This is a genomic window from Tenacibaculum pelagium (assembly GCF_014062345.1).
Lineage (GTDB): Bacteria > Bacteroidota > Bacteroidia > Flavobacteriales > Flavobacteriaceae > Polaribacter > Polaribacter pelagius.
The window spans coordinates 519,045-576,715 of sequence record NZ_JACGLS010000001.1; the positions used below are offsets into that span (position 1 = coordinate 519,045).

41 protein-coding genes (2 of these 41 cut by a window edge) are annotated in these 57,671 nt (G+C 31.7%); 24 read left to right on the forward strand and 17 right to left on the reverse strand.

Features of this window, described 5'->3' with window-relative positions; translation table 11 throughout:
* The 3 genes in view from H3Z83_RS02445 to H3Z83_RS02455 are tightly spaced (at most 50 nt apart) and all read right to left on the reverse strand, a layout consistent with a single transcriptional unit that may run on beyond the window.
* Nucleotides 1-12,751 carry the 5' portion of a T9SS type B sorting domain-containing protein gene (locus H3Z83_RS02445; RefSeq protein ID WP_182123891.1) on the reverse strand. Its footprint begins 1,802 nt before the window's first position, so 12,751 of the gene's 14,553 nt are visible here — the first part of the coding sequence; the start codon lies at nucleotides 12,749-12,751; its stop codon lies beyond the left edge, outside the window.
* Between the two features lie 50 nt (nucleotides 12,752-12,801).
* Nucleotides 12,802-14,640: a PorP/SprF family type IX secretion system membrane protein gene (locus tag H3Z83_RS02450; RefSeq protein WP_182123892.1), complete on the reverse strand. Its 1,839-nt coding sequence runs from the start codon at nucleotides 14,638-14,640 to the stop codon at nucleotides 12,802-12,804.
* A gap of 9 nt (nucleotides 14,641-14,649) precedes the next feature.
* Entirely contained in the window at nucleotides 14,650-16,857 is a 2,208-nt protein-coding gene (locus tag H3Z83_RS02455; protein ID WP_182123893.1) for a T9SS type B sorting domain-containing protein, read from the reverse strand.
* 259 nt (nucleotides 16,858-17,116) lie between these two features.
* Here H3Z83_RS02455 and cmk point away from each other — a divergent pair, with 259 nt between their 5' ends.
* A complete protein-coding gene (gene cmk / locus H3Z83_RS02460; RefSeq protein ID WP_182123894.1) occupies nucleotides 17,117-17,809 on the forward strand; it encodes a (d)CMP kinase in 693 nt (230 codons plus the stop codon).
* Between the two features lie 77 nt (nucleotides 17,810-17,886).
* On the opposite strand, the gene H3Z83_RS02465 is transcribed toward cmk, so the two are convergent.
* Together H3Z83_RS02465 and H3Z83_RS02470 are read right to left on the reverse strand one after the other, a co-directional pair.
* Nucleotides 17,887-18,921, reverse strand: coding sequence for an RluA family pseudouridine synthase (locus H3Z83_RS02465; protein ID WP_182123895.1), 1,035 nt, complete (start codon nucleotides 18,919-18,921; stop codon nucleotides 17,887-17,889).
* Nucleotides 18,922-18,938: 17 nt separating this feature from the next.
* Nucleotides 18,939-19,520: a PASTA domain-containing protein gene (locus H3Z83_RS02470; RefSeq protein ID WP_182123896.1), complete on the reverse strand. Its 582-nt coding sequence runs from the start codon at nucleotides 19,518-19,520 to the stop codon at nucleotides 18,939-18,941.
* 152 nt (nucleotides 19,521-19,672) lie between these two features.
* On the opposite strand from H3Z83_RS02470, the gene H3Z83_RS02475 reads away from it, so the two are divergent.
* The 7 genes from H3Z83_RS02475 (at nucleotide 19,673) to H3Z83_RS02505 (ending at nucleotide 27,797) form a co-directional block, all read left to right on the forward strand.
* Nucleotides 19,673-20,650 (forward strand): D-alanine--D-alanine ligase, encoded by a 978-nt coding sequence (locus tag H3Z83_RS02475; RefSeq protein WP_182123897.1) that lies wholly within the window; start codon nucleotides 19,673-19,675, stop codon nucleotides 20,648-20,650.
* Between the two features lie 4 nt (nucleotides 20,651-20,654).
* Nucleotides 20,655-21,119 carry a pantetheine-phosphate adenylyltransferase gene (coaD, locus tag H3Z83_RS02480; protein WP_182123898.1) on the forward strand — a complete coding sequence of 155 codons (465 nt, stop codon included), beginning with the start codon at nucleotides 20,655-20,657 and terminating at the stop codon, nucleotides 21,117-21,119.
* A gap of 5 nt (nucleotides 21,120-21,124) precedes the next feature.
* The gene (locus tag H3Z83_RS02485; protein WP_182123899.1) at nucleotides 21,125-22,108 is read left to right on the forward strand and encodes an energy transducer TonB; all 984 of its coding nucleotides are present in this window, start codon (nucleotides 21,125-21,127) and stop codon (nucleotides 22,106-22,108) included.
* Entirely contained in the window at nucleotides 22,108-23,853 is a 1,746-nt protein-coding gene (locus H3Z83_RS02490) for a M14 family metallopeptidase (RefSeq protein WP_182123900.1), read from the forward strand. The genes H3Z83_RS02485 and H3Z83_RS02490 overlap by 1 nt, the downstream gene beginning before the upstream one ends.
* A 63-nt stretch (nucleotides 23,854-23,916) precedes the next feature.
* Nucleotides 23,917-24,435, forward strand: coding sequence for an RNA polymerase sigma factor (locus H3Z83_RS02495; RefSeq protein WP_182123901.1), 519 nt, complete (start codon nucleotides 23,917-23,919; stop codon nucleotides 24,433-24,435).
* Between the two features lie 72 nt (nucleotides 24,436-24,507).
* Nucleotides 24,508-25,431 (forward strand): FecR family protein, encoded by a 924-nt coding sequence (locus tag H3Z83_RS02500; protein WP_182123902.1) that lies wholly within the window; start codon nucleotides 24,508-24,510, stop codon nucleotides 25,429-25,431.
* The gene (locus tag H3Z83_RS02505) at nucleotides 25,431-27,797 is read left to right on the forward strand and encodes a TonB-dependent receptor plug domain-containing protein (protein WP_182123903.1); all 2,367 of its coding nucleotides are present in this window, start codon (nucleotides 25,431-25,433) and stop codon (nucleotides 27,795-27,797) included. Before H3Z83_RS02500 ends, H3Z83_RS02505 begins: the two co-directional genes overlap by 1 nt.
* A 38-nt stretch (nucleotides 27,798-27,835) precedes the next feature.
* On the opposite strand, the gene H3Z83_RS02510 is transcribed toward H3Z83_RS02505, so the two are convergent.
* A complete protein-coding gene (locus H3Z83_RS02510; protein WP_182123904.1) occupies nucleotides 27,836-29,011 on the reverse strand; it encodes a GlmU family protein in 1,176 nt (391 codons plus the stop codon).
* A 111-nt stretch (nucleotides 29,012-29,122) separates the two neighbouring features.
* On the opposite strand from H3Z83_RS02510, the gene H3Z83_RS02515 reads away from it, so the two are divergent.
* From H3Z83_RS02515 to H3Z83_RS02535, 5 genes are all read left to right on the forward strand, one after another.
* Complete coding sequence (locus H3Z83_RS02515) at nucleotides 29,123-29,509, forward strand: 6-phosphogluconate dehydrogenase (RefSeq protein WP_182123905.1); 387 nt, start codon at nucleotides 29,123-29,125, stop codon at nucleotides 29,507-29,509.
* Nucleotides 29,499-30,047 carry an acyl-CoA thioesterase gene (locus H3Z83_RS02520; RefSeq protein WP_182123906.1) on the forward strand — a complete coding sequence of 183 codons (549 nt, stop codon included), beginning with the start codon at nucleotides 29,499-29,501 and terminating at the stop codon, nucleotides 30,045-30,047. The genes H3Z83_RS02515 and H3Z83_RS02520 overlap by 11 nt, the downstream gene beginning before the upstream one ends.
* Nucleotides 30,048-30,050: 3 nt before the next feature.
* Nucleotides 30,051-30,743 carry a cyclase family protein gene (locus H3Z83_RS02525; protein ID WP_182123907.1) on the forward strand — a complete coding sequence of 231 codons (693 nt, stop codon included), beginning with the start codon at nucleotides 30,051-30,053 and terminating at the stop codon, nucleotides 30,741-30,743.
* A 98-nt stretch (nucleotides 30,744-30,841) separates the two neighbouring features.
* Nucleotides 30,842-31,279 (forward strand): hypothetical protein, encoded by a 438-nt coding sequence (locus tag H3Z83_RS02530; protein WP_182123908.1) that lies wholly within the window; start codon nucleotides 30,842-30,844, stop codon nucleotides 31,277-31,279.
* 79 nt (nucleotides 31,280-31,358) lie between these two features.
* Nucleotides 31,359-32,033: a tetratricopeptide repeat protein gene (locus H3Z83_RS02535; protein ID WP_246337448.1), complete on the forward strand. Its 675-nt coding sequence runs from the start codon at nucleotides 31,359-31,361 to the stop codon at nucleotides 32,031-32,033.
* 204 nt (nucleotides 32,034-32,237) lie between these two features.
* Here the strand turns inward: H3Z83_RS02535 and carB are convergent, their stop codons facing one another.
* Together carB and rpmH are read right to left on the reverse strand one after the other, a co-directional pair.
* Nucleotides 32,238-35,093 (reverse strand): carbamoyl-phosphate synthase large subunit, encoded by a 2,856-nt coding sequence (carB, locus tag H3Z83_RS02540; protein WP_182123910.1) that lies wholly within the window; start codon nucleotides 35,091-35,093, stop codon nucleotides 32,238-32,240.
* Between the two features lie 106 nt (nucleotides 35,094-35,199).
* Nucleotides 35,200-35,361: a 50S ribosomal protein L34 gene (gene rpmH / locus H3Z83_RS02545; protein WP_182123911.1), complete on the reverse strand. Its 162-nt coding sequence runs from the start codon at nucleotides 35,359-35,361 to the stop codon at nucleotides 35,200-35,202.
* A 229-nt stretch (nucleotides 35,362-35,590) separates the two neighbouring features.
* Between rpmH and H3Z83_RS02550 the strand changes: the two genes are divergently transcribed.
* The 4 genes from H3Z83_RS02550 (at nucleotide 35,591) to H3Z83_RS02565 (ending at nucleotide 42,340) form a co-directional block, all read left to right on the forward strand.
* The gene (locus tag H3Z83_RS02550) at nucleotides 35,591-37,204 is read left to right on the forward strand and encodes a CTP synthase (protein ID WP_182123912.1); all 1,614 of its coding nucleotides are present in this window, start codon (nucleotides 35,591-35,593) and stop codon (nucleotides 37,202-37,204) included.
* Nucleotides 37,205-37,398: 194 nt separating this feature from the next.
* Nucleotides 37,399-39,270 (forward strand): membrane protein insertase YidC, encoded by a 1,872-nt coding sequence (gene yidC, locus H3Z83_RS02555; RefSeq protein ID WP_182123913.1) that lies wholly within the window; start codon nucleotides 37,399-37,401, stop codon nucleotides 39,268-39,270.
* Between the two features lie 123 nt (nucleotides 39,271-39,393).
* On the forward strand, nucleotides 39,394-41,859 hold the full coding sequence (locus H3Z83_RS02560; protein WP_182123914.1) for a TonB-dependent receptor domain-containing protein: 2,466 nt from the start codon (nucleotides 39,394-39,396) through the stop codon (nucleotides 41,857-41,859).
* A gap of 118 nt (nucleotides 41,860-41,977) precedes the next feature.
* On the forward strand, nucleotides 41,978-42,340 hold the full coding sequence (locus H3Z83_RS02565) for a hypothetical protein (RefSeq protein ID WP_182123915.1): 363 nt from the start codon (nucleotides 41,978-41,980) through the stop codon (nucleotides 42,338-42,340).
* A 50-nt stretch (nucleotides 42,341-42,390) separates the two neighbouring features.
* On the opposite strand, the gene H3Z83_RS02570 is transcribed toward H3Z83_RS02565, so the two are convergent.
* Nucleotides 42,391-42,564 carry a hypothetical protein gene (locus H3Z83_RS02570; protein WP_182123916.1) on the reverse strand — a complete coding sequence of 58 codons (174 nt, stop codon included), beginning with the start codon at nucleotides 42,562-42,564 and terminating at the stop codon, nucleotides 42,391-42,393.
* A gap of 146 nt (nucleotides 42,565-42,710) precedes the next feature.
* Between H3Z83_RS02570 and fumC the strand changes: the two genes are divergently transcribed.
* The 3 genes from fumC to H3Z83_RS02585 all read left to right on the forward strand — a co-directional run bounded on the left by fumC (nucleotide 42,711) and on the right by H3Z83_RS02585 (nucleotide 46,313).
* Nucleotides 42,711-44,111, forward strand: coding sequence for a class II fumarate hydratase (gene fumC, locus H3Z83_RS02575; RefSeq protein WP_182123917.1), 1,401 nt, complete (start codon nucleotides 42,711-42,713; stop codon nucleotides 44,109-44,111).
* 183 nt (nucleotides 44,112-44,294) lie between these two features.
* Nucleotides 44,295-44,768 (forward strand): nucleoside deaminase, encoded by a 474-nt coding sequence (locus H3Z83_RS02580; protein ID WP_182123918.1) that lies wholly within the window; start codon nucleotides 44,295-44,297, stop codon nucleotides 44,766-44,768.
* A 189-nt stretch (nucleotides 44,769-44,957) separates the two neighbouring features.
* Nucleotides 44,958-46,313 (forward strand): WG repeat-containing protein, encoded by a 1,356-nt coding sequence (locus H3Z83_RS02585; RefSeq protein WP_182123919.1) that lies wholly within the window; start codon nucleotides 44,958-44,960, stop codon nucleotides 46,311-46,313.
* A gap of 201 nt (nucleotides 46,314-46,514) precedes the next feature.
* Here H3Z83_RS02585 and lgt read toward each other — a convergent pair whose 3' ends face one another.
* The 6 genes from lgt to H3Z83_RS02615 form a co-directional block, all read right to left on the reverse strand.
* Nucleotides 46,515-47,363 (reverse strand): prolipoprotein diacylglyceryl transferase, encoded by an 849-nt coding sequence (gene lgt, locus H3Z83_RS02590; protein ID WP_182123920.1) that lies wholly within the window; start codon nucleotides 47,361-47,363, stop codon nucleotides 46,515-46,517.
* 33 nt (nucleotides 47,364-47,396) lie between these two features.
* A complete protein-coding gene (yidD, locus tag H3Z83_RS02595; RefSeq protein WP_182123921.1) occupies nucleotides 47,397-47,636 on the reverse strand; it encodes a membrane protein insertion efficiency factor YidD in 240 nt (79 codons plus the stop codon).
* Nucleotides 47,637-49,118 carry a cysteine--tRNA ligase gene (gene cysS, locus H3Z83_RS02600; protein WP_182123922.1) on the reverse strand — a complete coding sequence of 494 codons (1,482 nt, stop codon included), beginning with the start codon at nucleotides 49,116-49,118 and terminating at the stop codon, nucleotides 47,637-47,639. It abuts the gene before it with no gap.
* A gap of 110 nt (nucleotides 49,119-49,228) precedes the next feature.
* On the reverse strand, nucleotides 49,229-50,704 hold the full coding sequence (locus H3Z83_RS02605) for a hypothetical protein (RefSeq protein WP_182123923.1): 1,476 nt from the start codon (nucleotides 50,702-50,704) through the stop codon (nucleotides 49,229-49,231).
* Nucleotides 50,685-51,251: a hypothetical protein gene (locus H3Z83_RS02610; protein ID WP_182123924.1), complete on the reverse strand. Its 567-nt coding sequence runs from the start codon at nucleotides 51,249-51,251 to the stop codon at nucleotides 50,685-50,687. Before H3Z83_RS02610 ends, H3Z83_RS02605 begins: the two co-directional genes overlap by 20 nt.
* Nucleotides 51,244-51,795 (reverse strand): RNA polymerase sigma factor, encoded by a 552-nt coding sequence (locus H3Z83_RS02615; protein ID WP_182123925.1) that lies wholly within the window; start codon nucleotides 51,793-51,795, stop codon nucleotides 51,244-51,246. The genes H3Z83_RS02610 and H3Z83_RS02615 overlap by 8 nt, the downstream gene beginning before the upstream one ends.
* 99 nt (nucleotides 51,796-51,894) lie before the next feature.
* Between H3Z83_RS02615 and meaB the strand changes: the two genes are divergently transcribed.
* The 4 genes from meaB (at nucleotide 51,895) to H3Z83_RS02635 (ending at nucleotide 55,996) form a co-directional block, all read left to right on the forward strand.
* Nucleotides 51,895-52,965 carry a methylmalonyl Co-A mutase-associated GTPase MeaB gene (gene meaB, locus H3Z83_RS02620; RefSeq protein ID WP_182123926.1) on the forward strand — a complete coding sequence of 357 codons (1,071 nt, stop codon included), beginning with the start codon at nucleotides 51,895-51,897 and terminating at the stop codon, nucleotides 52,963-52,965.
* Nucleotides 52,966-52,970: 5 nt separating this feature from the next.
* On the forward strand, nucleotides 52,971-53,315 hold the full coding sequence (locus H3Z83_RS02625; protein WP_182123927.1) for a tRNA-binding protein: 345 nt from the start codon (nucleotides 52,971-52,973) through the stop codon (nucleotides 53,313-53,315).
* 101 nt (nucleotides 53,316-53,416) lie between these two features.
* Nucleotides 53,417-53,974: a hypothetical protein gene (locus H3Z83_RS02630; RefSeq protein WP_182123928.1), complete on the forward strand. Its 558-nt coding sequence runs from the start codon at nucleotides 53,417-53,419 to the stop codon at nucleotides 53,972-53,974.
* Nucleotides 53,975-54,154: 180 nt separating this feature from the next.
* On the forward strand, nucleotides 54,155-55,996 hold the full coding sequence (locus H3Z83_RS02635; RefSeq protein ID WP_182123929.1) for a PLP-dependent aminotransferase family protein: 1,842 nt from the start codon (nucleotides 54,155-54,157) through the stop codon (nucleotides 55,994-55,996).
* A gap of 133 nt (nucleotides 55,997-56,129) precedes the next feature.
* On the opposite strand, the gene rlmF is transcribed toward H3Z83_RS02635, so the two are convergent.
* A complete protein-coding gene (gene rlmF / locus H3Z83_RS02640) occupies nucleotides 56,130-56,984 on the reverse strand; it encodes a 23S rRNA (adenine(1618)-N(6))-methyltransferase RlmF (protein WP_182123930.1) in 855 nt (284 codons plus the stop codon).
* On the reverse strand, nucleotides 56,984-57,671 hold the end of the coding sequence (gene bshC, locus H3Z83_RS02645) for a bacillithiol biosynthesis cysteine-adding enzyme BshC (protein WP_182123931.1). The gene runs 905 nt beyond the window's last position; only the last 688 of its 1,593 coding nucleotides appear in the window; the start codon falls outside the window, past its right edge; its stop codon occupies nucleotides 56,984-56,986. Before bshC ends, rlmF begins: the two co-directional genes overlap by 1 nt.

Consider the following 57,671-nt stretch of genomic DNA (forward strand, 5'->3'; position numbering starts at 1 on the left):
ATTTATTATCTCTAACAATTACTTGATAACCAATACCTGCTGGTAAATTGTTAAATACATTAGAGGATTGCTCTACTTGAGTTCCGTTAGGAAGAATTAAAATATACGTATAACTTCTAACTGTAGTATCTTGAGTTTGACCTCCAGTTACATTTGTTACTTCTATACTTGCTGTAAATTGCCCCTCACAATCATTCTCATTAACAGTAATAACTGCTGCTAATGGCGTTGGATCTTGTAATTCGAAATCTACAGTTTGTGTACAATCATTTTCATCTTGTACAGTAATTGTATAATTACCTGCTGTTAAACCTGTAATTCTAGTATTAGGATCAAAACTTTGTACAGTTGTAGCTGTAGTATTATTTACCAATTGATATTGGTAATTACCCCAACCACCAATACCTTCTAACACAGCTCCACCAGAATCAGAAACATTACAACTAATGTATGTTAATGTGTAATTAACACCTAAATCTGCCGCTGGTTGACGAATTTCAAACTCTCTTGAAGTAACTTCACAGAAAGGAGAATTTGGAGTCATATTAATTACCACATAATAATTACCTGCTGGTAAGTTGTTAATTGTGATAGCAGCACTTCCGTTTCCTATTCCATTAGCAACTGCTGTAGGGTTTCCTACTGCAAATACTTCATAAGTATAATCATCTGCATATGGAGTTGCGGTACTGAAGCTTAAATCTACATTACCAGTATCTCCGAAACATGCATCTTGAATATTGTCTATAACTAATTCAAATTCTGGTTCATCTTCAACTGTATGATAAGTAGTTAATACACAATTTGTATCTGTATTTTCAATTTCTATTCTATATGTTCCTGTTGGCAATAAAGTAACAAAATCACCATCAGTATTTCTTGTTTCAAGAACAGCATTTGAAGTATCATTTATTAATCTAAATTCAACGTTAGTTACTGGTAGTGATGAATTGTAAGTAACATTAATATCTTCACCTTGAGCACAATCAATAGGCTTTTGAACACTAACAGTTGCATCAATTAAACGAGCAAATGGGTTAATATCTACTGTATCAGTTCCAAAACAATCTCCATTATCATCATAAACATTAACTGTATATGTTCCTCCAGCCTCGTCTGTTGAAATATATGTAAAACTAGATCCATTTTGTAAAGAAGTTGCTCCTTGTAAAAATTCAACTCTTACATAATTACCTGAACCTCCAATAATAGCAGCAGGATCTACAGTAATCATCGCTGTATTTACTGTATTTGTACCAGCATTACAATTAAATTGTGTTGTTGCTATTGCAGCAGATAAATCAATAATATTGTTTTGATTTATTGTTACATCTGTTTGAGTAGAACATCCATTTGTACCAACTCCAGTAATTGTATAAGTACCTTGAGGTAAATTACTAAACACAACATTTGTATTAGAATTTACTGTACCTACACCATCAGGATCAGGACTAATTGTATAGTCTAAAGGTAAAATTCCATTATCGGTAACCGAAACTGTAATCTCTCCTGTAGAACTACCAAAACAAATATCATCAGTAGTTGCAGACGCAGTAAAATTAGGCTCTATTCTTGGTTGGATTATAATATCTTTTTGAACAGAACAATTTGGTGTTGCTCCAGTGTCATTTACTGTAATAGTATATGTTTGTGGGGTTCCATTAATTGCTGGAATTGTAATCGTAGTAGGGTTCGCTGTAATACTAACTCCTGTTACTACGTTTCCATCTACATTACCAACTACATCATAAGTATATGTACTTGTTGATGGCCAGTTAGTTAATTCTAACTCTACTTGTCCGTCTGGAGAAGGTGAACAATCAACCTTTTTTGTTTCAGTTAAAGAGAAATTTAATTTAGGATTAATTGTTATGGCTATTGGAGCTGTATTACTACATCCATTCGAATCTACTACACTAACCGTATAATCTCCGGCTGGTACATTATTAAATGTATAAGTTGTAGCTGTTGATCCAACTTGAGTTTCAACAACTCCTCCCGTATTAGATAATGTATAAGTATAAGTACCTGTACCACCTACAACATTTACAACTTCAATACTTCCTCCGGCTACTGATAAATCACAACTATTGTCATTTTCGTTAACAGTAAAATTAACTGGAGCACGTGTAATAACTGTAACAGGGAATTCTGATCTTCTACAACTAATTGCTTCAGCTGCATTTATTAAATCACCTTGCCCGTCTTTATCTCTAACAATTACTCGATAGTCTCCTGGTGCAATATTTGTAAATACATTATTGTTTCCATTGGTAGCAAAATCATAAGTTCCAACTATTGTTCCCGCTGAGTCTTCTAATTGGTATACATAATCGCCCCAACCTCCTGTTGCAGTTGCTGTAATAGTAGCATCAGTACTTGTACTACAACTAGTTTGAGGATCTACAACTGCTGTTATAGCTAAATTCTCATCTGGTTCTGCAATGGTAAAGTTTGCAGTTTGTGCAGTACAATAAGGAACTCCTGTCGAAGTTAAAGTTGCTATTATATAATACGTTCCAGCTGGAAGTTTATAAACAGATGTAGGAGCTGCAAGACCCGTGTTTGGTATATTTAATCCTGCTGCACTTAAATCTAATGCTGTATTAGTTGCAGCATCATATAATTCAAAATCAAACTGACCTCCGTAAGGTGTAGTAGAATTAAACTCTAAAACAACTTTACCATTCTCTGCATCTTTACAACTTTCATCTTTAACTTCAGTAATCAATAAGTCGAATTGTGGTGCCTCATTAACCGTATAAAAAGTTTCAAAAACACAGTTTGTTATTGGATGTGTAGCTGTAATTGTATACGTTCCTTCAATTAAGCCAGTAAAATTAACTGAGTTAGTTCCAACTGGTTCTATAATAGTTTGATCATAACTAGCTGGTCCTGTTACACGATAAGTGATATTATTAATATCAGGAGTTGTTTTTACAGTAATTTCTTCTCCTGTATTACAAGTAATTGGTGTTGCTTGAGTTACATTTAAAGCTGTAATTGCTTCAAATGCGCCAATATTTGTTGCAATATTCCCTGAACATCCTTGATCATCATAAACAACAATATTAACTGCGCCTCCTGCTGTATTTGTGGTACTAAAACTTGCATTACTTGAATCCTGTATTTCATCTGGACTTCCATCTGCTGGATCATAAGTAAACACATAACGAACATAGTTTCCTGAACCTCCAACTGTTCCAGCTGGAATAGTTACAGTTGCAACATTAACTAAGTTCGTACCTACATTACACTCAAATTCAGTAACAACAGGAGTACTAGGAACTATTTGAATGTATTCACCAATTACAATATTATTAATAGTAAATGTACATCCATTTGTTCCAGTACCTGTAACTGAGTAAGTATTTGGTGGTAAATCTGAAATTACATTTCCTGTAATAGTTCCTGCAACCGGACTAATTGTATAAGTCAAAGGTAAAATACCATTATCAACAGCTGTTAAAGTAATCGTTCCTGAGTTATCTCCAAAACATAAACTATTTTCTGCTACATGCGTAAAACTTGGTACTACTGTATCCTGTATAGTAATTGATTTTGTATCTGAACAGCCTGAAGTAACATCTGTTACTGTAACATTATATGCTCCACTTGCTGTCACTGTAATGTCTTGATCGACATCAGCTCCAGTTATAGATCCATTATCTGGCGTAGCTGTAGCTATTGGAGTAACTGAATAAGTAAAGTTACCTGTAGTACCTAAATTAGCTCCCGAAGTTACTTCTATATTGAAAACACCTTCACCTGGAACACAATTCAAGTTTTGAACTGGAGTTAAATCGAAAGCTATATCATCATAAATAATAACACCTGCTTGTGTATCGCTACAACCGTTTGCATCGCTTACAACAATATCGTAAGAACCTGCTGCTAAACCATTGGCTGTATACGTTGTACTATTTGTTGGAGCTGTAAATGTTGCTCCATTATCAGTAGAATATCTATACGGTGCTGTACCACTACTTACTGTAATAGCAATACTTTTATTTACATCACAACTTGTTGGAATAGCAGAATCTATTACTGGTGATGGGCTTAATGTTAATGTTACTGGTCCTAAATTTGTTGTACAGTTATTCGAATCAGTTACTAACACTTCTACATCAACTGAAGTTACTCCTCCTAAAGTAGCATCATCTATCGTAATTAAATTTCCTGTTAAGTTATTAGGTACTGTATTAGCAGGAGTACCTGTTTCATAGGTTGAAACAGTATAAACATAACCTCCAAAACCTCCTGAAACATTTTCTATTCTAACTGAACCATCTACAGAACAAGTTATATTATTTAATACATTTAAATTACCAGTAATAGGAGTACCTTCTAAAATTTCTACATCACCACTTGCCCATTGACATAAACCTCCTGAATTAGTTTCTATAACTACAAAATATAAACCTGGATTTAATGTAGCTGTTGCTGGCACATTAAAAGTATGAGGGTAGCTACCTGGTGTCATTGAACCTGTTATTGCTAATGCTGAATCTGTAATACCATCATATAACGTCCAGTTAATTGTTTCTCCACTTAAAACTCCATCAGTGTCTTCAATAGTAAACTCTATTTGACCATTATTCGCTCCATCACATGATTGGTTTGAAACACTAGAAGTAATATTTACATCAAAAACAGAATCTATAGCCGAGTAATCTATTGGGTCATCATTCATTTCAATACATCCAGTATCTGTATCTCTTACAAAGAACTGATAATTTAAACCAGGAATAATACCATTAAATATATGTCTTCTAAAATCTGAATTTGGATTAAATGGATCTAAATCTACAGGTCCAGCTTGAATTGCAGCATGCCAAGTATTTGTGTTTATTGGATCATCTGTACTAATTCCAAATTCGAAAGGACCAACACCATTTTGAGCCACTACTGTAACACTGTAACCTGTAGTACAATCTCCAGATGGTGTAACATTTACAACAATACCACTTACTTGAAATGGCATTACATATATTCCATTATTTAATTGACATCTTACAGTAGCGCCATCCATAATTCTTATTGCTGGATAATACACTTGCCCTGGTGTTAATCCTCTAACTGAATATAGATTATCTCCTGGTGTTGGATGTGGAGCTACACTAACAGAATGTGTAAGTGTACTCATATTAAACCAATCAGTTCCATTAATTGTATATTGTAATGTATAAGGGCTATAACTGGCTAAAGTTAAACTTCCAAAATTAAAATCAATTCCTGTATTAGCAGGTACTATTGTTGTACAATCAGAAGGTAAAACTGGCTCAATATTCATAGGAATCGCTGGTGGATTCGCTAACGTAAAGCTATATGTATTTGAACAACTTAAATCATCAGTTACTGTTATTACATAACTATCTGATGCTAAATTATTAAAGCTAAAATTAGTCCCTGTAAAACCAGAAATTGTATCGTTAAAAGTTCCTCCAGCATTTGTTATTACAATATTATAAGGTGCTTGTCCTGTTCCGGCAGTAATTACACCGTCAACACTTCCTGTATCACCGTTACAGGTTGGTTCGTTTGGTGTACCTGTTATTTCAACAGGTGGAGTTGTTCCTATTACCACATTTTGAATAATATATTCACAACCTGCATCGTCTCTTACATATACATCATAAGTATTTGCTGCAAGACCTGTTATTGGATTTGTACCAGAGAAAGTTCCTGCACTATTTCCATCAGGAACAGCTGAGAAAGTGTAACCTGTTCCAGATCCTCCAACTGGATTCACTAATATTTCTCCAGTTGGTGTACAACTAGCATTTGTTGGGGTCGCTGTAGCAAATAACTCAGGATTTATAGTTACTGTAGCATCGGCAAAACAACCTCTACCATCTTGTACTCTAATATTGTGTGGCCCCGGAGATAAACTTGATATTGTAAACGGATTTGTTGCTACTGGAGTAAAGTTTGTACCTCCATCTAAACTATATGAATAATCTCCATTTCCTGTGTTAACAGTTACTACAATCTGTCCGTTTGAACCATCATAACATTGTGCTACTGGAGTAAACGTTACATTTGCCCTTGGGTTAACTGTAACTGGAACTGCCGCTGAAGTACAACCTAAACGATCGGTTGCAATTACAGTATAACTATCTGCTGGTACATTAGTAAAAGTTGTAGTCGTGGTTGTTCCTTGTGATACATTAGAACTATTAAATAATTCATAAGTATAAGTAGCTCCGTTACCTCCTGTTATATTAGATAGCGTAATTGTTGCTCCAGTAGCTGGATTACAGGTAATTTCTTTGGTTACGTCTGCATTAAATGTAATTGGATCAGGATCTGATAATGAAATACTTGCTAAAGATATATTACAACCTGTAGTTACACCTACTGGACGTATTTGAATAATTGGTGTTGCGCCCGCTGAAAAACCAGGAATAGCAAATGGATTTGCTCCTGAATTTATCCAAGTAGTTCCTCCATCGGTAGAATATTCAAATTCTGTTACTGTACCTGATGGGAAACTAGCCTCAACAGTAACTGTTCCATTTGAGTCTCCAATACATCTTGGATTTTCATTTCCTGTCATTACTGCATTAAAAGCTTGATCTGGTTCAATTGTTACATTAATATCAACTGTACAGTTACTTCCATAGTCTACTGAAACTGTATGCCCTCCTACTCCTACATTACTAAAAGCACCTGTAGTATTTGATGTAGCAGCATTACCATCTAATATATAGGTATAAGTATCTGGTGCTGTTGGTCCTGGAACTGCTGCAATTGTAATATTTCCTGTACCATTACAGTTATACACTACAGTTTCTGTTAATGTAGGTTCTGTTGGTAAAGGTGCAATCGTTACTGTATCTAAAGGTCGTTCACATCCGTTAACGTCTTCAACTTTCGTTTCATAGGTACCTGCTGCTAAATTTGAAACTGAAGTTCCTGCGATTTGTATATATGGATTTGGTGCTGGTGCTCCTTGTAATCTATAAAAATAAATATAGCCTGAACCTAGTGTACCTCCCGTTGGAGCTGTAAAATTGATGGTTCCTAAAATTGTACCTGATGTACTACATGCTAAATCTGTCGCAGCTGCACTTCCTCCTGATAAAGCTGTAGGTACTGAGATCGTTTCAGTTGCATTTGCTGGTGAACAATCATTAGCGTCAGATACTGAAATTACATAATTTCCATCTGCTAAACCAGTAAATGAATAATTAAGATTATTTGATGGTCCTTGAGGTGCTGGCGCTCCAGGACCTGTTACAGTTACCGTATATGGCGGAGTACCTGCTCCAACCGTTACATTAATTTCTCCTAAATCGGTACTACAATCTGGTTGAACTGCTGATATATCTATCGTTGGATCTGTAATTCTTGTTATTGTTCTTGTCTCAGTATACTCACAATAATCTCCCACTCCATTTTTATCTCTTACCGAAATATTATAAGTACCCGCTGGTACATCTATTGGACTTGTAGTATGATTTGTAATCGTTCCTGTTCCTGTATTCTCTACAACAAAAAGGAAGTTTCCATCACCTCCACTTGGAGTTATTAAAATTTGCCCCGTATTACAAGTTTCATTTACAGTTGTAATAGTTGCTGTAACTTGAGGCAATATTGTACCTGTTCTCGTAAGATCACAACCTAAACCATCGGTAACGGTAATATCATAATCACCATCTGTTAGATTTGTAAATGTATATGTATCAGGTGTTGCTGGATCTGGTGTTTGCCACGTAGTACCATTATCACTACTAAATTGATAATTTCCATTACCACTTGTAACGTTAACTGTTAATGTTCCGTTTGATCCTGTATAACAAGTTACTGGAACTAAATTAAAATCTAATGTAGCTGGATCGCTAATATTAACACTAACAGGAATACAATTATTTCTAGCAATGGTAATTTGCACATCATCTATAAAATTCCCTACTGTATTACCTCCAGCTGCTGAAACAGCGTCAAAAGCGATAACTGTTGTAGATTGACCTACAGGTACAGTATAAGTTCCGCTATATACTCCCCAAGCAGAAGTACCGTCAGACATTGTTTCTACTACAGAGGCAGTAGCTAAATCATCACCGATCTTAACAGTTGCAACATCAGTACCACTTCTACCTCTATGTGCTACAGACCAAGAAATAACATCTCCTGGCTGAGTACAATATTCTTGATATAAAGAAGATACTGTATTTGCATTTAATTCTGCAAAAGCATTCCCTTCATGTGGTGTTACTCCATTAAAGCCATTATACCAAATCTCTATTAAGTTGTCTGAAGCAGTAGAATCCCATCCAGGAATATTATCTTCATTTGTTTGTCTAAATGTTGATCCAGATACTGCAGGCAATTCAAAACCTCCGTTTTCAAATAAATTTGCTGTACAACCACACTCATTACAATTTCTATCATCTCTAACCATAACAATATAGTCCGCTACTCTAGAAGGTAATCCTGGAAATACTGGAGATGATTGCCAAGTAGCTCCACCATCTATACTAAAAGTATACGGAGGTACTCCACCTGTTGCTGAAGCAGTAATTGTTCCTGTTGCTTGATTACATGTAACCTGCTCGGTTACCGAAGCAGTTAACATTAATTCGTCTGGTTGAGCAATATCATGATTTCCTAAATCTACTTCACATGTTGCGCCACCGTCTACTTCTCGAATAAACACATTATAAGTTCCTGCAGCTAAACCAACAACTCTATATGGATTATCAGCTGTAATCGACCACGTACTTCCACCATCAGTTGAATATTCAAAACTAGGGCCGATAACGTTATTTGCTAAAATTGTTATGCTTCCATTATCTGAGCCAAAACACTCACTATCTGAAGTTGCTGTAACTCTTCCTGAAAAATCATTTCCTGCATTTACATCAACTATTCTCTCTATCACGCAATTTCTTTCATAACCTACAGCAATGGTATGTGAACCTACATCTACATTGTTAAAAACCCCTGTATTATTTGATGTTGTAGTATCACCATCTAAAGTATAAGTGTATGTTCCAGCCGGTGTTGCTGTAACAGTAATATTCCCTGTACCATTACAGTTATAAACAACTGTATCATTTAAAACTGGTGCATTTGGTAAACCATTAATTGTTACTTGGTTTAAATCTCTTGGGCAATCATTTGCGTCTTCTACTCTAGTATCATAAGTACCTGCTGGTAAATCTATAACTGTTAGTCCGCTATCAAAATTAGCCAAAGTATAATCAGTATCCGTAGTAAGTTTATAATAATACGAATATCCTGGTGTTCCGTCTGTAGGAGCCGTAAAGGTTATGGTTCCTAAAACTGTTCCTCCTGCTGGGTTACATTCTAAATCGGTTGCTACTGCGTTACCTCCTGCTAAAACTGGTGGCTCAGTTATTTCAATATCAGGAATTACATAATCACATTGATGTGTTGTTTTAGTAGCTCTAATATTTACTGTATATGTATTAGCTGGTAAATTATCAAAAGTTCCAGAAGTAAACCAATCAGCTCCTCCGTTTATACTATACTCTATGTTATACCCTAAATTATCTCCATCAACAGCTACGTTAATAATTCCATCTGTTAAACCATTACAGGTTATATCGGTATCTGAATTTGTAAAAGCTAAAACTGGCTCAACTTCTATTTCTACTGGCTCAGAAATAGTATAACAACCATTGTTATCAATAACTACAAATCTATAAGTTCCTTCACTTCCGTTAGGAACAGAATAAGTATAAGTATTTGTTCCTGATATTAATCTATCAGAAATTTGAATCTCAGAAATACTTGTATATAAATCACTGTAACCACTAGGGTTAGTTGTATCTGGCTCTGACCAAACAGCAAATGTATATGGAATACCTGAGGTAGCGTCTATAGTACCTCCGCCAGCTGTTAATTGTATTGTTCCAGGATTATCTCCATTTAAACATGTAATATCTTTAATAGCAATTGCATCTAAAGTAAGTTGAGATGGCTCGGTAATTAAAACCGTATCTGTGGCAGAACATTCTGGTGTAGACACTTCAACTGTATATAAACCTCCATTATTAACCGGAAACTCAAAATGATTATCAACAATTGCAGTTTGAGTACCTACTACAGTACCTCCTGTAGTTGCGCCTTCATACACAACATAAGTATAGGGCCCTGGAACATTGTTAATACTAACATCAATTGTAGCTGGCTCTCCAGCACATTGCATATCTGTAGGATCTAATTCTAATTCAATATTTACAGCTTGAACAGCAATTAAAGGAAAAGTGTATTCACAAGATGCAGCAACGGCATCGTCTAATCTTATCGTTAAATTATAATCTCCTGCTTGAGTTATGTTTGTAAAAATATTACTGTCTTGAAAGTCTACAAAATAGCCTGCAGTTGCTGTACCAGCAACTCCACTTAAGCTATACTGATATCCGTCTGGAATATTACTTATCGTCATTTCTGCCGGAGTACCACAAATAATATCTTCAACATCAATTACTGGATTTAAAGTAGCTTTATAAACATTAAAATAATAACTTATAGGACATTGCCCATCATATAAAACATCTAATCTAAATTCACCTGCATCAGTAAAGTCTCTTGATAGCTCACCATTACCAACTTCGTTCCAAGTACAATCGGTGGCTACATTAGCACAACCTGTAAAAGTCTCGTCAGCACAAGAAGATTCGTCTAATTGAAACCATCTAACCGTAGTTGCTGTTCCTGAAAAAGAAGACAAATCAATTTCTCTTGAACTCGTACCTCCACATAAATAAATTTCGGCTAATTCAAAACTGTTATTAGGACAAGTATCTAATATTCTATCTGCTGCATCAACTAAAGGATTTGGTGCTGTATCGTAAGAAATAACTGTTATTGTCTCTGTACCTTCTTTACAAACAGATGTTGTTCCTCTTGTTACTACATAAGTACCAAGTTCTGTTACTGTAACCGATTGTGTGTTTGCTGTAAAACCATTTGGTCCTGTCCAAGAATAAGTATCAAAACCATCACCAGCTGTTAAAGTTACATCAGCTCCACATAAAGCTTGAGTTCTTTCGAAAGCACAATTATCAATATCTACCAAAAAGTTAGAAGTACCTACTACTCCAAAATTACAAGCATCTAAACTTTCGAAGCTTTCTTCGTTAGAGATTACAATACCAGATTCATCACCTGTATAATTTGCATATGCTTGATTTTGAATAATATTAGAACATGCATCACGCAATAAATTACAATCAGCTGCTACCTGTACTCTAAATCTTATTGAATATGCTGGATCATCTTCTTCTACAAGGTTATTAGGTATCGTAAATGTTAATCTACCTCTAAAGTCGTTAGCTGCTGTTGGAGGTTCATATACATATGTTACCCCAGCTGGCACTATTAAATCACTAGCTAATAAATCTACATTTTTAGGTAAAATATCTACTATAGTTGTAGATACAGCATCATCTGTACCTACGTTTTGAAATGCTATATCATACCATAAATAACTACCTAAAGTTACGTCTTGTCCTGCTAAATTATTAGGCACACCCGTACCATCATCAATAGTTTTTACTAATTGTACTTTAGGTTCTATAACCTCAACAGACAGTGCTGTTAAAAACGGCCAATAAGTATCTCCTTCAGATGAAAATCGTAATACTCCATCTTCTTGGTCATTACCAATTAAAGAGTTTCCCGAGTTATTTAACTCAAACATATCAACGTCTAACCCTAAGGTATTTTCACTATCAGGTGTTCTACCTCCTAAATAATTATTATTAATAGTAATGGTACTATTAAAAAAGTTATCAATTTCATTTTCATCACCAGAAGTTAAACTTTGAAAATTACCTGAAGTATCTTCCAATTGTAATTCATCGCCATCAATATTTACATCTCCTTCAAGAGCTGCAATCATAAAATTAGCCTCAACTTGACCTACAGGAATTGTTTTAAAACCTGAAAATGGTACATCATACACACCTGCACTACCATCATCTTGTCTTTTAATCGTTGAAAAACCATCGAAAACAAAGAATTTTTTTTGTGACTCAGTTTCATTTTCATAGATAACAACTAAAACCCAACCTGCAGATGAACCTAAACTTGAATCATATTCATCTTTACCTTTGGTTGCTTTTATATTCGCTCCATAATAAACTCCATTAGGATCTGTTAATCCTTGTAATAAAGAAGTAACATCTTTATAACATACATATGGCTTTTGATCTGATAAACCATCATCATAAATTAACTCTCTTGCTGTAGAATCAAATTTATCTGCTACAATATCTATATAATCACCTACTGGTAATCTAAACTTCATTTCATTAAAATCATCATCTCTGGTATTAATACCATCTTCTTCATCATCCCAGTTTTCGTATGGATAAATACCTGCCCAATATAAACCTGCATATACCACTCTTGAACAATTAGGTAATGTTAGAGTTGCAGAAGAAGAAGAAAAAGTATCATTATGACCAGAAATACCTAGATCATCGTCAATATCGATATAATCCATATACTTATTTCCGTTGTCATCATTCCTTCCATTTCCATTAAAGGCATTATTTGATGCTCCAGCTCCAGCTCCTTGACCGTCTCTGTTTAAAGTATTATTGGCTATAAAAGTTAAATTACCTCTTAACGACAGTTCTTGTCTTAAAGAAAATGGGGTATCTGCTTTACGTTCACCTACCTGTAAAGCACCTTCATCTTTCTGCTTTTCTTGTGATAAAGAAATAAAACTTGTGGTGAGTAATAATATATAGAATAGTATTTTTTTCATCATCGTCTTTGGGGGAATTAAAGTTTTTATAACCGATTTATAAAGTTAATCTATTTTACGTAAACAATCGACTTTCTATCGTAATAAGCGCCATTTAAGTTACTGTTATACATCTTAATAGCTTCTTCTCTATCGTTTGTTTTAAAAATATAAATATGCATATACCCAGTAGTTGGGTTTATAAAATAATCTGCATCAATATTATCATTTCTTAACTCATCTACATTTCTATCTGCTAATGATTTCTTAGAGTTTACAACCGTTTGTATATAATAACCCGACTCTACTCCATTCATTGCAGACATTGTACGAACTCTTGCAGGTGGCTGTGTTTTAGGTTCTTTATAAGTCTCTGCACTTCCACTAGCACCAATTGTTATTTTTCGAACATAAACACCGTCTTTACCGTTCTTTTTAACTTTTATAGCTGAATCATCGCTTTCATCATCATTTTCAAACTCTCTGGTTTTATTACTAAGCCCAAGTTCTTCCATCTTATCTTCAGCATCTTCTTCTTTCGCAAATCGATCTAAATAGATGTAATACCATTTACCTTGTGGTTCAAAAATATATTTAGGATCGAAATCTAATCGTTTCCATTTTTCTATTATCGGATCTACATTTGCTTTATTTCTATACCTATCTGCAACCAAATAATACATCGTTCCACCCCCGCCAGTTCTTGTAATTGTACTTTGACGCCAAGGAGCATTAGATCTTCTTCTTAAAGAAGTATCTTTTTCATCCTCTATATTTTCTGGAGTTGTAACTTCTACAGTTTTTGGTGCTGGTTGATTCTTCAATAAGCGAAGTACCTCATCTACCTTTTTATTTAAAATATCAATAGAATCTTGCGCTCTCTGAATTTCATCCGATAAATCGTTATGTTCAGGGTTTTCGTATTCTGCTTGTTTTTCTGGAACTCGTTCTGGTAAAGTTACCTTAACATTACCACCTCTTCTTGTTGGTCGTTCTCTTCTAAACGATTTCTTTCCGAAATTATAAATTAACCCAACTTCGTTCGTTGCAGCAAAATCACTCTTTTCATAACTAAAGCCAATTGCCAATTTATCAGAAATATTAACTCCTACTCCTGCCGAAATTCCATAAGTTTTATCGTAACCAGCTTTAACCCACCCTGCTTTTGGTAAATCTAAAATCACATTTCCTCCAGCACTAAAATCTCCTTCACCTGGTTTTCTTGCAATCGCTAAGAAACGTAAATCTGCTCTTTCAAATATACCTGAAGCATAAGTGAACTCATGTGAATACATCGCATGTGCTGAAAATGTTTTTTCACCAAAAGAAGTAATCATTTCACTCTTTTTTAGGTTGAAATCTAACAAGTTTTCAAAAAACACACCTACATCAAATTTACCAAACGATAAAGTAACCGCTGGTTGTAACATAACCACAGGAATGTCTTGAAAGTTTCCTAAAAAAGAATCGTCTTGATCTTGCACTAAAACTCTAGCCCAATCGATACTACTTCTACTATATAAAAAGTTAAAACCAAAGGTTAAGTCCATGGTTTCATTTAATTGCAATCTCTGTGCATAATTTGCGATGGCTCCAAAATCTTTCATTGCGCCAACTTCTTGTTGATATATTGCAAAACCAGCACCTATATTTTCACGTGTTTTACCAGCATAAGAAATTAAATGCAGTCTTGGGTTATCTTCAAAATCAACATTACTATTACGAACTATTGCTGTTAATGATGTTTTATTTTCTCTTAAAGCAGAAAATGTAGGTACCGTTAAAAAACGATTAAACTTCATAAAGTTTCTAGAACTAAACGAATTATAGTTCTGTCCGCTACTAGAAGTTTGCCCTAACATTGTTAAGCTACATAATAGTAAACTAAAAATTAAAGTAATTTTTTTCATCATCATTTATTAATGTAATACTGATATTGTACCTGCCTTTAACGTTTTATCATCACGAATTATTTTATAATAAAATACTCGTTGATTATTCACATCTTCTATAGGCCAATCGTTTTTATAATCTGTTGAATTTATAAGCTCTTTACCTTCCGAATTATATATAATAATTGTAACTGAAGGCTGAAAAGCATATCTGTTTGATATTTTCCAAGTATCATTTTTACCATCACCATTAGGCGTTACCACATTAGGTACCAAAACTAAATCATCTTGCTCTACAACTTCAACTTTTTTAGCTAATGAACAATTACCAACTTTTACCAAAACAGAATAAAACCCTAACGAACTTACGGTAAGCTGCTCTGTTGTTGATAATGTTGTACCAACAGCATCTTCACCTTGAAACCACTCATAAGAATCTCCTCCAGAAGCTGTAATAGTTACTGAACCGGATGCATCCATTACTACTTTTTCAGACGGTGTTATTATTATTGATGAATCATCGAACAAGGTAACTGAAATAGGGTCTAACTGAATGTCGACACAACTAAAACCTGAAACCTGCAAAACATATTCTCCTACCTCTGTAACAACCAACTCATTTGGATTTGCTTGCGTAACATCAACACCATCTTTAAACCACAAGTACGTATAACCTGCTATTACATTATTTATTGTATACCTTATATCTCCACCTGGGCATAATGAATTTGATACTGAAGTTGACACAACTTCTGGAAACTCAATCAATTTAATATCCAATTCGTTAGAGGTTCCAGACACTGTACTTACATTAACTGTTAATGTGTATAATCCGCTATCTAAATAAGAATTTAAATCTAATTCTTCATTGGTAGCACCAGTAACTGTACTACTATCTTTATTCCATTGGTAATTTAACAAAGTAACTTGATCAGCTGACAAATTATAATTATTACCGTCAGCACCAACAGCTTCAACACCAACAATCACTAACTTCTCATTAGAGAATGCACAATCCTGATAATCTACATTATCAGTTCTAATAGTCGGATTAAAAGATGTTGCTTCAATAAATCGATAAGGTTCAGAATCTACAATAACATCACAACCAGATGCATTTACTTCTGTTACTCTTGCTATATATTCACCAGGTTCAGTCACATTCATACATAACTGAGTTCTTGCAGCTAATGGAAACCCATCCTTATACCACTGAATAGTAGCTGAAGATGCAGCATCGTGACTTATACAAATCTCTTTGGTTTCTCCTGGTAAATATATTTGAGTAGTACCTGCTGGACTCACTGTAAAACTTGCCGTTGTTTCTTGTTTTAACTCAACTTCATTAGAAGTTGTTACACAAGACCCCGCTGTTATCTGCAATGTATATTTACCAAATTGCCCTACATTAGGAGTAGTATAACTAGCAGAAGTAGCTCCTGCTATTGCTTCACCGTCTTTAAACCATTGATATTCATACGAAGCATCATTTACATTAGCTTCAAATGTATGCGTAGCATCTCCACAAATCTCAACTGTTGAAGGTCCACTAATTTGAGAATCTGAAACACCTAAACCTATTACAGTAAGTATCCTAGACTTAGCAAAACCACAAGCACCATAATCTATAAAGACTTGATAAGTTCCAGTCTCAGTAATCGTAAGTTTTGGCTCTTGAGTTGTAGCAATTAATGTATCACTAGCTCCACCTGTTCCTAACTTATACCATAAATACTCACCAGTTCTATCTATTGTTAACTGAACCTCTTCAGAGCTTCCGTTACATAAAACCAAATCATCATCATTATTAATCCCAAAGCTACTATCAGTAAACATATCATAATATGCTTCAAAAACATCTGACTCTGGGCTTATCATTGCAGGAGAAGTTGAGACTAATCTTATTTTGTAACCATTACCAAAAGTACCTTCTGGTAATGTTATGCTTCTTGAAAAGGTAAAACTTGAATTCTCAGTACTAACTGTACCTAAATTAGTTGCAGGGTCTTGAAATACACCATCTGCATCAGACATCTCAATTGTAAATACATTATCAGCATTAAAAGTTGTTGTTCTATAACCAAATTCTATTAGAAAATTAACTGTAGCAGCATCATTACATGCCTCATCAAACTTTAAGTCTGGCTTAAGCAATTCTTGTGCAGAAACAGAAGTAGTTATACAAAAAAGGAATACACCTAAAAGTAATGGTATGCTTTTAGCTATTTTTTTCATTCAACAAGAGGTCTTTTTTAGGGGTGTTCAAAATTACATTTTTTATTAAAAAAACAAACTTTAAACTGCGTTAATTAACGTGGAAATATATAAAATATACAGCATATACACAATAAAAATATCATAGCCAAATCTAAAGTCCTAAAAAACACTTAATAACAACCTCTATAACATTAAATATAAACCCCATCTGTTTATTCTAAACAAGTTTAAAATATTAGAAATCTAACGTATCTTTGTATTCCATTTTTCACTACTTATGACAAAAAAAATAACCATAGCAATCGACGGTTTTTCATCTACAGGAAAAAGTACTATTGCCAAACAATTAGCTAAAAAACTAGGATATATTTATGTTGACACTGGTGCCATGTATAGAGCTGTTACTTTATACGCCATGCAACAAAATTACATTTCAGACACACATTTTAATGTTGATGATTTAATCACTGATTTAAACAACATATCCTTATCTTTTTCTTTTAATGAAAGCTTAGGATTTGCCGAAATGTATTTAAACAACACCAATATTGAAAAAACCATTAGAACTATTGAAGTTTCTAGATTAGTAAGTAAGGTTGCAGCCATTTCTGAAGTTCGTAGAAAGTTAGTAAGTGAACAACAAGAAATGGGTAAAAACAAAGGTATTGTAATGGATGGTCGCGATATTGGCACCGTTGTTTTCCCTGATGCTGAATTAAAGTTATTTATGACAGCCTCAGCCGATAAACGTGCTACACGTCGTTATAAAGAATTGTTAGATCGTGGTGACAAGGTAAACTTCGAAGAAATTTTACATAACGTACAAGAACGCGACAGAATAGACTCTACCCGAGAAGATTCTCCGTTACTAGAAGCAGAAGATGCTATTGAGTTTGATAATTCTGACATGGGATTAAAAGAACAATTTGATCGTATAATGAGTTTAGTAAATACTAGATTAGGCCTATAACTAATAGATTTATAAAAACAAAAAAGCCAAACTTAATAAGTTTGGCTTTTTTGTTTTTTATATAAATCGTATTATTCTTAATCTTCTAGCTTAGAATTCTCAGAATAAGTTCTCCATTTTGCTAAACAAGCTTCAATATCAGCAGGAATCTCAGTATTAAACTGCATGAACTCTCCTGTTGTAGGATGCGTAAACCCTAATGTTTTTGCATGTAAAGCTTGTCTTGGCAAAGTTTTAAAACAATTCTGAACAAATTGCTTGTACTTCGTAAAAGTGGTTCCTTTTAGAATCCCATCACCACCGTAACGTTCATCGTTAAAAAGTGTATGTCCAATATGTTTAAAGTGCGCTCTAATCTGGTGCGTTCTACCAGTTTCTAATTTACATTGCACTAAAGTTACATAAGTTAAGCGTTCTAAAACCTTAAAGTGTGTAACAGCATGTTTACCAAAATCTCCTTCTGAAAAAACATCCATTTGTAAACGGTTTTTAAAACTACGTCCTATATGTCCTTCAATAGTACCAGTATCTTCTTCAATATTTCCCCAAACCAAAGCATAATATAGTCGCTCGGTTGTACGATCGAAAAATTGTTTAGATAAATGTGCCATCGCAAATTCAGTCTTTGCAACCACTAATAAACCACTTGTATCTTTATCAATACGATGCACCAATCCTGGACGCTCGTTAGAATTTGTTGGTAAATTTTCTATATGATGAATTAATCCGTTTACTAAAGTTCCCGAATAATTTCCGTGACCAGGATGCACTACCATTCCAGCTGGTTTATTTACTACAATAACCTCGTCATCCTCATACACAATATCTAAAGGAATATCTTCCGCTACTAATAAATTCTCAGCTGGTGGATATGCTAAAACCACACGAACTACATCGTTTGGTTTTACTTTATAATTTGGTTTTACAACCGCATCATTTACTAAAACATTTCCTGCTTTAGCTGCTTGCTGTATTTTATTACGGGTAGCATTTTCAATGAAATTCATTAAAAACTTATCTACTCTTAAAGGCTCTTGCCCTTCGGTTGCAACAAACCTATGGTGTTCGTATAATTCGTCGTTTTCTATTTGTGGAGTTGTATCTTCCTGCATCAATCAATAATAAAAAATTAGTTACCATTACCATCTCCTAAAATAAGGTCGATCGTTGTTTTTTTAGGTAGTTTAGAACCTGGTTGTATTTTATTCCCTTTGTATTTTAATCCTCTCACTACATTTTTTCCGATATCTGAAACCCAAGTAACATTATCTCCAACAAGAAAACCTATTGAACGTAAATGGGTAGTTGCTTGTCTACGCGTTCTACCGTTTAAATCTGGAATTTCAACATCGCGATATTTAGACGGATTTAAGGTTAAATATATTTTACGATTTTCCTTTACAAAATCTCCCGTTTCTGGATTTTGTTCAATTACCGATTTCTTTGGGTAATCAGGATTAAAACTTGCACTATCTATTACAATAAAATCTAAATTAAGTTCGTCTAATTTTTTCTCAACATCAGCCAACGACATTTTATGCAAATTAGGCACTTGTATTTTCTGACTATGATTCGTAGTTACACCTAACCACCATTGTAAGACAAATACAAATATTAACAACGACACAATCGCTATACCTATTTGAATAAAGAATGTTTTACTCTTTATAAATTGAAATAATCCTTTAAGATTTTCTGAAAAATTACTCATATTGATTTTTTGTAAGGTCGCACAAATTTACAGTAAAAATATTACTATTTTTAATTCATCAACTCATAAACGAGTTTTTTTGGTAAGTTTGTATAATCAGATGTAAAGTATTTTACAAATCAACTATTAAAAAGTAATTCAAACAGATTAAAGTGAAGAAAAACATAGCTATTATTATGGGAGGTTATTCCTCTGAAGTAGAAATATCTCTAAAAAGTGGTGCTGTTGTTTATAAACATCTTAATAAAGAAAAATTCAATGTTTTTAAAGTTTATATTTTAAAAGACAAGTGGGTTTTAGTAGATAACGAAAACACTGAATACCCAATTAACAAACATGATTTTTCAGCCGAAATAGCTGGAAAAAAAATTACTTTCGATTGCGTTTTTAATGCAATTCACGGCACACCTGGAGAAGACGGAAAAATCTTAGCTTACTTTGATTTGATTGGAATAAAGCATACTTCTGCCCCATTCTATCAGATGGCATTGACTTTTAATAAACGAGATACACTTAGTGTTGTAAAACAATACGGAATTCCTGCCGCAACCTCCGTTTACATAAATCAAGGAGATCAAATTAACGAGGATGAGATTATCAATAAAGTTGGACTACCTTGTTTTGTAAAGCCTAACAACGCAGGATCTAGCTTCGGTATTTCTAAAGTGCATACCAAGGAAGAATTAATTCCTGCACTAGACATTGCTTACGCAGAAGATTCAGAAATATTAATTGAAAGTTTTTTAGACGGAACTGAAGTTTCTGTTGGAGTTATTCAATACAAAGGAGAAACCAAGGTTTTACCAATTACCGAAATTGTTTCAGAAAATGACTTCTTTGATTATGAAGCTAAATACGAAGGAAAATCACAAGAAATCACTCCAGCCAGACTAACAAAAAAACAAGAAGAAAGTGTTACCAAAGTTTCAAAACAGGTATACGAAATTTTAAATATGAGCGGGTTTTCTCGCTCAGAATATATTTTTGTGAATGATGTGCCTCATTTTTTAGAAATGAATACGGTTCCCGGCTTAACAGAAGCTAGCATTTTACCTCAACAAGCCAATTATGCAGGCATTACACTAACCGAGTTATTTGACAACGCAATACAAATGGCTTTAAACAATTAAACTTATGAAAAGAGCAGTTTTTCCAGGATCATTTGATCCTATAACTTTAGGCCATGTAGACATTATAAAAAGAGCAATTCCACTTTTTGACGAAATTATCATTGCTATTGGTGTAAATGCTAAAAAAAACTACATGTTCTCTATCGAAGAACGTAAAAAATTTATTGAAAATGCTTTTTTTGGAGATGATAAAATTTCAGTACAAACTTACACTGGTTTAACTGTTGATTATTGCAAAAAAATTGATGCAGATTTTATTTTAAGAGGTTTACGTAATCCTGCTGATTTTGAGTTTGAAAAAGCAATTGCTCAAACCAACAGAAAGTTATCTGGAATAGAAACCGTTTTCTTACTAACAAGCGCAGAAACTTCTTTTATAAGCTCATCTATTGTTAGAGATATCATGCGAAATGGCGGTGATGCTTCTGAACTAATTCCTAATTCTGTTGAGAATAAATTCGATTTTTAATTTTCATGAAAAAAACATTCATACTTACAGCGATTTTCTTTATTTCTTATTTTACTCAATCTCAAAACATTAATTATAAGGTCGGAGACACAATACATTACAAAAAAAGCATAATTACAAAAAACAAAAAGACTTCTGATTATTACACTATTATAAAGAATAGACAAAAAAACAATGACATATTATTTTATAATCTAGATGGCTATAAATTTTTAAAAGACTCTTCTAAATTCATTTTACACTCTAACTATTCTACTCGTTATTTGGAAGTATTAAATTCTTCGGACGGAAAATATATTGGATATCATAAAAATGGAAAAAAAATGTGTGAAGGATATAAAGAAAATGGTAGATATATAGATTTATGGAAGTTTTGGTATGAAAATGGACAAATAAGAGAAGAAAGGATATATCCTAAAAATACACCATTAAAAAAGAATTTCAAACAATATACAATTAAGAATTTTTGGAATTTAAATAATCAACAAACTATTGTTAATGGCGATGGTAGTTACGAATACGAAATTGATAGTATTATAAATAAGGGCTTTTATAAAAAAGGGGTTAGACATGGTAAATTTTCAGGTTACAAAAAAGGTATTAAACATTTTGAAGAACATTACCTTAGAGGAAAATTAAAAGCTGGAAAAAGTTGGAATAGCCAAGGTCAAGAGTTTAAATACAAGCAAGTTTTTGAACAACCAAGATATAAAAAAGGACAAGAAAGCATAAAGAAACACTTAGTGAAAAACTTCAAAATACCAAGTTTTGCTTTAGAAAATAAAATTGGAGGTAAAATGTTAGTCACTTTTCGTATAAACAAAAACGAAGGTATTGATCAAATAAAGATATCAAAAAGCCTTTGTAAACCATGTGATGAGGAAGCTATTAGATGTGTAAAACTTATGAAAAAATGGAAGCCAGCAAAACATAGAGGACAATTAGTTAATGTTAAATACACGTTACCTATAACTTATAGGGTTCAATAATGAAAAAAATCATTTCTTTATTCATTTTCACGATCTTATTTTCTTGCAATTCTAAGAAAGATAAAAATATAGATTTTACAACACTTTTTGAAAAATCAAACGGTACTGAAACACCTGAATATAAAGATGTCATTACCTTTTATGAGAAGTTATCACAATCATATGATGAAATTTCATTGTTTGAAATCGGTGAAACAGATTCTGGTAAGCCTTTACATTTAATCGTATTTAATTCGGACGGTAAAACTGATTTAAATTCGATTAAAAACTCAACTAAAAACAAAGTACTCATAAACAACGGAATTCACCCTGGAGAATCTGATGGAATAGATGCTTCTATGCTACTCCTAAGGAATATTGTTCAGAATGATTCCTTAAAAAAACTATACACTAATTCGTTATTAGCAGTTATTCCTGTTTATAATATTGGTGGTGCTTTAAATAGAAATTCGCATACAAGAGCAAATCAAAACGGACCAAAAGAATATGGCTTTAGAGGCAATGCTCGTAATTACGATTTAAATAGAGATTTCATAAAACAAGACACTAAAAATGCTGCTGCATTTGCAGAAATATTTCACACAGTCGATCCTGATATTTTTATTGACAATCACGTAAGTAACGGTGCAGATTACCAATATGCAATCACGCATTTATTTACACAGCATAATAAACTCGGAGGAAAGCTAGGTGAGTTTTTAGAATACAAAATGCGTCCAGGAATAGAAAAATCGTTAGCAAAAAAACAAATCGAGATTACTCCTTATGTAAATATTTGGGGAACAACACCTGAAAAAGGATGGTCTCAATTTTTCGATTCCCCAAGATACTCTACCGGTTACACTACTCTTTTTAACACTTTAGGTTTAATGGTAGAAACACATATGTTAAAACCTTATAAAACAAGAGTGGAACAGACTTACGAACTTTTACTTTCTGTAATAGATTTTTCTCAAGAAAATTCTACAACTATTAAAGAACTTCGTAAAAACGCTCTTGATAATATTTTAGCAAGAAAAACATACCCAATCAAATTCAATGTAGATAAAGACGATCCTACTAAAATCAATTTTAAAGGTTTCGAAGGAACAAATATTCAAAGTAAAGTTACCAATGGTAATCGCTTATTTTATGATAAAAACAAACCTTATACTAAAGAAATAAACTACAACAACAACTTTAATCCTACCAAAGAAATCATAATTCCAAAAGCATATATACTAAAACAAGGTTGGTATAAAATTATTGACAGACTTAAAAACAATAATATAGAATTTATTCGTTTTAAATCTGATACAACTTTTTCTGTAGAAATAAATCATATTGATAATTATGAAACTGTAAAAACCCCTTATGAAGGTCATTACCTTCATTACAATACTAATATTAAAAAAACTAAAAAAGAAATTCACTTTAAAAAAGGAGATATTTATATTCCAACAAATCAAAAAGGAATACGATATATTATAGAAACATTGGAGCCTGAAGCAAAAGATTCTTTTTTTAATTGGAATTTTTTCGACACTATTCTTCAACAAAAAGAAGGGTATTCAGCTTATGTTTTTGAAGATATTGCTGAAGAGTTTCTTAAGAGAAATCCTTTAATTAAAAAACAATTTAAAGAAAAGATAGTTTCGGATAAAGAGTTTGCTGCAAATCCGCAAAGACAACTTTATTGGGTTTATAAACAAACACCACATTATGAAGAGGCACATATGATGCTTCCAACATTTAAAAAACACTAATATTACATAAACTGTTTAGATTTAACCTTTTATTTATATTTTTGAGCAATTACAAAATTACTGATGAGTAAAGACCCTATAAAATCTGTTTGTGAACAAAAGAATTTTGAAAGCCTTTTTAATCAACATTCACAAACTTTAAGAAACTACATTTACTACAAATGTGGAGATACTCAACAAGCTGAAGATATTGTTCAAGAAGCATACATTAAACTGTGGGACAATTGTGCTAAGGTGTTTTTTGAAAAAGCTAAATCTTTTTTATACACCGTGGCTAATAATCGTTTTTTAAATGAAGTTGCACATAAAAAAGTAGTACTTCAACATCAAAAAAGAAGTATCGCTCCTGACAGAACGAATGAAACTCCTCAATTTATTTTAGAAGAAGAAGAGTTTTACACTAAACTTAAAAAAGCTATTGCTGATTTACCAGAAAAACAGCGAGAGGTTTTTCTTTTAAGTAGGATTGACAAAAAAAAGTATGCTGAAATAGCAGAAATCACAGGTATTTCGGTAAAAGCTGTTGAAAAAAGAATGAGTAAAGCCTTGCTTACTCTTAGAGATAAAATAGGGAATATTTAAAAAGCATTAATTAAAGTAGGGTAATTAATATTTTAAGTGTTATTAATACAAATAGCAAGAATCATTAAGAAAATGAAACATAAATATAAAGATGATAATTTTTTAGCAAGATGGGTCGCCAATGATTTGTCTCCTGAAGAGTTGAAACAATTTCAAAGCTCTGAAGATTATCAAAAATTTAAAGCTATAAACGATGCTTCTCAAAATTTAAAAGCTCCAAATTACGATCAATCTGAGGTTTTTAAAACTATTAATGAGAAAACCTCAAACAATAGTAATAACACTAAAGTAATTAACCTTTTACCAAGCTGGATATACGGTGCTGTTGCTTCGATTGCAATAATATTTAGTTTATTCTACTTCAATAATAACAACACTGCTAATTTTTCAACTAGTTATGGTGAACAATTAACAGTTACGTTACCAGATAATTCTTTAGTACATCTTTCACCTAATTCAGTTTTAGAGTATGATAAAAAAGATTGGAAAGAAAGCAGAAATTTAGACTTAACTGGTGAAGCTTATTTTGAAGTTGAAAAAGGACAAACTTTTACTGTAAACACTACAGAAGGTAATGTTACTGTATTAGGAACAAAGTTTACAGTAAACGCATCCAACAACTTTTTTGAAGTACATTGTTTTGAAGGAAAAGTAAAAACTTTTTCAACAAAAAATAATCACGAAACTATTTTAACTCAAGGAAAAGCATTCAGAGCTTACAATAACAATAATGAAAATTGGGATTTTACTGAACAAAATCCGACTTGGTTAAATGGTGAGAGTAGCTTCAATAACGCTCCCTTAAACCAAGTGATTCTTGCATTACAAAAGCAATATGATTTAAAGTTTGATACCTCTAAAATAGATACTAAAAAAAGATTCACAGGTACTTTTACACATAAAAATGTTAATATAGCATTGAAAACAGTTTTTGCTCCAATGAAAATTTCTTATACATTAGCAAAAAATAGTTCAGTTATATTAACATATAATTAATGAAGCAAAAACTAAGTATACTTTTTATATGCTTATCGATGTCTATTTTTTCACAAGAAAAAGTAGACATCGCTTTTTTTAACACACCTTTATTAGACGTTATTAACAACGTAGAGTCTAATTTTAAGGTGAAGTTTTCTTTTGATTCAAAAATTATAGAAAATGCTTTTTTTTCTTTTCAGAAAGAAAACTGCTCGCTTGAAGAACTTGTATTCGAAATTGAAAGTCAATCTTCTATTAAATTTAACCAGGTTACAAAAAGATATTATTACATAACAGTTGACGAACTGAATAAAAATTACAATCTATTAAATGAAGTTCAAATTAGCAACTATGTTACTTCAGGAATTGATAAGAAAAAAAACGGATCTATTTCTATTTCTCCTCAAAAATTAGGGGTCTTACCAGGCTTAACAGAGCCAGATGTATTAGAAAGTTTAAAGATAATACCTGGTGTTCAAAGCCCGAACGAAACAGCTTCCGGTATATATATAAGAGGAGGAACTCCAGACCAGAATTTAGTATACTGGGATGGTATAAAAATGTACTATTCGGGTCATTTTTTCGGAACATTATCTGCATTTAATCCATATACTGCTAAAGAAGTTGTACTATCTAAAAGTGGAACAGAAGCCCGTTATGGAAACCGTGTTTCAGGAGTTATTGACATTACAACAGAAGACGAGATTCCCGAAAAAACTTCTGGAGGTTTTGGATTTAACATGACCCATGCTGATGCTTTTTTCAGAATCCCTATTTCAAATAAAATTGCAGTCACTGTTTCCGGAAGAAGGTCTTTTACTGATATTTTAAAAACATTTACATTCGATAAATTATCAACCAGAGTATTTCAAACGTTTGATGCAAATCAAGAAAGAAACATTCTTAGCCGTAATATTAAATTTGAAAGAGATAATGAATTTTATTTTGCTGATGTATCTTCAAAATTAGTCTACAAACCATCTATAGATGAATCTTTAGCCCTTAACTTCTTATACACAAGAAATAAGTTATTTAACAAGTTTAACATTCCTTTTTACAAAGATTTATATACCGATAATCTTAACATAAAGAATAAAGGTATTAGCTTTATTTGGGAGAAAAAATTAACTCCACAATTAACTCATAATTTTAAAACTTATTTTTCTAATTTTGATTTAGATTATGCAGCAAACTACAGTTATATAAATAATTTTCTTGTTCAAAAATCTACTAAATCTAACCAAGTTAAAGATTTCGGCTTATCATACAACTTAAATTACCACACCAATAAAAGAACTAATTTACTTTTCGGATATGATTTTACGTCTAATGAAACCTCATATAACTTAACTTATTTAGCAGACTTAAACAACGAAAATATTTTAAATACAATTCAAAAAGATAAAGGAACAAATAATACCCATTCATTATTCGGAGAATATATTTATGACAACGATACTTGGAGAGTAAATTCTGGATTACGATTAAACTATTTTTCAAAAATTAAAAAAACTGTCTTAGAACCTCGTTTTTATTTAGAGCGAAAACTAAATCAACACTTCTCATTTAAAGGGTCTTTTGAAAAAAAACACCAAACGCTCAGTCAGATAATCGAGTTTCAAACTTCAAGTTTAGGATTTGATTTAGAAAATCAAGTATGGGCACAAATTAACAATGATAATATCCCTCTTCAAAAAAGTTTTCAAATCTCTTATGGTTTTTCTTTTAACAAAAACAATTGGAAAATAGATATTGACCGTTATGTTAAGACAGTTAGTGGAATGACCTCTCAAACTAATGGGTACAATGACCAAACAACAGATTTTTCAAGAGGTAAAGGATATGTTTTTGGATTAGATGTTCTTATTAATAAACGTTTTAACAACTATAGAACTTGGGTAAACTATTCACACACCAAAAACCGTTTTAAGTTTCTTGATTTAGAAAATAAGTTTTTTCCTGCGAATCATGACATCACAAATTATTTTGCATGGTCCCATGCCTATAAGTTAAACAATTACGAATTTTCTCTGGGGTGGAATTACAGAACAGGCAACCCATATACTCCTATATATGATTTTAGAATAAATTCTGATGGTTTTCCTTCAATAATTTTAGATACAGATAATATTAATGCTAAACGTCTACCAGACTATCAAAGAGTTGACGGATCGGTAACTTATTCATTTAATTTTTCTGAAAACTGGAAAGGGAAATTAGGCTTTTCAATATTAAACATTTTTAATAAAAAGAACCTATTGAGTAGAACTTACACCTCAGTTCCTACTATAAATTCAAATAACCAAATAACTTATCAATTAGAACAAGTTGATAGAAAATCTTTAGGAATAACACCTAATTTAGTATTTAGGGTTAGTTTCTAACAATAAAAAAACTTCACCTTTAGTGAAGCTTTTTTTATTTAATAATTTCTGTATTTTTTTGTTTCTTCAAACACGTGTTCAAGAATTTTCTTTTCCTTATCGTCAAATTCTATACTACGCCTTTTCATTACAACTTCTGCTACTTCAAAAACCTTATTTGTTTTATACTCTGTAAACCCAGAAGCTCCTCCCCAACTATAAGATGGCACAAAATTTCTTGGGAAACCGCTACCAAAAATATTAGCAGAAACTCCAACAACTGTTCCTGTATTAAACATAGTGTTAATTCCACACTTAGAATGGTCTCCCATCATTAACCCGCAAAATTGTAATCCTGTTTTTGCAAAACGTCCAATTTCATAATTCCATAATTTAACTTCAGCATAGTTATTTTTTAAGTTAGAATTGTTACTATCTGCACCTATATTACACCACTCTCCTAAAACTGAATTTCCTAAAAAGCCATCATGACCTTTATTAGAATATCCCATTAAAACAGAATTATTTACCTCACCTCCTACTTTACAATGCGGGCCTAAAGTTGTTGCTCCATAAATTTTAGCTCCTAATTTTAATACTGAACTCTCACACATTGCCAAAGCTCCTCTAACTACGACACCTTCCATTACTTCTGCATTCTTACCTATGTAGATTGGTCCGTTTGTAGCATTTAAAGTCGCGAAAGTTAACTTCACTCCTTCCTCTAGAAAAATATCTTCTCTTTTAACACAGTTTACCGTTTCTGGAATTGGTTCGGATGTTCTACCTTCCGTAATTAAATCGAAATCAGCTCGAATAGCTTTATCGTTTAATGAAAAAATGTCCCAAGTATTTTTAATCTGGATTAATTCATCATCAAATTCTATTTGCTCATAATTTGAAAAATCAACTTCATCTTGTGTATCACTTGTATAAAAAGCAATTACATCTTCGTCTTTAAATATCGCTTGATTCTGAGTTAAATTCTGAACCATCTCAACCAAAGGTTTTGTTGGTAAAAACGATGCGTTTAACATTACGTTTTCTTCCATTTCAACCATAGGATACTTTTCTTCTAAATATTCCTCGGTAATTGTTGTAGTAGTTAAACCTAAATGCTTTTCCCACTTCTCTCTAATGGTTAAAATACCTACTCTAATATCTGCAACTGGTCTTGTATATGTAAAAGGTAATAATGCAGTACGCACATCACCATCAAATAAAATATAATTCATCTGTATAATTTTTTTGAAGCAACACAAACTTACTACTTTCAATTCATTTTACAAGTCAAAATATTAATCTTACTTTTGTTATAATAACATATTCTCATATATCTTTTTACTATGAAAAAAATTTTAGGTTTAATTCTTATTATTATAGCCTTAATCGCTGCATTTTATTACGCTTTTATTTATTATATACCATATAGTGAAGGTGTTCGTTCTGGCGAACTAATAAAAATTAGCCATAAAGGTGTTTTAGTAAAAACATGGGAGGGTGAAATTAGTCAAGGAATTTCTGGAGCACAAATATTTGCTTTTTCAATTGAAGATAGCCAAGAGAAAGTTATTAAAGACTTACAGAAGTTTCAAGGGAGGTATGTAAAAGTAACTTATAAAGAGCGCTATGGAACATTCTTTTGGTTGGGAGATACTAAGTATTTTATTACTAATGTAGAAGAAGAACAGTCGCCACATTTTAGAGGTATAAATAATGGCAATGAGCAATAAAACCTATAAACACGTAACCGAAACTCGCATCACTATTTCAGAATTGATGCTGCCTTCTCACGCTAATTTTAGCGGTAAAATTCATGGTGGTTATATTTTATCATTACTCGACCAAATAGCCTTTGCATGTGCTTCTAAACATTCTGGTGAATATTGTGTTACTGCATCTGTAGATACTGTTGATTTTTTAAATCCTATTGAAGTTGGCGAATTGGTTACCATGCGCGCATCGGTAAATTATGTTGGTAAAACCTCGATGGTTGTTGGTGTTCGTGTAGAGTCAGAAAACATAAGAACTGGAGAAAAAAAACATTGTAACTCTTCTTATTTCACAATGGTTGCTAAAGATAAAAACGGAAATAGTGTTACCGTTCCTGGTTTAATTGTTAATGATGAGCTTGAAGTTCGTCGTTTTTTAAAAGCTATTAAACGTATTGAAATGAAAAAGAAACGTCAAGATGAATTTGATAGTGACGATTTTGTTCCGCATAACTACATTAAAGACTTAGAGAATTATAATGTAAAAATTGAACTCTAATTCATGCCAGAAATTATTGATTTAAGTCAGGAAATATATGACGGAATGCCTGTTTACAAAAGTCTTCCTCAAGTAAAAATGAGTGTTCATAATACACATGAAGAATGGGATAATATTAAAAACCCTGCTACTCAAACTCCAGCCGTATATAAATTAGAATTAGGAGAACACACAGGTACACATGTAGATGCCATAAACCATATGGCAGCAAAGCATGAAGGAAAATCGATTGACACCATGCCTCTTTCTATGTTTTATACAGAAGGTATTTGTTTAGATTTTTCTCATAAAAACTTACAAGAGCTCATCACATCAAATGATGTTAAAAATGCTTTAAATAAAGACAATTTAACTATTAAGAAAGGCGACACGGTTCTTTTATACACCAATCATTATCGTAAACATTTTAATACTGAGAATTGGAGCAAAGGCCCAGGTGTTACAGCTGAATGTGCTACTTGGTTAGGTGAACAAAAAATTGCAGCTTTTGGTGTTGAAACGATGTCTCCTGGAGTACCCAAAGTTTCAAATAAAGAAGTGCATCATATCTGTGGTGAACTAAATTTTACCCATTATGAAAACATGATAAACCTCCATAAATTAATTAACAGAGGAAGGTTTCGTTTTATAGGGTTGCCTTTAAAAATAAGAGGAGGAACTGGTTCTCCTGTAAGAGCAGTTGCCATTTTTGAATAAAAAAACAATCTTTCTGCTCTTGATATTCAATGTTAAAAAATTAACTTCGCCAACTATCAGTTACAAGTCATTAAAAAAGGCTTATAATATTAACAGTTATGAAAAAACTTTTTACCTGCATTATAACATTCCTATTACTTTCGTGTTCCGAAAATAAAACAGATTGTGAAGAATACTCTTCTGCATATTGGACAACAACAATGTTTGGAAAACCTCACAATACTAGAATTGAGGGAGAAAACGTTACTATTCGAAAAGCCTTTTCAGATATTAAAAAATCAAATACTGAAATTGAACCGAGAAATGGATTTATAACATTACGGCTGAATATAGACAAATATGGTAATTACTGCAATCAAGAAAACTTTCAAATAAATACACAATACAAACCTATAGAATTTAATAATGGCAAGTTAATTAAAGAACTTGAACAGGTTTCAAGAAATTTAAGTGGTTGGAAAAATGATACAGAAACGAAAACGTATTACCTAATTAGACTAACAATTAAAAACGGACGAATTGAAGAAATTTTTTAAAATAGTTGGCGCCATAATTGGAATAATTTTGATTTTAGTAATCGGAATTGCGATCTATGGTTATTTCAAGGGAAAAAAAATGATTGAGAAAGTCAAAGAGAATTCTCAAAGAATTGAAAACTTCGAATCTAATAATAGTAAAGACTATATGGAATATTCAGTTGTAAAATTTAATAAAGCAGGAGACTTTCATACAGGTTTTATCTATCTCAATAAAGCAGTTGAATTAAATCCTTCTTCACATTTAGGCTATAGAGGTTGGATTAGATTAAGAAAAATACGTGATTATGACAACGCCTTATCAGATTTCAATCAACTTGATAGCTTAACACCAAATTTTGTAGATACAGCTTGGGGAGAAAACATTGACTTTTTACGAGGAGAGTGTTATTTCGGAAAAAAAGACTACAAAAAAGCAATTGGAAATTTTAACCTAAATATTATAAACAATAAAGAAGATTGGGTAGATATCCACACTTTTGTTTATTTAGGACTTTGTGAGTATGAACTTGGAAATTACAAGAAAGCTATATCTGAATTTGAACGAGCTTTAAAGCAATCTGAATTTACACCTGAATCCTATTTTGGAATTGCAAAAGCATATAAAAAACTTGGAGAAATTGAGAAAGCAAATGAGAATATTTTAAATGCAGAAAAGAATATTGCTTATAAAAGGAATGATATTTATAACGAATTTTTGAACGAAATTTATCTTTCTGAAATATTAGAATTCAAAAAACAATTGAACAAATAACTATTTACAACAACGTGTATAATTAATTACTACTACTCGTCTACCTACGAAAATCCTAGCGGATTTTCTATTAGTTTTGTATTTGTAAAATTAGTTACTGAAATACACAACAAACCATACACCAACCGTTAGCGAAAGAAATAAAAACCATAAAAAAACCGAAGTGAATTTCACTTCGGTTTTTTTTATTTATAGCTTGTTATTTTACTTACTCAAATACATTTTACGTCTTGCATATAAATCGTAAAATTGATCATCTTTTAAATCATCTATAAATAAGATACTTTCTCCTGTCGATTTCATTTCTGGTCCTAGTTTCTTATTTACATTTGGAAACTTGTTAAATGAGAAAACTGGTTGCTTAATTGCGTATCCTTCTAATTGTGGATTGAATTTAAAGTCTGTTACTTTCTTCTCTCCTAACATTACTTTCGTTGCATAATTTACATACGGCTCTTTGTAAGCTTTTGCTATAAAAGGAACGGTACGAGATGCTCTAGGATTTGCTTCGATAATATATACTACATCTTCTTTGATAGCAAATTGCACATTGATTAAACCAACTGTTTTTAACTCTCTTGCAATCGTATGCGTATGGTCTTTAATTTGTTGCATTACCAAATCACCTAAATTAAAGGCTGGTAAAGTAGCATTAGAATCTCCAGAGTGTACTCCACAAGGCTCAATATGCTCCATAATACCAATGATATATACATTACCATCTGCATCACAAATTGCATCTGCTTCTGCTTCTATTGCTCCATCTAAATAATGATCTAATAATAATTTATTACCAGGCATTCCTTTTAATAAATCAACAACATGCTCTACCAATTCATCTTTATTGATCACAATTTTCATTCCTTGTCCTCCTAATACATAAGATGGTCTTACTAAAATTGGGAAGTCTAATTGTTCTGCTAAAGCTAATGCTTCATCTGCTGTTTCAGCAATCCCGAATTCAGGATAAGGAATATTATTTCTTTTTAATAAATCCGAAAAACTTCCTCTATCTTCCGCTAAATCTAAGGCTTCGAAAGAAGTTCCTAAAATTTTAATTCCGTATTTAGTTAATTTCTCTGCTAACTTTAAAGCAGTTTGCCCACCTAACTGAACAATTACTCCTTCTGGTTTTTCATGCTTGATGATATCATAGATATGTTCCCAAAAAACTGGCTCAAAATATAATTTATCGGCAGTATCAAAGTCTGTAGAAACAGTTTCTGGGTTACAGTTAATCATAATAGTTTCGTAACCACATTCAGAAGCTGCTAAAACTCCGTGTACACAACAGTAATCGAACTCAATTCCTTGTCCAATTCTATTTGGTCCAGAACCTAAAACAATTATTTTCTTTTTATCAGAAACTACACTTTCGTTTGCAGCTAATTTATTTCCATCAGCAGTTTCAACCTCATTTTCAAAAGTTGAATAATAATATGGTGTTTGTGCTTTAAATTCTGCTGCACAAGTATCAACTAATTTATAAACACGATTAATATTTAGCTCTTCTCTTTTACTATATACTTGACTTTCTAAACAATCTAACATATGTGCAATCTGACGATCTCCATACCCTTTTTGCTTAGCTTCTAATAATAACTCTCTATCTAAAGTATCAATCGTATAATTAGAAATTTCTTTTTCTAAATGATATAGCTCTTCGTATTGCTTTAAATACCACATATCAATCTTAGTGATATCGTAAATTTTACTTAAAGGAATTCCCATTGCTATTGCATCATAAATAGCAAAAACACGGTCCCAACTCGCATTGGTTAATTTATCAATAATTAGATTGTAGTCTTTATATCCTTTACCATCAGCTCCTAAACCATTACGTTTAATTTCTAATGACTGTGTTGCTTTATGTAATGCTTCTTGGAAAGAACGTCCAATTCCCATTACTTCTCCTACTGCTTTCATTTGTAAACCTAAAGTTCTATCTGAACCTTCAAATTTATCAAAGTTCCAACGTGGAATTTTTACGATTACATAATCTAATGTTGGCTCAAATAAAGCCGATGTTGACTTTGTAATTTGATTATCTAATTCATCTAATGTATAACCAATTGCTAATTTTGTTGCAATTTTAGCAATTGGATATCCAGTTGCTTTTGATGCTAATGCTGAAGAACGTGATACACGTGGATTAATTTCAATCGCTATAATATCTTCTTTTTCATCTGGAGAAACAGCAAATTGTACATTACATCCTCCTTCGAAATCTCCAATAGAACGCATCATTTTAATGGCCATGTCACGCATTTTCTGAAATGTTTTATCAGAAAGCGTCATTGCTGGTGCGACTGTAATAGAATCTCCAGTATGAATTCCCATTGGGTCCATATTTTCGATAGAACAAATAATTACTACGTTATCATTTTTATCACGTAATAATTCTAATTCATATTCTTTCCATCCCATCATCGCTTTATCAATCATCACCTCATGAATTGGTGATGCTTCTAAACCTCTACGCAATAATTTATCAAAATCCTCTGGATCATAAACGATTGAAGCTCCTGCTCCACCCAAAGTATATGAAGAACGAATTACTAATGGAAAACCAAATTCTTGTGCAATTTCTTTTCCTTTTAAGAATGATGTTGCTGTCGCTTGAGGCGCCATTGGCACATCAATCTTTAACATCAATTCTCTAAACTGCTCTCTATCTTCTGTAATATTAATCGCATCAATATCAACACCAATTAATTTTACATCAAAATCTTTCCAAATTCCTTTATCATCAGCTTCAATACATAAATTTAAAGCAGTTTGACCTCCCATTGTAGGTAAAACAGCATCAATTTGTGGATGTTCTTTTAAAATTTGAATAATTGACTTCGTTGTTAATGGCAACAAATAAATATGATCTGCCATCGATGGGTCAGTCATAATTGTTGCTGGGTTTGAGTTGATTAGAATTGTTTCTATTCCATCCTCTCTTAAAGATCTTAAGGATTGTGATCCAGAATAATCAAATTCACATGCTTGACCAATTACAATTGGTCCAGATCCGATAATTAAAATAGATTTAAGGTCTTGTCTTTTTGGCATTTTAATAGTTGTGTTGTGTTGTTGTCAAAAATATAAATTGTGTAGGTATAAAAAAAGGGTGTTACTTATAAAAAGTAACACCCAATAAATTAACAATAGTTAATCATTATTTCTTATGTCTTGGAGCTGAAGATACAGTTAAACTCTTTCTTCCTTTAGCTCTTCTTCTTGCTAAAACTTTACGACCGTTAGCAGAAGCCATTCTTTCGCGGAAACCGTGTTTGTTTCTTCTCTTTCTATTTGATGGTTGGTAAGTTCTTTTTGGCATTACTTATATTTTTAAATATCGTCTTTAAATTTTGTTGCTTTTTTTGAAATTCCGTCTGCTAAAAGCGTGGGCAAATATACAACAGTTTTTTTGTCTGACAAATCCTATTTTTATTTTTTTGAAAAAAATTTCGTTCCGCAAAAATACATATTCTTCATCAATCTTTTTTCTGTTTTTTACTTTGTTCGAATCGCCAGACTTCTTACTTTTGTCCAAACCTAACAACACCATGAACAACACTAAATACGTTTTTGTAACAGGAGGCGTAACTTCATCACTAGGAAAAGGTATTATTGCCGCTTCTTTAGCTAAATTATTACAAGAAAGAGGATATTCAGTAACGATACAAAAGTTAGATCCTTATATAAATATCGACCCAGGAACTTTAAATCCGTATGAACACGGAGAATGTTATGTTACTGACGATGGAGCAGAAACAGACTTAGACCTTGGTCATTATGAGCGTTTTTTAAACATTCCTACTTCTCAAGCAAACAATGTTACTACTGGTAGAATTTACCAATCGGTAATTAATAAAGAGCGTAAAGGTGAATTTTTAGGAAAAACGGTTCAGATAATTCCACATATTACAGATGAAATAAAAAACAGAATTCAAATTTTAGGGAATACCGGCGATTATGATATCGTAATTACTGAAATTGGAGGAACTGTTGGTGATATTGAATCATTACCTTATGTAGAAGCTGTTAGACAAATGCAGTGGGAATTAGGGGATAATAATGCAATTGTTATTCACTTAACCTTAGTACCTTATTTAGCTGCTGCTGGTGAATTAAAAACAAAGCCTACACAGCACTCTGTAAAAACTTTAATGCAAAGTGGTGTTAGCCCTAATATATTAGTATGTCGTTCTGAACATGAAATTAACGATAGTATTAAACGTAAGCTTGCTCTTTTCTGTAATGTAAAAAAGCAAGATGTTATTCAATCGTTAGATGCAGAAACTATTTACGATGTTCCTAACTTAATGTTTAAAGAAGGTTTAGATCGTGTTGTTTTAGAAAAATTAGAATTATCATCAGAAAAGCAACCTGAATTAAAAGCTTGGAACGAGTTTTTAAATCGTCATAAAAACCCAAAATCAACTATCGAAATAGGTTTAGTTGGTAAATATGTTGAGTTACATGATTCTTATAAATCGATTACTGAAGCTTTTATTCATGCAGGTGCAGCAAATAAAGCTAAGGTAAAAGTACGTTGGATTCATTCTGAGAGTTTAACCCCAGAAAATGCAGCTAGTAAATTACAAGGATTAAACGGACTTTTAGTGGCTCCTGGATTTGGTGACAGGGGAATTGAAGGTAAAATAGCAGCCGTTCAGTATGTACGTGAAAATAACATTCCTTTTTTAGGTATTTGTTTAGGTATGCAAATGGCAGTTATTGAATATTCAAGAAATGTATTAGGTTTAGAAAAAGCCAATTCTACTGAAATGGCTAAGGAATTACAACACCCAGTAATCAACCTAATGGAAGAACAAAAAGACGTTACCGAAAAAGGTGGAACTATGCGTTTAGGTGCTTGGGATTGCGAGATAACTAAAGATTCTAAAGTTTACGAAGCTTACAATGCTGAATTAATTAGTGAACGTCATCGCCACAGATACGAATACAATAACGATTATAAAGAACAATTAGAAGCTGCTGGATTAAAATCTACTGGTATTAACCCAAAAACCGGATTGGTAGAAACTGTTGAAATACCAACTCATCCTTGGTTTGTTGGAGTACAATATCATCCGGAATACAAGAGTACAGTCCTAAATCCACATCCATTATTTGTAAGCTTTATAAAAGCTGCTCTAGAACAATCAAAAAAATAAACTCTAAATCCTGTAATTTAAAATTACAGGATTTTTTATTTCTCTTAAAGTTGGAACACTGTTTGAACTATAACTCATATCAAAATTAATCATAGTAAAACTCCATAAAACACATACAGTTTTACTACATTTGTCGGGTTTTTCAAATATCAGAAAAACAAAAAATGACAAGTTGACATTATAACATACAATCAATGGAACAAAAAAAATTTGATTTTAATTCCTTTATAGGAATGCTTTTATTAGGAGGAATAATGCTTTGGTGGATGAACAGCCGTAAACCAGAAGTAACTCCTGAAACAACTACTCAAACAGAACAAACTTCTCAAAAAGCTTCAACACAAAATAACTTAGTTGAAAACACAGTTTTAAACGATTCTTTACAGCAAATTGCTTTAAAAAATAAATTAGGAGCTTTCGCTTTTGGTGCTTTAACGACTAAAGAAGGTAATACTACGCTAGAAAATGATTTAGTAAAATTATCTATTGATAATAAAGGTGGACAAATTACTGAAGCTTTAATTAAAAACTTTAAAACATACGATTCACTTCCGTTGTATTTAATTAAAGATAAAAATGCTTCTTTCAATATTAATTTCGGAACAAACGATAATCGTATTTTAAATACCAAAGATTTATTATTTGCTCCAACATTAACTAAAAAAGGAGATACACAAGTACTATCTATGAAGTTAAAGGTTTCTGAAACTCAGTTTTTAGAATACCGCTACGAAATGAAAGAAGGTGATTACCGTATTGGTTTCGCTGTACGTTCGCAAGGTTTAAATAATGTGATTAACAGCTCTCAAGCAATTAATTTAGATTGGAACTTAAAAGGTTTTAGACATGAAAAAAGTTTAAAAACCGAAAACATGTATTCATACTATTATTATAAAGCTGATGATGAAGTTGACTACCTACAAATGAATGATGATGAAGCTGTAAGTGATGTAGATTGGGTAGCTTACAAACAACATTTCTTCTCTTCTATTTTATCTTCTAAGACACCTTTTAATAATGCTACATTAAAATCAGTAGATTTTGAAGGAGAAGAAAAAGATACTGTATTTACGAAAACTTATGGTTTAAAAGCGCCTTTAGCGTTAACTAATGGTGAATTAAATTATGACATGGAATGGTTTTACGGACCAACAAATTATAATCTATTAAAAACATATGAAGAAACTAACCTAAGCGAAATTGCTGATTTAGGTTGGGGAATTTTCGGTTTCTTAAACCGTACTGTATTCTACCCTGTATTTAATATGTTAAAAGGGTTTATTGGTAATTTTGGATTAATCATCATTTTAATGACGATTGTAGTTCGTATTATTATGTCTCCAGTGCTTTATAAATCTTATTTATCTAGCGCTAAGATGAAAGTTATTCGCCCTGAATTAAATGCTTTAAACGAAAAGTATCCAGGAAAAGAAAATGCTATGAAGCGTCAGCAAGAAACGATGGCTATTCAACGAAAAGCTGGAGTTAGTATGATGTCTGGTTGTATTCCAGCGTTATTACAAATGCCTGTATTCTTTGCTTTATTTAAGTTTTTCCCTACAAATATTGACTTTAGACAAAAAAGCTTTTTATGGGCAAACGATTTATCATCATATGATATGATTTATAAATTGCCTTTTAGTATCCCTTTTTATGGAGATCATATTAGTTTGTTTCCGATTTTAGCATCTGTTGCCATATTCTTTTATATGAGAATGAACCAAAGTCAGCAGGCTAACATGCAAGCACCTACACAAGAAGGAATGCCAGATATGAGCAAAATGATGAAGTATATGATTTACTTCTCTCCTATTATGATGTTATTCTTCTTTAATAATTATGCAAGTGGTTTAAGTTTATACTATTTCATTTCGAACTTATTAACGATTGCAATTATGTTAGTTATTAAAAACTTTGTAATTGATGAAGATAAGATTCATGCAAAAATTGAAGAAAACAAAAAACGTCCTGAAAAGAAAAAGAGTAAGTTCAGACAACGTTTAGATGCTGCTATGAAACAAGCGCAAGAGCAACAAGCTGCACAGCAAAAAGCTAAAAAGAAATAATACTTTTTCACTATAAATAGAAAAGGTCGCTATATGCGACCTTTTTTTATTTAACATTCTTTTAACTAAACCTCTTTAAACCATTAATGACCTTCGCAGTCAAAAGGTATTTACATACAACAAATGAGAAATTTTACACTATTATTTTTACTACTTAGTATAACAACTTTTGCTCAAAGACCCAATCGAGGCAACATCCCCAAGATTACTTTAACTGGTAAAATTATTGAAGCCAATTCTAAACAACCATTAGAATATGCTACTTTAATTTTAACACACTTAAAAAGCAAGCGAATTTCCGGTGGTGTTACAAATCAAAATGGAAGTTTCTCAATCGAAGTTCCTAAAGGAGAATATGGTGTAAAAGTTGAGTTTATAGGGTTTAAAACCAAAAGTCTTCAAAATAAACAGTTAACTGAAAATACGAACCTAGGTGTAATTACTTTATCTGAAGATACCGAAACTTTAGATGAAGTTGAAGTAATTGCAGAAAAATCAACAGTAGAAATTCGGCTAGATAAAAAAATCTATAATGTTGGAAAAGATATGACAGTTAAAGGAGGTAATGCTTCTGATGTTTTAGATAATGTTCCGTCAGTAAATGTAGATGCTGAAGGTGCTGTTAGTTTACGTGGAAGTGAAAATGTTCGAATTCTTATTGATGGCAAACCTTCTGCTTTAGTTGGCTTAACTGGTACAGATGCTTTACGAAACCTACCTGCAGATGCAATTGAAAAAGTTGAAGTAATTACTTCTCCATCTGCTCGTTATGATGCAGAGGGAACTACTGGTATTTTAAATATCATTCTTAGAAAAGGTAAAATTACTGGTTTTAATGGATCAGTTAATTTAACTGTTGGAAATCCTGACATGGTTAGAGTTGCTCCCAATTTAAACTATCGAACTAAAAAAATTAACCTATTTTCTAACCTTGGATATTCTTACAGAAAAGGACCTGGTAACTCTCAAAGTTTTTTTACCAATTTTGATAATGACGGAACAATAACAGATTACCGTAATGAAGATAGAGTTTTTGATCGAAAAAATAAAAACTTCAATGCATCATTAGGTTTAGAATACTATATCAACAAAAATAGCTCTATTACTGGATCTTATTTTTATAGAAATTCAAATGGAAATGATATTGCTACTAATATCACAGATAGTCTTAACATTAATAGAGAAATAGGCTCAAGAGAAATTAGAATAGAAACAGAAAAAGAAGATGGCATTGACAATCAATACTCCTTAAATTACACCAACAATTTTGATAGAAAAGGGAAAAAACTAACAATCGATTTACAATATAGCGATAGCGATGAAACTGAAAACTCTCCTGTAGTTATTGATGGAGTTTTAGCTGAACAAAATTCTCAAGTAACAACTTCTAAAGACAAATTATTTCAAATAGATTATGTATTACCTATTGGTGAAAATACTCAATTTGAATTTGGTCATAAAACTATGTTACAAGATTTGTTTTCAGATTTTAAAGTTAGAGATGCTGATGGTAATCCTTTTGAGTTTGACCCATCTAATGCCATAGATTTCAAGCAAAATATTTATGCTTTTTATGCTCAATATGGAAATAAAACCAATAAGTTATCATACTTATTAGGACTCCGTACAGAAATTACTGATATCGATTTAAACGTATTAACTACAAACCAATTATCAGAAAAAAACTATACTGAATGGTTTCCTACAGTAAACTTAGGTTATGAATTAAACGATACTGATAACTTTACTTTAGGATATAGTCGAAGATTAAGAAGACCTCGTCACTGGTTTTTAAACCCTTTCGAAAGTAGAAGTTCAGCAACCAATATTTTTAGAGGTAACCCAGATATCAATCCAACTTTTACAAGCTCTTTTGATTTAGGTTACACCACAAAGATTAAAAAATTAACTTTAAACTCTTCTATATATTATCAACATTCGACTGATATAATGCAAGGTGTATCATTAACAGAAAAAAGAACTCAGAATGGAAAAACTTTCGATGTTTTTGTTAGAACACCTGTAAATTTAGGTAATGAAGGTCGATATGGATTTGAATTTACAAGTAATTACAACCCGACAAGAAAAGTACGTTTATCAGCAACTTTTAATTATTTTAAGTTTAATACAGAAGCCTTTACTTATAGCTATATAGACGCTAATGGAGTAAATCAATCTCTTGATTTAAATGAAGTAAACGAAAGTAGTTGGTTTGCACGTTTTAATTCGAGAATTACATTACCAGGAAAAATTCAATGGCAAACACGTTTAATGTATAGAGCTCCACAAGCGAATGCACAATCAGACAGAGGAAACATGTTTGTGACTAATTTAGCTTTCAGTAAAGATTTATTTAAAGATAAAGCTTCATTAGTTTTAAATGTAAGTGATTTATTTAACGCACGTAAACGAGAAAGCACTACATACTTTTACAATGATGCAGGAAACCTAAGTACTATAAGCAATGGTACGTTTCAATGGAGAGAACGTCAAATAACTCTAAGTTTTACGTATCGATTTAATCAAAAGAAAAAACGTCAACGACCTCAAAGAAACTTTGATGGCGGCAGAGGTGAATTTGGCGGATAAAATTATTTACAAAGAGGAGGTTTAAAAACTTCCTCTTTTTCTTTTAACATTACTTTATTAATTTTTAAATAAACCTTCCTTCTTAAAATAAGTCTAAAACAAAAATTAAGGTTTATTCATGAAAAAAATTATTCTTACAAATCTAATACTACTCTTGTTTATTGGAACTTTAACTGCACAAAGGCTAAAAAATCCAGAAAAAATAATTAATAAACAGCTAGAAAAAGTTCAAGAGAAATTAAAATTAGACAACATTCAACTACTAATGATAAAAGAAGTTGTTGTAAAATATCAAAAAGAAAAAATAGTACTACGAAATCAGGAAATACCAGATGAAGAAAAAGAATTAAGTCAGTTTTTAAATGAAGAACAACTGATTGAGTTTAAAAAAATCATCAAAGAACAAAAAAAAGAAGTTCGAAAAGATCGATCTAGGAAAAAAGGTAGCGGAAATAGAAGAGGTCGAAGAAACTCTTTTTAAAATAAAAAGGCTCGCAAAATTGCGAGCCTTTTAAATATATCCTCTAAAGATTACTTACCTTCAGCAGCTTTTTTAGCTTCCTTTTTTAATTTCCAGTTTTCCCAGATTGTTCCACCAATCCAGTAAGGAACTACAAATGTTAATAAGAAAATTAACAACCAAAATCCTGTTGTAAAAATAAACATGAATAATACTAGTCCTGAAAATTCTGAAAAATCTAACATTTGTTTCTTATTAAAAATTGTTGTGCGACAAAATTAAAACTATTTTTCTTTTCAACCAATAAAATCTGATAAAAATCATTACTAAAAACTATTAGAATTTGTAATTTTGGACTTCGTTAATTTATAGCCTTTTAAATCATTTTAAAATGACAAAATACAGAATCGAAAAAGATACAATGGGAAATGTTGAAGTTCCTGCTGATAAATATTGGGGAGCACAAACAGAGCGTTCTCGTAACAACTTTAAAATTGGGCCTGCTGGTTCTATGCCATTAGAAGTAGTTTACGGATTTGCTTACCTAAAAAAAGCTGCTGCTTTCACAAACTGTGAATTAGGAGTTTTAGCTGAAGAAAAACGTGATTTAATCGGTCAGGTTTGTGATGAAATCTTAGCAGGTAAGCATGACGATCAGTTTCCATTAGTTATCTGGCAAACAGGTTCTGGTACGCAATCTAACATGAACTGTAACGAGGTAATCGCTAATAGAGCTCATGAAATTGCAGGAAAAGTAATTGGTGAAGGCGAAAAAACAATTCAACCAAATGATGATGTAAATAAATCGCAATCGTCTAATGATACCTTCCCTACAGGGATGCATATTGCTGCTTACAAGAAAATTGTAGAAACTACAATTCCTGGAGTTGAGCAGCTACGTGATACGTTACAAGCAAAATCAGAAGCATTTAAAGGTGTAGTTAAAATTGGTCGTACACACTTAATGGATGCTACTCCATTAACATTAGGACAAGAGTTTTCTGGTTATGTAGCACAATTAAACTTCGGATTAAAAGCTTTAAATAACTCATTAGCACACTTAAGTCAATTAGCTTTAGGAGGAACAGCAGTTGGAACTGGTTTAAATACTCCTGCTGGTTATGATGTATTAGTAGCGAAATATATCGCTGAATTTACAGGGTTACCATTTGTAACTGCTGAAAATAAGTTTGAAGCTTTAGCAGCACATGATGCTTTAGTTGAAACTCACGGAGCTTTAAAACAATTAGCAGTATCCTTAAATAAAATAGCCAACGATATTCGTTTAATGGCTTCTGGACCACGTTCTGGAATTGGTGAAATTATCATTCCTGCAAACGAACCTGGTTCTTCTATTATGCCTGGAAAAGTAAACCCTACGCAAGCAGAAGCAATTACAATGGTTTGTGCACAAGTTATGGGGAATGATGTTGCCGTAACTGTTGGTGGAACTCAAGGACATTACGAATTAAACGTATTTAAACCAATGATGGCTGCCAATGTTTTACAATCTGCTCAGTTAATTGGAGATGCTTCTGTATCATTTGATGTGAATTGTGCAGCAGGTATTGAGCCTAACCACGGTAGAATTACAGAATTGGTAAACAATTCATTAATGTTAGTTACCGCTTTAAATACTAAAATCGGATATTATAAAGCTGCTGAAATAGCAAATACAGCTCACGCTAACGGAACTACTTTAAAAGAAGAAGCAGTACGTTTAGGCTATGTAACACCAGAACAATATGACGAATGGGTAAAACCAGAAGATATGACTGGTAGTTTAAAGTAAACTACTTAAGTAGAAATACACAAATTAACTTCTGAAAAATCGATTTTTAGGTTTTAAAATGATTTTTTAGGTTTTTAATCTCGATTATCGAGTAAAACTGTATTTTTGTACCATATAAAAAGCTGCACAAAACATGCAGCTTTTTTTAGCGAATAGAATTAATCATATTTAAAGATAATGAAGATGAACAAACACGAAGAATATATGAGCGAAGCTGTAAAAGCAGCTTTAAAAGGAATGAGTAACAACGAAGGTGGACCATTTGGTTGTATCGTTGTAAAAGATGGTGAAATTGTTGGACGTGGTAATAACAAAGTTACCTCAACAAACGACCCAACTGCACACGCAGAAGTAACAGCTATTAGAGATGCATGTAAAAACCTAGGTTCTTTCCAATTAGATGGATGTATTGTATATACTTCTTGCGAACCATGCCCTATGTGTTTAGGAGCAATTTACTGGGCAAGACCAGATAAAGTATATTACGGAAGTAATCAAGTAGATGCCGCTAATATTGGTTTTGATGATGAATTTATTTACAAAGAAATTCCATTACCATACGAAAAACGTAGTATTCCTTTTGAACAAGTTGGACGTGATATTGCTTTAGAGCCATTTGAAAAATGGACAGAAAAGCAAGATAAAATTGAATATTAAAAAATTAAATCCGAAGTTTAAGCTTCGGATTTTTTATATCTAAAATTTATTTTTACTCTTAATCTAATTTCTAATCTCTTTGACTAACGTTGAATGTAAATCATTAAAAAAGTTATGTTATCCGGGACTGGGTAACCGAAATACAATATATTTGATTAGATATAACTAGTTAGCAAAAATTAAAATTACATGATTAAACTAAATATAGTAATATTATTTTCTTTAATATTTTCGTTATCGTGTTTTTCACAGATTTCAGAATCTACCGAAAGAGCTCCCGAAAATAATTATAAAGAATTGGACGAAGGTGAATTTAAAGTAATTAATAAAAAATATGGAATAATAAAAAAAGACGGAACAATTTTAGTCCCGTTCAAGTATGAAAAACTTTCTGGAAACATTCATAAAGGATTTATCAAAGCAGTAAAAGGAAGAAAAACTGGACTGATTAATATAAAAAACGAAGTTATTATACCTTTTCAATATGAGGATTTAGAGTTTATAAAACCATATAGTTATGAATTTATAAAATATAAAAAGAAAAAGAAATATGGAATTATTAATAAAAGTGGCGAAACTATTATTAAAAATAATTTCGATAGTATTGAGTGGAATAAAAACGACTTTTTTTTAGTAAAAAACAAAGGAAAGATTGGAGTCATTAATAAAAAAGGGGAAACACTATTACAACCTACATTAGAAGCAGATAATATTATCAACACTATTTGGAAAAAAAATAAATTGACTTATTTCATTTTTCAAAAAAAGTACTCTTTTGGACTCGCTAACCTAAATGGTAAAATATGTATTCCCGCTACTTATTCAAAAATATTTAGTTGGAAAAATGATATTATTTTTGTCGAGAATGAGAATTTTAAACAAGGATTACTAAATCAGAAGAATGAGATATTACTTCCTTTAATTTACGACCACATTACACAAGTTAACCAAGGTTTTTTTTTAGTAAAAAAAGAAAATAAATTTGGCGCAGTAAATATTCAAAATAATGTAATTCTTCCCTTTGAATATGATGACCTATACAATACCAGTTCAAGAGATTGTGGTAGTTACACAATTGGAACTAAAAATAATAAGACAGGATTAATTAATAATAAGGGAACAGCCATAACTGAATTTAAGTATACTAAAATTTATTCTACAAATTATTGCATATTTAAAACTAAAAAAGATAAAAAATGGGGGCTGATTGATTCAAATGGCAAAACTATTTTAGAAAATAAATATGATTATCTAAAAATAATACTAGATAATAGAATTATTGTGTCTGAAAATTCTAAATACAAGTTACTCGATTTTAACGGTATTTTACTTAGTAAAAATAATTTTGAAAAAATAATATTTATTAATACAATCCAACATTTATCAGTACAAAAAGGAAATAAATATGGGCTAATAAATTTTGAAGGTGAACTAGTAGCACCAATTAAATATCATAAAATCTACAAAAAAACTAGTAGCCTAGATAAAAATATCTACGGAGAAATTGGAGGAGTAAAAAAAATAGTAATTACTGAACCAAAGTAACTTTTGCTAACACTGTATAAAATTAATTGCTGGTTTTAGCCAATTTACTAAAGTCCTTGCTGACTTTTTATCTGAGATTTATTTGCTAACTTTAGTGCTTAAAAACACGCAACTAATCTTATACAAGCACGTTAGAAAAACTCTTATAAAAACAAAAAACTCCAAGTTCACACTTGGAGTTTTTCTTTATCTTAAATACTATTATTTCGTTTTTCTAAACATTAACCACAATCCGATTAACACTAAAGGAATACTTAATACTTGACCTGTGTTTAATGAGTTAAACACCCAATCTTCTCTTCCTTCTACTTGTGCTTGCTTTAAAAACTCTATAAAGAAACGTAACGACCATAATACCACCATGAATAACCCAAATAAGAATCCAGATTGATTCTTTTTATCAGTTTTCCAATAGAAGTACCATAAAGCAAAAAACAATCCTAAATAGCTAAATGCCTCGTATAATTGTGTTGGATGACATGGTACAGTCTCTCCTGCTCTTTTAAAAATTACTCCAAAGCTAGTACCGGTTGGCTTTCCGTAAATCTCAGAGTTAAAGAAATTCCCTAAACGGATAAAAAAACCTGCTAAGGCAACCATAATACCTAATCTATCTAAAATAAATAACCAAGGTTTATTTAAGTGCTTCTTAGCATAAAAATATAACGCTATCGGAATACCAATGGCAGCTCCGTGACTTGCAAAACCTCTAAAACCTTCAAACTTCCATCCTTTAATAATTCCAAATAAAGAATCATTAGCACTCTCTCTAATAGGTAAAATAATTTCTAATAAATGATTTTGATAATAACTCCAGTTGTAAAAGAAAACTTCCCCTAAACGCATACCAATTAACATCGATATAAAAACATACATAAATAACGGGTCTAGCTTTTCAACTGGAATCTTATCATTTATATAAATCTTCTTCATTAAATGTAATCCTAATACAAAAGCTGCTACAAACATTAAGCTGTACCAACGAATACCAAAACCAAATATTTTTATTATTTCTGGATCTAAATCCCAAACTATCGATAAAAAACTCATCTATTCTTATTTAATTTTAATGTCGTTAAACGACTAATTTTTATTTCTTTTTTCCGGTACAGGATCATATCCACTTCCACCCCATGGATGACAGCTAAATATTCTTTTTGTAGCCAACCAACCACCATAAAACAATCCGTGCTTTTGTAAAGCTTCTATGGTATAGCTAGAACATGTAGGTGAATATCTACACGTAGCTGGTGTAAATGGTGATATTGCGTTTTGATAAAAACGAACCAATAATATAAACGGGTATGTTAATATTTTTTTCAATTAACTAATCGAAAAGCTAGTTCCTTCTCTCCCATCTTTTAACTGAATTCCTAAAGCCAATAACTTGTCGCGAATTTCATCAGATAATGCCCAATTTTTGTCTTCTCTTGCTTGCTTACGCATTTGAATTAGCATTTCTACAACTCCACTTAACTTATCAGAATTATTTCCTTCTGAACTTTCATTCATTAATCCTAAAACATCAAAAACAAAAGCATTAAGTGTAGTTTTAAAATCAGCTAAATCATCAGCTGATAAACTTGCTTTATCTTCTTTAATTTGATTGATCGTTTTAACAGCTTCAAATAAATGTGATATTAAAACCGGAGTATTAAAATCATCATTCATGGCAGCATAACAATCTTTTTTCCAATTTTCTACATTGAAAGTTGATGTTTTACCTGCTTCAATTTTATCTAAGAAATTAACAGCTTCCATTAATTTCGCGTGCCCTTTTTCTGACGCCTCTAGTGCTTCTCCAGAAAAATCTAAAATACTACGATAGTTCGCTTGCATATTAAAGAAACGAACTACACTTGCCGAAAATGCTTTTGGTAAAACTTCGTTTTCTCCAGATAAAATTTCATTAGGCAAAATATAGTTCCCTGTTGATTTTGCCATTTTCTGACTATTCAACAATAACATGTTGGTATGCATCCAATAATTTACCGGAGTAACACCACTACAAGTTTGCGATTGTGCGATTTCACATTCGTGGTGAGGGAATTTTAAATCCATTCCTCCTCCGTGAATATCAAACTGTTCACCTAAATATTTAGTGCTCATTACAGAACATTCTAAATGCCAACCAGGAAAACCATCACTCCAAGGTGAAGGCCAACGCATAATATGGCGCTCATCAGCTTTTTTCCAAAGTGCAAAATCTTGTGGATTCTTCTTATCAGATTGCCCATCTAAAGTTCTTGTATTGTGAATCGCGTCTTCTATTTTTCTACCAGAAAGAATTCCGTAGTTACCAGTTTCGTTGTATTTTAAGACATCAAAATAAACAGATCCGTTTACTTCATAAGCCAAACCTTTTTCCATGATTTCTTTAATCATTTCTATCTGCTCAACAATATGACCTGTAGCTGTTGGTTCTATACTTGGTGGTAAAAAGTTGTAGTTTTTTAACACATCATGAAAGTCAACCGTGTAACGCTGTACTACTTCCATCGGCTCAATTTCTTCTAAACGAGCTCTTTTAGAAATTCTATCTTCACCAGCATCAGCATCGTTTTCTAAGTGACCAGCATCGGTAATATTACGCACATAACGCACTTTATAACCTAAGTGTAACATATAACGATACACCACATCAAAAAACATAAACGTACGTACGTTTCCTAAATGGGCGTTGCTATATACCGTTGGACCACAAACGTACATTCCTACGCGTCCTTCGGTTACTGGTTTAAAAAGCTCTTTAGTTTTTGTTAAAGAGTTATATATTTTTAGTTGATTTTCTTTGTATAATTCCATTGAAAAAGTGACTATTTACAGATGCTAAAGATAGGCACTTTATAAAGAATAATGAAATGGAATTTGTTAGCAATTTTATAAAAAAGAAAAGTAATTTTTAAGCTATATTATTATTGTTTTTTTAATGTTAACTGGCTGTATTTTCCATCTATTTCTATTTTATTGTCTTTTGATAAAATTATAAAATCGCCATTAAACTTAATATCTCCGTTTTTAGAAGTCTTCATATTTCCTGAAGAATCAAAATTCAATTTATTATTGATTCCTAAAGAATTAATACCTGCATCAGAATAGTTTAGAAGTATTTTTAAACTATTGCAATTCGGTGCTATTTTGTTAATTGTTAACTCACCAAACTTATTAGAAATCTCCACATCTTTAAGAATAGCATCAACAGTTAACCCTGATGAATTCGAATTTAACGTGGTATTAGCAACCGATGCTACATGAGCATCGGTTACATTATTTAAAAACAGTGTACAAGCGTTTAATGAATTTATAGTTACTGGTGAAAACGAAACGTTTAATTTTCCGCCATTTAATACATCAGCTTTAAAAGTACCATAACTTACTTTCCCCGAAGCTTTTGTTTTTGGCAGTTTCACTTTACAGTGACGCGTATTTAAATCGAAAGTAGCATCTTTAGGAACTTTGACTATGATTTTCTTTGTTACCTTAACTTTTTTATCATTTATCGTAAAATCATTACTATTAGTTGAGTAAGAATAGCTATAACGAGTTTTATTTACTTCTCTTCTAGCTCTTTCAATCTCTTTTCTTGCATTCGCTAATTCTCTTCTAATTTCTTCTCTATTAACTTTTCTTACCTCAGCTCTGGCTTTTTCCATAGCTCTTCTCATCTCTTTTTTATTAACTCTTTTAGCCTCTACTTCTTTTAAACGTTTCTTAAGTGCTTTTTTCCTTTTTTCTTGAGATTCTTTAAACTTTTTATACTTCTTCGTTTTCTTAAAAGCTTCCCATTCTTTTTTAGATTTTATGGTGATATCGTTTACACCATCTTTCCATTGAAAAAAGTAATTACCACCATCTTTTGCATATTTATCAAAATCAAATTCGATATCTTCTAAGCCGTATACAATCTCATCAAAATTAATTTCAGGAATTACAATCTCAGGCATTTCAGGTATTTCAATTACTTCTGGCATCTCAGGCATTTCTGGAATTACAATAATATTATCATCATTATTATGCCTATATATTCTAGCGGGGTTATTTCCGTTTGTATTGAAATACACAAAATTATTTTTCCCTAAAGAACGATAGTTATTACTGCCTGTTTTTATTTGAACCTTACTCCTATTCCCTAAAGCTTCAAATTGCCAGTTCTTTAAAAACTTTTCAGCCTCTTTTTTATCAAGTCCTTCTACTTCAATAACAGCTTCAACAGAAACCTCATTTTTATTCCAAGTAGTTACTTCTATATCTGCATTAGTTGCATTTATATTAACCAATACATCTTTATTTGTATTGAATTTCTCACTAAACTTCTTGTCAAATTTTTGTGCAAATACTGCACTTGTCAACAACAGTGAAAGAGTAGTTATTTTAAATTGTTTGAATGTCATTTTGATTTGGATTTTTAAGTTCTTTTAATTGTTTTTGCATACGCTTTAACAGCTGTAAACGTAATTGCAGGTTTCCAATCAATGCATTGATAGTATCGTCGTTAATCCCTTTTGTATTGAGCTCGTGGTTTAACGATTTATATTCTTTAGTTAACTCGCCTATTTTAGCTAAGTAACCATCAAATAGTTCTTTATTATCATCAGTTAATTCTAACTGACTTAATTCATAATTTATCGTATTTACATAGTAGGCTTCTACAGTTTTTAACTCTGGAGAAATACTACCTAAACTAATTTCGTTTGCTGGTTGATTTGATATAACATTAATAGGAGTTTCTATGTTATTTGTTGGATAAAACTGAATTCCCAAACTAACTAACAATACAACTGATGCAGCTATGTACAACCATTGATATGATTTCTTTACAGATGGCTTCTCGTGCAGTTCTTCCATCATTTTTTGTTGAAAACGTTGTCTATGATTTGTTGACAACCTTTCTGAGTTCTCTACATTCTCTTTTAATATTTCTCTAATATCTTTAGACATGATGTACTGCTTTTAATTGTTCTTGTACTTTCTTTTTTCCTCTTAACAGATGTGTTCTTGAGGTTACTTCCGAGATTCCTAATATTTTCGAAATCTCTCCATGATCATAGCCTTCTAACAAAAACAAGGTTAATACAATTCTATATTTTTCTTTTAATTTTTGAATGCAGTTTACAATCTCTTGATACGATATAGTAGCAGCTACATTCCAATGCTCTTCTTCATCTGCAATCGTCGTTACTTCTTCGTTTATTGAAACCAATTCTAATTTTCTCTTTTTCAACCAATCTATACTCTGATTAATTACAATTCGTTTTAACCAAGCACCAAATGCCACTTCTTCTTTATACGAATTAATCTTTTTAAATGCCTTAATAAATGCCTCTTGCATAATATCTTCAGCCGTAAAAGAGTCTTTTACATAACGAACTGCAACTGTAAACATCGCATCGCAATACAAATCATACAATTGCATTTGTGCCTTTGCATCATTGTTTTTACATGCATCTATAACCGATTGATGTAGCTGTTTGGTTGACTTCATGTTTGATTTCTTGTACTAAAGACGATACTTTTTATGCTGCGTTGCATTTTGATGAATATTTATTTCTAAATTTACGTTATTATTTCGTTTTCACTTTACATGACCGATAAAAAAAAATCTGCACTTACCGAAAAAGATGGGGTTTCTCAACCAGAAACAACCAGTAAATCATCCGCAGAAAAAATAAAATTTAGTAGAAAAAAGAAAACCTCTACAAAAGAGTTTGTTACTGAAATATTAGCAGGGAGTATTCCTTTTTTAAGTAGAGCTATTACTTTGGTTGAAAGCACCAATACAAAACACCAACAACAAGCCAATGAAATATTAGAAGCTTGCTTACCCTATGCTAATAAATCTGTGAGAATAGGTATTACCGGTGTTCCTGGTGTTGGTAAAAGTACGTTTATCGAATCTTTCGGAAAACATCTAACTTCTTTAGGTAAAAAAGTAGCTGTATTAGCTGTAGACCCAAGTAGTTCTGTAAACAAAGGAAGTATTTTAGGTGATAAAACACGTATGGAAGAATTGGTAACTGATAAAAATGCTTTTATCCGACCTTCTCCTTCAGGCACTTCATTAGGTGGTGTTGCACAAAAAACACGTGAGAGTATTATTTTATGTGAAGCTGCCGGTTTTGATACGATTGTTATCGAAACTGTTGGTGTGGGGCAATCTGAAACTGCTGTACATTCTATGACCGACTTTTTCTTATTATTAAAATTAGCTGGTGCTGGAGATGAATTGCAAGGTATAAAACGTGGAATTATAGAAATGGCAGATGCTATCGTTATTAATAAAGCTGATAGCGGTAATGAAAAAAATGCGAAAATTGCTAAAGTTGAATTTAATAGAGCCTTACATTTATATCCACCAAAAGATAGTGGCTGGCAGCCTAAAGTTTTACTAGCTAGTGCTCTGCAACATAAAGGTATTGATGAAGTTTATACAATGATTGATGATTATATAATAGCTGCCAAAAACACTGATTATTTTCAATATAAAAGAAACGAACAAAATAAATATTGGTTGTTAGAAACCATTAATCAGCAGTTAAAAAGTAATTTTTACAATAACGCAGCCATAAAAGAATTATTAAGTAACGAGCTTTCAAAATTAGAGAGTGGAAAAACTACTCCGTTTGCTGCTGCAAATCGTTTATTAAAAAAATAATAGCTATGGAAGAGAATAATAAATTAAGTTGGAATGACTTTATGAAAGTTGAAATGCGTATTGGTACCATACTTACTGCTGAAGTTTTTAAAGAAGTTAAAAATCCTGCTTATAAAATGCAGGTAGATTTTGGCGAATACGGAATTAAAAAAACCTCAGCTCAAATAACCAAGTTATACCAACCTGAAGATTTAATAGGAAAACAAGTAGTAGCCGTAGTAAATTTTCCTAAAAAACAAGTTGCGACCATGATGAGTGAGTGTTTAGTTATGGGTGGTATTGATGACAACAAAGAAGTAACTCTTATTTCTCCTGAACGTAACATTAAAAACGGAACTAGAATTGGATAATCGTTTATCTTGATTCTTAACCTAATTTCTACTACCTTTCGCTAACATTGAATATAAATCATTAAAACGGATTCATATTCCTAAACTAGTTGTAAAAATTAATGAAACCTACTCCAGATATATTATATAATAAAAGCAACGGATTTTATTATTATTTCATCTTATTGCTATATTATATCTACATCTTTACAACAAATCAATTAGATACATTACATATTATTTTAGGAATACTAATATTAAGCTTATTTATTTTTTCTAAAACATATAAGATTATCAATTCAAAAAAGAAAAAAAATCTTCTAGAAAAAAGAGAAATTGAATTGGAGAAATTTAAAAAAAGAGCCAACAGTGTAATTGTAGAATTAAATAATGTAGGTATTAAAAGTAATGATTGGACTAATAAAAAAACTGTAACTAAACATATAGGAAACAAGAAATATGAAGAAGAAATTGAGGAGGAGCTAACTTTGAATAGAATACATTTTGAAATTCCTTATGAAGGACAAAAAATAAATATTATAACAGAACCTTTTTATATTGATAGAAAGAATCTTGAAATTACACTTGCTATTAAAAAATCTACTTTATTATATATAAATCCAAAAGATAAAAATGATTATTTTTTAGATTTAGATTTTTTAGATATAGAAAATAATTAAAACTTTTTACAACAACGTGTATAAAAAATTGCTTAATCAAAAGTTACTACATTTTTGCGAATGTCAATTTTTCCTACGGAAAATTTTCCGTTCTTAAAATTCGCAACTTTTCATAACACAAAACCGTTTCAAAAAATTTCTAATTAACGTATCTTGCAGGCTTATCAAAAGATAAATAGAATGCAAGACAATAAAACGCTTAACTATATAAAAAGTGTATTAGAAAACATGCCTAGTGATTGGTTAAATCTAACTACACACCGACTAGATATTTATGTTGAAAAACTAGCAAAAACTCAGTTTTTAGAGCAGTTTGAAAACCTATATAAAAATAACAATACTGATTTCAATGCTTTAAATGAGTTACCTACTGCTTATGATTATATACGCTTAGGGCACCCGCTTTCTTCGGTATTAGAATGGACTATTGCCAAACTAAACAATACAAAAGCAGAGAACATAATTAGTTTTTCTTCACAAACAGTTCCTGTTTTAGCAGTTTTAAGAAAAAACTTATTCCTAAATAAAAAAACACAAGTAGCATATACGAATGAGCTACCTAGTTTTTTTGATACGGAAACAGTAAAGAATGTTTATGGATACAACTTTGAATTAAAGAAAGTTGATAGTATCGAAGAAATCTCAAAATTTGATGGGAGTGTTGTTTTTATCTCTAATCAAGATGGCATTTGTAATTTCAATCTTACTTCAAACGTTGATTTTTTCATTAATACAAAACCTCAACTAGGAAGTATCTTATTTGTAAATGGTGAGCAAAATGAAAAATCCGTTTCAGAAATTCAACATGTAAGAAGAAGGGAAACTATTGCAATGACACCTGCTAATTGTTTAATTGCCTTACAAGCATTAACAGAGCAATCTACAGAAGCTTCACCAAATAATTTAGATGCAAACAAAGCAACTGTTTTAAATTCAATTAACACTGTTACCAACACAACTACAAAAGCATTGGTGGGTTCTAGTGGATTATCGATACAATATGCCATTTTAATGGGATTGGTTGACAATGCTATACAAAACCACAAAGGAAAAGACATTAAAATTGTAGTTCCTCCTAACTGTTATGGTGGTACGAACGACCAAGCACGTCGTGTTGCTGCTTGTATAGATAATGTAGAGGTAATCGATTTTGCAGTAGATGGTGATAACGATATGGTAGAAAGTATTGATGCTGTTTTAACCGAAATCGCTAAAGCAGATGCTGTTCCATATATCATTGCAGAGATACCAACCAACCCAAGAGTTGAAGTTCCAAACTTAAATAACCTAAGAGATGTTTTAAGTAAAAAACGTGTAACTGCAAATGGAGACATTGCTGTCGATCCTGTTTTTATTTTAGATCAAACATTTTGTCCTAATGTTCATTTTTTAGGTGATACTGATATTTTATCAACTGTTAGAACTATTTCTTTTGCGAGTGGTTCTAAGTTTCCAAGCGGAGGAAAATGTACTGCAGGTTATTGTGTCGGGAATAAAAAATCTGGCGAGTTAATTGATAAAATAGAAAAGCATTTATTGTTATGTGATAATGAAGCGACCAATCTTCAATATGAAATTTTAGCAAAGCAAATGCCTTCGATGAATCAAAGAGTAACTGATGCTTATAAAAACACTCGTGCCTTTGTAAATTATATTAAAGAAGTGTTACCAGCAGCTAAAATCAATTTTGTTTCTGAAGAATTAGCACAACAAGGTTTTACGCCATCTGTTTTTTCATTAGACCTACCTACTAAAGGAAATACTGATGAAGAAAGAGAAACTTATAAAAGAGCTTTAAACTTAAAGTTAATCAACTTAATGATTACTGAAATACCAAACGAAAGTAAGTATTGTGTAAGTTATGGGCAGTTAAAAGGATGTTATTGGACGATTCCTGCAACCTCTACTCAAGGAACAACCAAAGAAGGTGATAAAGATTATATTGCTCGTGTAGCACTTTCACCAAACATGGATCTTGAATTGCATAAAAAAGTATTTTTAGATTTTGTAAAAAGTATTTAATCGCAGGGCGATAGCCAAGGGTTTAAATCCCTTTATTCTATGATTAAAACAAGGTTCATTCAAAAAAGAATGAACCTTGTTATTTTTTTATGCTAAATTTTAAAAAATTGAGTTTTTGACTGTCGCTCTGCGACTAAAATCTCCAGCAAACAATTCTAGTTACTTTATTCCCTTGGCTCATCGGAATTACTTTAAACTCTAGTACTTTTAATTTTTTAGCAGAAGCTTGTAAACTCTCAACATTTTCTTTTTTAGACACTAAGCTAGTAAACCACTTACTTGCTTTTGGGCTTAAAGAACTCTCATATAAATAAGTGTGTAAAAAAGCTTTTTCACCACCAACATACCAAAGTTCATTTGAATTTCCTGCAAAATTACGCACTGCGTTATTTCCTAAATTTCTCGATTTTCTTCGGTTTGCTCCTCTAGCCTCTTCTGCCGATTTATAAAAAGGAGGATTACACATGGTTGCAGTAAAAGAATCATCATCATTTAAAATTTCTTTTAAAATATGCTCTTCTTTAAACTGTTGTCTTAGTTCAACTTTATCAGTAAAACCATTGTCATCTATAATATCTTGAGCATAATCTAACGAATCTAAATCGATATCAGTAGCTACAAAATTCCAATTGTATTCAACTATTCCTAACAGTGGGTAAATACAACTGGCTCCTGTACCAATATCTAGAACTGTAACCTCTTTTTCATCACCAATTAAATCAGCTAAATGATGAATATAATCTACTCTACCAGGAATCGGAGGACATAAATTATCATCAGAAAAATTCCATTCTTTAATATTGTAATGAGCTGCTAATAATGCCTTATTGAACTCTTTAACCGCAACAGGATCTGAGAAATCAATAGTTTCTTTATCAAACTTCTCAATAACAAACTCTGTTATTTTCGGATACTTTTCTTTTAATAATTTAAAATCGTATCCGTTTTTGTGTTTGTTCTTTTTATGTAATCCTTTTTTAGCTGCCATTAAAGTGTAAGTACTGTAAATTCTAATTGTAATGGATGTAAATTCTCTTTTAATGTTTTTATAAAAGTAGCTCCGTATTCTAAATAATATTCCGAAAAATTACGTTGTCGTTCTTCTAAACTTTGATTTGGTAATATTTCGTTTTGCAATAATACGATTCTATCAACCAATTCTTTCTGTTTTCTTTTTTCTGCTCTCAACCAACGCTTTTCAAGATTCTGTAATCCTTTTAATTGCTTTTTCTCTTGAGCATTTACAGCTCCTACAAATGAAACATCTGTTTTTTCAGCAACAGTTCGCAACTCAGTAAATTGATCTTGTAAAAATTGTTTCTGCTTTGTAAAATCTACTTTTACTTCTGAACTTTCTAATACTTTTTGAGCCAGCAAATTATTTTGTTTCTTAAACAACTCTTCAATCGAAATATTCAAGCTGTTTAACTTTTTTTGCTGCTTTTCAGAAATTACTTGAACAGAATTTCGTAATAATAGAATTGGAAATGGAATTTCTACCGCTTCGAAATACTTTTTTAATTCAAACCAATACGCTAATTCGCCACCTCCACCGATGTAACATAAGTTTGGTAAAATAACTTCTTGATATAATGGACGCATGATTACATTTGGTGAAAAACATTCTGGTTTTTCTTTCAAATGTTTTAAAATCTCGTCTTTAGTCCACGTAATA

Bases quoted from the DNA above. Each gene is read 5' to 3' on its own strand.
- H3Z83_RS02450 (WP_182123892.1), bottom strand. From the start codon at position 14,640: ATGAAAAAAATTACTTTAATTTTTAGTTTACTATTATGTAGCTTAACA.
- H3Z83_RS02455 (WP_182123893.1), bottom strand. From the start codon at position 16,857: ATGAAAAAAATAGCTAAAAGCATACCATTACTTTTAGGTGTATTCCTT.
- cmk (WP_182123894.1), top strand. From the start codon at position 17,117: ATGACAAAAAAAATAACCATAGCAATCGACGGTTTTTCATCTACAGGA.
- H3Z83_RS02465 (WP_182123895.1), bottom strand. From the start codon at position 18,921: ATGCAGGAAGATACAACTCCACAAATAGAAAACGACGAATTATACGAA.
- H3Z83_RS02470 (WP_182123896.1), bottom strand. From the start codon at position 19,520: ATGAGTAATTTTTCAGAAAATCTTAAAGGATTATTTCAATTTATAAAG.
- coaD (WP_182123898.1), top strand. From the start codon at position 20,655: ATGAAAAGAGCAGTTTTTCCAGGATCATTTGATCCTATAACTTTAGGC.
- H3Z83_RS02485 (WP_182123899.1), top strand. From the start codon at position 21,125: ATGAAAAAAACATTCATACTTACAGCGATTTTCTTTATTTCTTATTTT.
- H3Z83_RS02490 (WP_182123900.1), top strand. From the start codon at position 22,108: ATGAAAAAAATCATTTCTTTATTCATTTTCACGATCTTATTTTCTTGC.
- H3Z83_RS02495 (WP_182123901.1), top strand. From the start codon at position 23,917: ATGAGTAAAGACCCTATAAAATCTGTTTGTGAACAAAAGAATTTTGAA.
- H3Z83_RS02500 (WP_182123902.1), top strand. From the start codon at position 24,508: ATGAAACATAAATATAAAGATGATAATTTTTTAGCAAGATGGGTCGCC.
- H3Z83_RS02505 (WP_182123903.1), top strand. From the start codon at position 25,431: ATGAAGCAAAAACTAAGTATACTTTTTATATGCTTATCGATGTCTATT.
- H3Z83_RS02510 (WP_182123904.1), bottom strand. From the start codon at position 29,011: ATGAATTATATTTTATTTGATGGTGATGTGCGTACTGCATTATTACCT.
- H3Z83_RS02515 (WP_182123905.1), top strand. From the start codon at position 29,123: ATGAAAAAAATTTTAGGTTTAATTCTTATTATTATAGCCTTAATCGCT.
- H3Z83_RS02520 (WP_182123906.1), top strand. From the start codon at position 29,499: ATGAGCAATAAAACCTATAAACACGTAACCGAAACTCGCATCACTATT.
- H3Z83_RS02525 (WP_182123907.1), top strand. From the start codon at position 30,051: ATGCCAGAAATTATTGATTTAAGTCAGGAAATATATGACGGAATGCCT.
- H3Z83_RS02530 (WP_182123908.1), top strand. From the start codon at position 30,842: ATGAAAAAACTTTTTACCTGCATTATAACATTCCTATTACTTTCGTGT.
- H3Z83_RS02535 (WP_246337448.1), top strand. From the start codon at position 31,359: ATGATTGAGAAAGTCAAAGAGAATTCTCAAAGAATTGAAAACTTCGAA.
- carB (WP_182123910.1), bottom strand. From the start codon at position 35,093: ATGCCAAAAAGACAAGACCTTAAATCTATTTTAATTATCGGATCTGGA.
- rpmH (WP_182123911.1), bottom strand. From the start codon at position 35,361: ATGCCAAAAAGAACTTACCAACCATCAAATAGAAAGAGAAGAAACAAA.
- H3Z83_RS02550 (WP_182123912.1), top strand. From the start codon at position 35,591: ATGAACAACACTAAATACGTTTTTGTAACAGGAGGCGTAACTTCATCA.
- yidC (WP_182123913.1), top strand. From the start codon at position 37,399: ATGGAACAAAAAAAATTTGATTTTAATTCCTTTATAGGAATGCTTTTA.
- H3Z83_RS02560 (WP_182123914.1), top strand. From the start codon at position 39,394: ATGAGAAATTTTACACTATTATTTTTACTACTTAGTATAACAACTTTT.
- H3Z83_RS02565 (WP_182123915.1), top strand. From the start codon at position 41,978: ATGAAAAAAATTATTCTTACAAATCTAATACTACTCTTGTTTATTGGA.
- H3Z83_RS02570 (WP_182123916.1), bottom strand. From the start codon at position 42,564: ATGTTAGATTTTTCAGAATTTTCAGGACTAGTATTATTCATGTTTATT.
- fumC (WP_182123917.1), top strand. From the start codon at position 42,711: ATGACAAAATACAGAATCGAAAAAGATACAATGGGAAATGTTGAAGTT.
- H3Z83_RS02580 (WP_182123918.1), top strand. From the start codon at position 44,295: ATGAACAAACACGAAGAATATATGAGCGAAGCTGTAAAAGCAGCTTTA.
- H3Z83_RS02585 (WP_182123919.1), top strand. From the start codon at position 44,958: ATGATTAAACTAAATATAGTAATATTATTTTCTTTAATATTTTCGTTA.
- lgt (WP_182123920.1), bottom strand. From the start codon at position 47,363: ATGAGTTTTTTATCGATAGTTTGGGATTTAGATCCAGAAATAATAAAA.
- cysS (WP_182123922.1), bottom strand. From the start codon at position 49,118: ATGGAATTATACAAAGAAAATCAACTAAAAATATATAACTCTTTAACA.
- H3Z83_RS02605 (WP_182123923.1), bottom strand. From the start codon at position 50,704: ATGACATTCAAACAATTTAAAATAACTACTCTTTCACTGTTGTTGACA.
- H3Z83_RS02610 (WP_182123924.1), bottom strand. From the start codon at position 51,251: ATGTCTAAAGATATTAGAGAAATATTAAAAGAGAATGTAGAGAACTCA.
- H3Z83_RS02615 (WP_182123925.1), bottom strand. From the start codon at position 51,795: ATGAAGTCAACCAAACAGCTACATCAATCGGTTATAGATGCATGTAAA.
- meaB (WP_182123926.1), top strand. From the start codon at position 51,895: ATGACCGATAAAAAAAAATCTGCACTTACCGAAAAAGATGGGGTTTCT.
- H3Z83_RS02625 (WP_182123927.1), top strand. From the start codon at position 52,971: ATGGAAGAGAATAATAAATTAAGTTGGAATGACTTTATGAAAGTTGAA.
- H3Z83_RS02630 (WP_182123928.1), top strand. From the start codon at position 53,417: ATGAAACCTACTCCAGATATATTATATAATAAAAGCAACGGATTTTAT.
- H3Z83_RS02635 (WP_182123929.1), top strand. From the start codon at position 54,155: ATGCAAGACAATAAAACGCTTAACTATATAAAAAGTGTATTAGAAAAC.
- rlmF (WP_182123930.1), bottom strand. From the start codon at position 56,984: ATGGCAGCTAAAAAAGGATTACATAAAAAGAACAAACACAAAAACGGA.